Annotated in this window: 54 protein-coding genes and 1 other RNA gene (1 of these 55 cut by a window edge); 33 read left to right on the top strand and 22 right to left on the bottom strand. The window is 61.8% G+C overall.

Going from position 1 to position 55285, the window contains the following annotated elements:
• The first annotated feature begins 118 nt into the window (after positions 1 to 118).
• The 3 genes from ubiD to BLU85_RS20990 all read left to right on the top strand — a co-directional run bounded on the left by ubiD (position 119) and on the right by BLU85_RS20990 (position 3539).
• Positions 119 to 1585: a 4-hydroxy-3-polyprenylbenzoate decarboxylase gene (gene ubiD, locus BLU85_RS21000; RefSeq protein ID WP_060740124.1), complete on the top strand. Its 1467-nt coding sequence runs from the start codon at positions 119 to 121 to the stop codon at positions 1583 to 1585.
• The gene (locus BLU85_RS20995) at positions 1585 to 2553 is read left to right on the top strand and encodes a CDP-6-deoxy-delta-3,4-glucoseen reductase (protein WP_092203216.1); all 969 of its coding nucleotides are present in this window, start codon (positions 1585 to 1587) and stop codon (positions 2551 to 2553) included. The genes ubiD and BLU85_RS20995 overlap by 1 nt, the downstream gene beginning before the upstream one ends.
• Positions 2554 to 2870: 317 nt before the next feature.
• Positions 2871 to 3539, top strand: a complete 669-nt coding sequence (locus BLU85_RS20990) for a gamma-glutamylcyclotransferase (RefSeq protein ID WP_092203214.1) — start codon at positions 2871 to 2873, stop codon at positions 3537 to 3539.
• Here the strand turns inward: BLU85_RS20990 and glpT are convergent.
• Together glpT and BLU85_RS20980 are read right to left on the bottom strand one after the other, a co-directional pair.
• On the bottom strand, positions 3515 to 4864 hold the full coding sequence (gene glpT, locus BLU85_RS20985) for a glycerol-3-phosphate transporter (protein WP_092203212.1): 1350 nt from the start codon (positions 4862 to 4864) through the stop codon (positions 3515 to 3517). The genes BLU85_RS20990 and glpT overlap by 25 nt on opposite strands.
• A gap of 215 nt (positions 4865 to 5079) precedes the next feature.
• On the bottom strand, positions 5080 to 6057 hold the full coding sequence (locus BLU85_RS20980) for an NADPH:quinone oxidoreductase family protein (RefSeq protein WP_092203210.1): 978 nt from the start codon (positions 6055 to 6057) through the stop codon (positions 5080 to 5082).
• A 150-nt stretch (positions 6058 to 6207) separates the two neighbouring features.
• On the opposite strand from BLU85_RS20980, the gene BLU85_RS20975 reads away from it, so the two are divergent.
• Positions 6208 to 6624, top strand: a complete 417-nt coding sequence (locus tag BLU85_RS20975; protein ID WP_092203289.1) for a flagellar basal body-associated protein FliL — start codon at positions 6208 to 6210, stop codon at positions 6622 to 6624.
• A gap of 60 nt (positions 6625 to 6684) precedes the next feature.
• Here the strand turns inward: BLU85_RS20975 and BLU85_RS20970 are convergent, their stop codons facing one another.
• The 4 genes from BLU85_RS20970 to BLU85_RS20955 form a co-directional block, all read right to left on the bottom strand.
• Entirely contained in the window at positions 6685 to 7803 is a 1119-nt protein-coding gene (locus BLU85_RS20970) for an ABC transporter permease (RefSeq protein ID WP_092203208.1), read from the bottom strand.
• A complete protein-coding gene (rbbA, locus tag BLU85_RS20965; RefSeq protein WP_092203206.1) occupies positions 7803 to 10529 on the bottom strand; it encodes a ribosome-associated ATPase/putative transporter RbbA in 2727 nt (908 codons plus the stop codon). The genes BLU85_RS20970 and rbbA overlap by 1 nt, the downstream gene beginning before the upstream one ends.
• Complete coding sequence (locus BLU85_RS20960) at positions 10526 to 11491, bottom strand: HlyD family secretion protein (RefSeq protein ID WP_092203204.1); 966 nt, start codon at positions 11489 to 11491, stop codon at positions 10526 to 10528. The genes rbbA and BLU85_RS20960 overlap by 4 nt, the downstream gene beginning before the upstream one ends.
• An 80-nt stretch (positions 11492 to 11571) precedes the next feature.
• Complete coding sequence (locus BLU85_RS20955; RefSeq protein ID WP_092203202.1) at positions 11572 to 12021, bottom strand: EVE domain-containing protein; 450 nt, start codon at positions 12019 to 12021, stop codon at positions 11572 to 11574.
• A 195-nt stretch (positions 12022 to 12216) separates the two neighbouring features.
• Between BLU85_RS20955 and BLU85_RS31175 the strand changes: the two genes are divergently transcribed.
• Entirely contained in the window at positions 12217 to 12363 is a 147-nt protein-coding gene (locus BLU85_RS31175; RefSeq protein ID WP_092203200.1) for a hypothetical protein, read from the top strand.
• Positions 12364 to 12386: 23 nt separating this feature from the next.
• Here the strand turns inward: BLU85_RS31175 and BLU85_RS20945 are convergent, their stop codons facing one another.
• The 4 genes from BLU85_RS20945 to BLU85_RS20930 all read right to left on the bottom strand — a co-directional run bounded on the left by BLU85_RS20945 (position 12387) and on the right by BLU85_RS20930 (position 13855).
• Positions 12387 to 13004: a 5-formyltetrahydrofolate cyclo-ligase gene (locus tag BLU85_RS20945; protein WP_092203198.1), complete on the bottom strand. Its 618-nt coding sequence runs from the start codon at positions 13002 to 13004 to the stop codon at positions 12387 to 12389.
• Between the two features lie 117 nt (positions 13005 to 13121).
• A non-coding RNA gene (gene ssrS / locus BLU85_RS20940) (6S RNA) lies at positions 13122 to 13301 on the bottom strand.
• A gap of 30 nt (positions 13302 to 13331) precedes the next feature.
• The gene (locus BLU85_RS20935; RefSeq protein WP_039590276.1) at positions 13332 to 13649 is read right to left on the bottom strand and encodes a cell division protein ZapA; all 318 of its coding nucleotides are present in this window, start codon (positions 13647 to 13649) and stop codon (positions 13332 to 13334) included.
• Positions 13646 to 13855, bottom strand: a complete 210-nt coding sequence (locus BLU85_RS20930; RefSeq protein ID WP_003177365.1) for a TIGR02449 family protein — start codon at positions 13853 to 13855, stop codon at positions 13646 to 13648. Before BLU85_RS20930 ends, BLU85_RS20935 begins: the two co-directional genes overlap by 4 nt.
• 130 nt (positions 13856 to 13985) lie before the next feature.
• On the opposite strand from BLU85_RS20930, the gene BLU85_RS20925 reads away from it, so the two are divergent.
• The 8 genes from BLU85_RS20925 to gcvH all read left to right on the top strand — a co-directional run bounded on the left by BLU85_RS20925 (position 13986) and on the right by gcvH (position 23062).
• Positions 13986 to 14540 (top strand): YecA/YgfB family protein, encoded by a 555-nt coding sequence (locus BLU85_RS20925; RefSeq protein ID WP_060740134.1) that lies wholly within the window; start codon positions 13986 to 13988, stop codon positions 14538 to 14540.
• 25 nt (positions 14541 to 14565) lie between these two features.
• Entirely contained in the window at positions 14566 to 15900 is a 1335-nt protein-coding gene (gene pepP / locus BLU85_RS20920) for a Xaa-Pro aminopeptidase (protein WP_092203196.1), read from the top strand.
• Positions 15897 to 17084, top strand: a complete 1188-nt coding sequence (gene ubiH / locus BLU85_RS20915; protein ID WP_092203194.1) for a 2-octaprenyl-6-methoxyphenyl hydroxylase — start codon at positions 15897 to 15899, stop codon at positions 17082 to 17084. The genes pepP and ubiH overlap by 4 nt, the downstream gene beginning before the upstream one ends.
• Positions 17085 to 17151: 67 nt before the next feature.
• Positions 17152 to 18369 carry a 2-octaprenyl-3-methyl-6-methoxy-1,4-benzoquinol hydroxylase gene (locus BLU85_RS20910; protein WP_170847614.1) on the top strand — a complete coding sequence of 406 codons (1218 nt, stop codon included), beginning with the start codon at positions 17152 to 17154 and terminating at the stop codon, positions 18367 to 18369.
• A gap of 217 nt (positions 18370 to 18586) precedes the next feature.
• Positions 18587 to 19591, top strand: a complete 1005-nt coding sequence (locus BLU85_RS20905; RefSeq protein ID WP_092203190.1) for an extracellular solute-binding protein — start codon at positions 18587 to 18589, stop codon at positions 19589 to 19591.
• Between the two features lie 180 nt (positions 19592 to 19771).
• Positions 19772 to 21388, top strand: a complete 1617-nt coding sequence (locus BLU85_RS20900; protein ID WP_092203187.1) for an ABC transporter permease — start codon at positions 19772 to 19774, stop codon at positions 21386 to 21388.
• A gap of 155 nt (positions 21389 to 21543) precedes the next feature.
• Positions 21544 to 22626, top strand: coding sequence for a glycine cleavage system aminomethyltransferase GcvT (gene gcvT, locus BLU85_RS20895; RefSeq protein WP_092203185.1), 1083 nt, complete (start codon positions 21544 to 21546; stop codon positions 22624 to 22626).
• 52 nt (positions 22627 to 22678) lie between these two features.
• Positions 22679 to 23062 (top strand): glycine cleavage system protein GcvH, encoded by a 384-nt coding sequence (gene gcvH, locus BLU85_RS20890; RefSeq protein ID WP_092203183.1) that lies wholly within the window; start codon positions 22679 to 22681, stop codon positions 23060 to 23062.
• Between the two features lie 180 nt (positions 23063 to 23242).
• Here gcvH and BLU85_RS20885 read toward each other — a convergent pair whose 3' ends face one another.
• The 5 genes from BLU85_RS20885 to BLU85_RS20865 all read right to left on the bottom strand — a co-directional run bounded on the left by BLU85_RS20885 (position 23243) and on the right by BLU85_RS20865 (position 27466).
• Complete coding sequence (locus BLU85_RS20885) at positions 23243 to 23560, bottom strand: DUF2388 domain-containing protein (RefSeq protein WP_072405965.1); 318 nt, start codon at positions 23558 to 23560, stop codon at positions 23243 to 23245.
• Between the two features lie 68 nt (positions 23561 to 23628).
• Positions 23629 to 24078, bottom strand: a complete 450-nt coding sequence (locus tag BLU85_RS20880) for an NfeD family protein (RefSeq protein WP_092203181.1) — start codon at positions 24076 to 24078, stop codon at positions 23629 to 23631.
• Between the two features lie 9 nt (positions 24079 to 24087).
• Positions 24088 to 25008, bottom strand: a complete 921-nt coding sequence (locus BLU85_RS20875; protein WP_014340768.1) for an SPFH domain-containing protein — start codon at positions 25006 to 25008, stop codon at positions 24088 to 24090.
• A 189-nt stretch (positions 25009 to 25197) separates the two neighbouring features.
• Positions 25198 to 26982, bottom strand: a complete 1785-nt coding sequence (locus BLU85_RS20870; protein ID WP_072405963.1) for a type IV pilus assembly ATPase TfpB — start codon at positions 26980 to 26982, stop codon at positions 25198 to 25200.
• A 145-nt stretch (positions 26983 to 27127) separates the two neighbouring features.
• Positions 27128 to 27466 carry a hypothetical protein gene (locus tag BLU85_RS20865; RefSeq protein WP_092203179.1) on the bottom strand — a complete coding sequence of 113 codons (339 nt, stop codon included), beginning with the start codon at positions 27464 to 27466 and terminating at the stop codon, positions 27128 to 27130.
• A gap of 126 nt (positions 27467 to 27592) precedes the next feature.
• Here BLU85_RS20865 and BLU85_RS20860 point away from each other — a divergent pair, with 126 nt between their 5' ends.
• Complete coding sequence (locus BLU85_RS20860) at positions 27593 to 28063, top strand: Lrp/AsnC family transcriptional regulator (protein ID WP_092203176.1); 471 nt, start codon at positions 27593 to 27595, stop codon at positions 28061 to 28063.
• A 125-nt stretch (positions 28064 to 28188) separates the two neighbouring features.
• On the opposite strand, the gene BLU85_RS20855 is transcribed toward BLU85_RS20860, so the two are convergent.
• Entirely contained in the window at positions 28189 to 29556 is a 1368-nt protein-coding gene (locus BLU85_RS20855; RefSeq protein WP_053189063.1) for a CYTH domain-containing protein, read from the bottom strand.
• A gap of 158 nt (positions 29557 to 29714) precedes the next feature.
• On the opposite strand from BLU85_RS20855, the gene argE reads away from it, so the two are divergent.
• The 3 genes from argE (at position 29715) to BLU85_RS20840 (ending at position 34095) form a co-directional block, all read left to right on the top strand.
• A complete protein-coding gene (argE, locus tag BLU85_RS20850) occupies positions 29715 to 30872 on the top strand; it encodes an acetylornithine deacetylase (protein WP_092203173.1) in 1158 nt (385 codons plus the stop codon).
• Between the two features lie 137 nt (positions 30873 to 31009).
• Positions 31010 to 32308 carry an amino-acid N-acetyltransferase gene (argA, locus tag BLU85_RS20845; protein WP_053126389.1) on the top strand — a complete coding sequence of 433 codons (1299 nt, stop codon included), beginning with the start codon at positions 31010 to 31012 and terminating at the stop codon, positions 32306 to 32308.
• Between the two features lie 461 nt (positions 32309 to 32769).
• Positions 32770 to 34095, top strand: a complete 1326-nt coding sequence (locus tag BLU85_RS20840) for an OprD family outer membrane porin (RefSeq protein ID WP_092203171.1) — start codon at positions 32770 to 32772, stop codon at positions 34093 to 34095.
• 90 nt (positions 34096 to 34185) lie between these two features.
• Here the strand turns inward: BLU85_RS20840 and BLU85_RS20835 are convergent, their stop codons facing one another.
• Both BLU85_RS20835 and BLU85_RS20830 read right to left on the bottom strand, forming a co-directional pair.
• The gene (locus BLU85_RS20835) at positions 34186 to 34614 is read right to left on the bottom strand and encodes a type VII toxin-antitoxin system HepT family RNase toxin (protein ID WP_092203169.1); all 429 of its coding nucleotides are present in this window, start codon (positions 34612 to 34614) and stop codon (positions 34186 to 34188) included.
• Complete coding sequence (locus tag BLU85_RS20830; RefSeq protein ID WP_092203167.1) at positions 34604 to 34999, bottom strand: type VII toxin-antitoxin system MntA family adenylyltransferase antitoxin; 396 nt, start codon at positions 34997 to 34999, stop codon at positions 34604 to 34606. Before BLU85_RS20830 ends, BLU85_RS20835 begins: the two co-directional genes overlap by 11 nt.
• Before the next feature lie 336 nt (positions 35000 to 35335).
• On the opposite strand from BLU85_RS20830, the gene BLU85_RS20825 reads away from it, so the two are divergent.
• The 7 genes from BLU85_RS20825 (at position 35336) to BLU85_RS20795 (ending at position 40946) form a co-directional block, all read left to right on the top strand.
• Positions 35336 to 35974 (top strand): peroxiredoxin, encoded by a 639-nt coding sequence (locus BLU85_RS20825; RefSeq protein ID WP_092203165.1) that lies wholly within the window; start codon positions 35336 to 35338, stop codon positions 35972 to 35974.
• Between the two features lie 314 nt (positions 35975 to 36288).
• Positions 36289 to 36882 carry an NADPH-dependent FMN reductase gene (gene ssuE, locus BLU85_RS20820; protein WP_092203163.1) on the top strand — a complete coding sequence of 198 codons (594 nt, stop codon included), beginning with the start codon at positions 36289 to 36291 and terminating at the stop codon, positions 36880 to 36882.
• Positions 36883 to 36972: 90 nt separating this feature from the next.
• Positions 36973 to 37938 (top strand): sulfonate ABC transporter substrate-binding protein, encoded by a 966-nt coding sequence (locus BLU85_RS20815; RefSeq protein WP_092203161.1) that lies wholly within the window; start codon positions 36973 to 36975, stop codon positions 37936 to 37938.
• A 25-nt stretch (positions 37939 to 37963) separates the two neighbouring features.
• Positions 37964 to 39112 carry an FMNH2-dependent alkanesulfonate monooxygenase gene (gene ssuD / locus BLU85_RS20810; RefSeq protein WP_092203159.1) on the top strand — a complete coding sequence of 383 codons (1149 nt, stop codon included), beginning with the start codon at positions 37964 to 37966 and terminating at the stop codon, positions 39110 to 39112.
• 7 nt (positions 39113 to 39119) lie between these two features.
• Entirely contained in the window at positions 39120 to 39902 is a 783-nt protein-coding gene (gene ssuC, locus BLU85_RS20805) for an aliphatic sulfonate ABC transporter permease SsuC (protein WP_092203157.1), read from the top strand.
• Positions 39899 to 40705, top strand: a complete 807-nt coding sequence (gene ssuB / locus BLU85_RS20800; protein ID WP_092203155.1) for an aliphatic sulfonates ABC transporter ATP-binding protein — start codon at positions 39899 to 39901, stop codon at positions 40703 to 40705. Before ssuC ends, ssuB begins: the two co-directional genes overlap by 4 nt.
• A 25-nt stretch (positions 40706 to 40730) precedes the next feature.
• On the top strand, positions 40731 to 40946 hold the full coding sequence (locus BLU85_RS20795) for a TOBE domain-containing protein (RefSeq protein ID WP_003177394.1): 216 nt from the start codon (positions 40731 to 40733) through the stop codon (positions 40944 to 40946).
• Between the two features lie 138 nt (positions 40947 to 41084).
• On the opposite strand, the gene BLU85_RS20790 is transcribed toward BLU85_RS20795, so the two are convergent.
• Positions 41085 to 41720, bottom strand: coding sequence for a TetR/AcrR family transcriptional regulator (locus BLU85_RS20790; protein WP_092203153.1), 636 nt, complete (start codon positions 41718 to 41720; stop codon positions 41085 to 41087).
• A 304-nt stretch (positions 41721 to 42024) separates the two neighbouring features.
• Entirely contained in the window at positions 42025 to 43401 is a 1377-nt protein-coding gene (locus BLU85_RS20785; RefSeq protein ID WP_025216023.1) for a glutamine synthetase family protein, read from the bottom strand.
• 278 nt (positions 43402 to 43679) lie between these two features.
• Here BLU85_RS20785 and BLU85_RS20780 point away from each other — a divergent pair, with 278 nt between their 5' ends.
• From BLU85_RS20780 to BLU85_RS20745, 8 genes are all read left to right on the top strand, one after another.
• On the top strand, positions 43680 to 44456 hold the full coding sequence (locus BLU85_RS20780; RefSeq protein ID WP_092203151.1) for a gamma-glutamyl-gamma-aminobutyrate hydrolase family protein: 777 nt from the start codon (positions 43680 to 43682) through the stop codon (positions 44454 to 44456).
• 40 nt (positions 44457 to 44496) lie between these two features.
• Entirely contained in the window at positions 44497 to 45855 is a 1359-nt protein-coding gene (locus BLU85_RS20775) for a glutamine synthetase family protein (RefSeq protein ID WP_060740155.1), read from the top strand.
• A gap of 58 nt (positions 45856 to 45913) precedes the next feature.
• Entirely contained in the window at positions 45914 to 47278 is a 1365-nt protein-coding gene (locus BLU85_RS20770) for an aspartate aminotransferase family protein (RefSeq protein ID WP_092203149.1), read from the top strand.
• A gap of 181 nt (positions 47279 to 47459) precedes the next feature.
• Positions 47460 to 48557: a polyamine ABC transporter substrate-binding protein gene (locus BLU85_RS20765; RefSeq protein WP_092203147.1), complete on the top strand. Its 1098-nt coding sequence runs from the start codon at positions 47460 to 47462 to the stop codon at positions 48555 to 48557.
• 184 nt (positions 48558 to 48741) lie between these two features.
• A complete protein-coding gene (locus tag BLU85_RS20760) occupies positions 48742 to 49839 on the top strand; it encodes a polyamine ABC transporter substrate-binding protein (RefSeq protein ID WP_060740158.1) in 1098 nt (365 codons plus the stop codon).
• A gap of 59 nt (positions 49840 to 49898) precedes the next feature.
• Positions 49899 to 51041 carry an ABC transporter ATP-binding protein gene (locus BLU85_RS20755; protein ID WP_092203145.1) on the top strand — a complete coding sequence of 381 codons (1143 nt, stop codon included), beginning with the start codon at positions 49899 to 49901 and terminating at the stop codon, positions 51039 to 51041.
• Positions 51038 to 51958, top strand: a complete 921-nt coding sequence (locus BLU85_RS20750; protein ID WP_057449505.1) for an ABC transporter permease subunit — start codon at positions 51038 to 51040, stop codon at positions 51956 to 51958. The genes BLU85_RS20755 and BLU85_RS20750 overlap by 4 nt, the downstream gene beginning before the upstream one ends.
• Entirely contained in the window at positions 51955 to 52842 is an 888-nt protein-coding gene (locus tag BLU85_RS20745) for an ABC transporter permease subunit (protein ID WP_092203143.1), read from the top strand. The genes BLU85_RS20750 and BLU85_RS20745 overlap by 4 nt, the downstream gene beginning before the upstream one ends.
• Before the next feature lie 483 nt (positions 52843 to 53325).
• Here the strand turns inward: BLU85_RS20745 and BLU85_RS20740 are convergent, their stop codons facing one another.
• Positions 53326 to 53964 (bottom strand): HD domain-containing protein, encoded by a 639-nt coding sequence (locus BLU85_RS20740; RefSeq protein ID WP_092203141.1) that lies wholly within the window; start codon positions 53962 to 53964, stop codon positions 53326 to 53328.
• 188 nt (positions 53965 to 54152) lie between these two features.
• Here BLU85_RS20740 and BLU85_RS20735 point away from each other — a divergent pair, with 188 nt between their 5' ends.
• A complete protein-coding gene (locus BLU85_RS20735) occupies positions 54153 to 55118 on the top strand; it encodes a GlxA family transcriptional regulator (protein ID WP_092203139.1) in 966 nt (321 codons plus the stop codon).
• A gap of 11 nt (positions 55119 to 55129) precedes the next feature.
• On the opposite strand, the gene BLU85_RS20730 is transcribed toward BLU85_RS20735, so the two are convergent.
• Positions 55130 to 55285: the final stretch of a carboxymuconolactone decarboxylase family protein gene (locus BLU85_RS20730; RefSeq protein WP_014340738.1), read on the bottom strand. It continues 186 nt past the right edge of the window; 156 of the gene's 342 nt are visible here — the last part of the coding sequence; its start codon lies beyond the right edge, outside the window; it ends in the stop codon at positions 55130 to 55132.

The raw sequence follows: 55285 nt of genomic DNA, 5'->3' as shown, positions 1-55285 counted from the left end.
AAGACAGGCCAGCAAGAGCCGGGGAAACCCGGCTTTTTGCTATCTGTGCATTCACTATTCTGGACGGGCGGCGTTAAACTCGGGCCCCCGAACGCCACGGCCACCATGAGGCTTTTGCATGCAGTATCGCGACTTGCGCGACTTTATCAGCGGGCTGGAACAGCGCGGCGAACTCAAGCGCATCCAGGTGCCGGTGTCTCCTGTCCTGGAAATGACCGAGGTCTGCGACCGCACCCTGCGCGCAAAAGGCCCGGCGCTGTTGTTCGAAAACCCGACGGGTTATGACATTCCGGTGCTGGGGAACCTGTTCGGCACGCCGGAGCGCGTGGCCTTGGGCATGGGCGCCGAAGCTGTCAGCGAACTGCGCGAGATCGGCAAGCTGCTGGCGTTCCTCAAGGAGCCCGAGCCGCCGAAAGGCCTGAAGGACGCTTGGTCCAAGCTGCCGATTTTCCGCAAGATCATTGCCATGGCGCCGAAAGTCGTCAAGGACGCGATCTGCCAGGAAGTGGTCATCGAGGGCGACGACGTCGACCTGGCCACGCTCCCGGTACAGACCTGCTGGCCGGGCGACGTGGGGCCGCTGATCACCTGGGGCCTGACCGTCACCAAAGGCCCGAACAAGGACCGCCAGAACCTGGGCATCTACCGTCAGCAGGTGATTGGCCGCAACAAGGTCATCATGCGCTGGCTGAGTCATCGCGGCGGTGCGTTGGACTACCGTGAGTGGTGCGAGAAACACCCCGGCCAGCCTTTCCCGGTGTCGGTGGCCCTGGGCGCGGACCCGGCGACCATCCTCGGCGCCGTCACGCCCGTGCCCGACAGCCTTTCCGAATACGCGTTCGCCGGCCTGTTGCGGGGCAACCGTACCGAACTGGTGAAGTGCCGTGGCAACGATTTGCAAGTGCCGGCCACCGCCGAGATCATTCTTGAAGGTGTGATCCATCCCGGCGAAATGGCCGATGAGGGGCCGTACGGCGACCACACCGGTTACTACAATGAAGTGGACAGCTTCCCCGTGTTCACCGTCGAACGCATCACCCATCGGATCAAGCCGATTTACCACAGCACCTACACCGGCCGTCCACCCGATGAGCCGGCCATTCTCGGCGTGGCGCTGAACGAAGTGTTCGTGCCGATCCTGCAGAAGCAGTTTCCGGAAATCACCGATTTCTATTTGCCGCCGGAAGGTTGTTCGTATCGCATGGCCGTGGTGACCATGAAGAAGTCGTATCCGGGGCATGCCAAGCGCGTGATGCTCGGGGTCTGGTCGTTTTTGCGACAGTTCATGTACACCAAGTTCGTTATCGTCACTGACGACGATATCAACGCACGGGACTGGAACGACGTGATCTGGGCCATCACCACGCGCATGGACCCCAAGCGCGACACGGTGATGATCGAGAATACGCCGATCGACTACCTCGACTTCGCCTCGCCGGTGTCTGGCCTGGGGTCGAAGATGGGACTCGATGCCACGCATAAATGGCCCGGTGAAACCACTCGCGAGTGGGGCCGGGTTATCGTCAAGGATGAAGCCGTTACCCAACGGATCGATGCCATCTGGAATCAGTTAGGAATAGATTGATGCGTGTAACCTTGCAGCCTTCCGGGGCGGTGCTGGAGATACGGCCCGCCGAGCGGATTCTCGATGGCGCGCGGCGCCTGGGCTATGAATGCCCGCAAAGCTGCCGCAACGGCAACTGCCACGTCTGTGGTGCGTTGTTGGTGGAAGGCCGTGTGGAACAGGCGGGCGAGGTGCGCGACCACGGTGAGATTTTCACGTGCATCGCCGAGCCGTTGGAGGATTGCGTGGTGTTGTGGGATGGCGTGCTGTCGCCGGGCGAGCTACCGGTACGCAACCTGGCGTGCCAGGTAATCGAGTGCGCCGAGGTGGGCGGCGATGTCTGGCGAGTGCGCCTGCGGGCGCCAGCGGGCAAGCCACCGCGCTATCACGCCGGGCAATACCTGATGATCGAACGGGAAAACGGCGAGAAATCGGCGTTCTCCCTGGCCTCGGCGCCGCATTCCGGGCGCGAGCTGCAGTTGCATGTGTTGGTGCGCGAAAGCAGTGCACAGGCGCTGCTGGAACAACTGCAACGCAACCCCAGCGTGCGCGTCGAAATGCCTTTTGGCGACACGCATTTGTCCGAGCTGCCGGACGGACCGTTGGTGCTGATCGCCGCCGGAACCGGCATGGCGCAGATGCACAGCCTGATCGAGCACTGCCGTGCCGCGGGCTTCAAGCACCCGGTGCATCTGTACTGGGGCGTGCGGCGGCCGGACGATTTCTATGAAATCGAGCATTGGGACGAATGGAAAAAACTGCCGAACCTGTTCCTGCACAAAGTCGTCAGCGACTTGTGCGGTTGGGAAGGGCGCTGCGGAATGCTCCATGAAGCAGTGTGCGAGGACCTCAGCGATCTTTCCGGCGTGCACGTCTACGCCAGCGGCTCGCCGGCCATGATCTACGCCACGCTCGATGCGCTGGTGGAAGCTGGCATGGACGCCCATCAAATGCGCGCCGATGTGTTTGCCTATGCACCGCGGGCTTGAGCCCCTCTTGAAATTTGATTGAGGTCAGCTTTTGTGGCGGGGGAGTTTCCGCTTTGTGGGAGCAAAGCTTGCTCGCGAAACAGGCACCTCGGTCTCTGAAAGACCGCATCGCTCTCATCGTGGGCAAGCCTTGCTCCCACAGGTGATGTACCTAACGATATATCGATTCGATATTTAGCACCCACGCTGAATGTCATTAAGGTATATGCCTGATTCCAGGCATTCATGGCATCCAACTTGCCTGCATTCTGAGCAGCGTCAGTGTCATGACGGCGCTATCTATCTTCCGACCCGCGAGGAGCCAACCGCTACCGGCCATGACCGCTATCGAATCCGCCATCACCTGTGCCTTGTACCCGCCACGACTCGAGCTGGGGCCGCAGCTGACCCGTGAGCAGTTGCTTGCCTCGATGCAATTGACCATGAGCCTCCACCAGGGCGGTCCGGTCTGGCTGTTCGCGTACGGTTCATTGATCTGGCGGCCGGAATGCACGGCGGTGGAGCGCATGCGCGGTCGGGTCCATGGTTATCATCGCGGTTTGTACCTGTGGTCCCATGAGCACCGCGGCACCCCGGAGTTGCCGGGGCTGGTGTTCGGGCTGGATCGCGGCGGTTCGTGCAGCGGGTTCGCCTACCGATTGCCGGAGGAGAATCTCGAGGACTCGCTGTTTGCCCTGTGGCAGCGCGAGATGCCGGTCCCGTCCTATCGTCCGCACTGGCTCAGTTGCCGTCTCGAGGATGGCAGCCGGGTGCAAGCCTTGGGTTTTGTGCTGGAGCGGCACCTGCCCAGCTATGCCGGCAACGTGCCGGACCATGTGCTGAGCCAGGTGTTCGAAAGCGCCTGTGGGCGTTACGGCACCACTCGCGACTACGTCGAGCAGACCGTCCACGCCCTGCGCAGCCACGCCATGCCAGACCGGAATCTGGAGGCGCGACTCAAGCGATGCCAATCAGCGCTGGATCAGGCGACCGCTTCGCGGCTCTGACTGGCTATCTGCTTGTGCCACAGCGTGGGCGCGAGGAACGCCATTGCCAGTAGGCAGGCGACGACCAGCAGGATGAAACCGCCATCCCAGCCGAAATAGTCCACCGTGTAGCCCATCATGGCACTGGCCGCGACCGAACCACCCAGATAACCAAACAGACCGGTAAAGCCGGCAGCCGTGCCCGCCGCTTTCTTGGGCACCAGTTCCAGCGCCTGCAGACCCACCAGCATGACCGGGCCGTAGATCAGAAAGCCGATGGCGAACAGCGAGATCATGTCGACCATCGGGTTGCCCGGCGGATTCAGCCAGTAGACGATCGTCGCAACGGTCACCAACGCCATGAACACCATGCCCGTCAGGCCACGGTTGCCCCGGAAGATCTTGTCCGACATCCACCCGCACAGCAGCGTGCCGGGAATGCCGGCCCACTCGTACAGGAAGTAAGCCCAGGACGTCTTGTCGAAATTGAAGTGCTTGACCTCTTTGAGGTAGGTCGGCGCCCAATCCAGGATGCCGTAGCGCAACAAGTAGACGAAGACGTTGGCCATGGCGATGAACCAGAGCATTTTGTTGCGCAGCACGTATTTGACGAAGATGTCCTTGGCGCTGAATTCTTCTTCGTGGCTGGCGTCGTAGCCTTCCGGATAATCGTTCTTGTACTTCTCGATGGGCGGCAAGCCTGTCGATTGCGGCGTGTCGCGCATGACAATGAAGGCAAATACAGCGACCAGCAGCGCCACCGCTGCCGGTACGTAGAACTTGCTGTGCCAGTCGTTGAACCAGCCCATGCCAAGTATCGCCAGTGGGCCGATCAAGCCGCCGCCGACGTTATGGGCGGTGTTCCATACCGAAACCACACCGCCGCGTTCTTTCTGTGACCACCAGTGCACCATGGTGCGCCCGCTCGGTGGCCAACCCATGCCTTGGGCCCAACCGTTGATGAACAACAGGATGAACATCATGGTCACGCTGGAGGTTGCCCACGGTGCGAAACCGAAGACGAACATGACACCGGCGGACACAATCAGGCCAAAGGGCAGGAAGTAGCGAGGGTTGGAACGGTCGGACACGATGCCCATCAGAAACTTGGAAAGGCCGTAGGCGATCGCAATCGCCGACATCGCCACTCCCAGTTGGCCTTTTGTATAGCCCTGGGCGATCAGATCCGGAAATGCCAGGGTGAAGTTCTTGCGCAGCAGGTAGTAACCCGCATACCCAATGAAAATCCCGGCGAAGATCTGCCAGCGAAGGCGTCGGTAGGTGCTGTCTATTTTTTCTTCAGGCAATGGAGCCTGATGGGCGGCAGGGCGAAAGAAAGCAAACATTCAAGAGCTCCAGATTTCTTGTTTTGACTGCGGATGCGAATGTTACAGTTTCGTTACCGAAAATAGCATCGGTTCGCATCAACAAAAAAGCAGGAATGTTGGCGACATCGTGTTCTTTTATGAACATGTCGCTCAGGTATAAATGAAGGGCGGCGTGGGAATGGCGAAACCGGGTCGCAGGGTTGCGGCCCGGTATAAACAGTTTGGGTAAGCAGTCAGCGAACCTGGACCACCACTTTTCCGACCGCCTTGCGTTGGCCAAGATCATTGATGGCTTGTGCCGCGTTGCTCAGCGGGTACACCTGCGACACCAGCGGCTTGAGCTTGCCCTCGGCGAACCAGCCGAACAATTGCTGGAAGTTGGCGGCGTTGTCCTGGGGTTGGCGTTGGGCGAAGGAGCCCCAGAATACGCCCACCACGGCGGCGCCCTTGAGCAGCGCCAGGTTCACCGGCAGTTCGGGGATGCGTCCGCTGGCGAAGCCCACCACCAGCAGCCGGCCGTTCCAGGCGATGGCGCGGATGGCCTGGTCGAACAGGTCGCCACCCACCGGGTCGTAGATCACGTCGGCGCCCTGGCCGTCGGTGAGGCGCTTGATGTCATCCTTCAGGCTGGTTTCGCTGTAGTTGATCAGTTCGTCGGCACCGGCTGCCTTGGCCACGGCAAGTTTTTCCGTGCTGCTGGCGGCGGCGATGACCCGGGCACCCATGGCCTTGCCGATTTCCACGGCCGCCAGGCCAACGCCACCGGAGGCGCCGAGCACCAGCAAGGTTTCGCCGGGTTGCAGGTTGGCCCGTTGCTTGAGGGCGTGCATCGAGGTGCCATACGTCATGCTGAAGGCGGCGGCGGTGTTGAAGTCCATGGCCGCGGGAATCGGCAACACGTTGTAGCCGGGCACCGCCACTTGTTCGGCAAAGCTGCCCCAGCCGGTCAGCGCCATCACCCGGTCGCCGACCTTAAAGTGGCTGACTTTCTCACCCACCTCGCTGACCACGCCCGCCGCTTCGCCACCGGGGGAAAACGGGAAGGGGGGCTTGAATTGATATTTGCCCTCGATGATCAGCGTGTCAGGGAAATTCACCCCGGCGGCGTGCACGTCCAGCAGCACTTCGTTCTTCTTGGCGACGGGGCTGGCGACGTCTTCCAGCACCAGCGATTCGGCGGGGCCGAATTCTTTGCACAGCACGGCTTTCATCAGGGCTATTCCTTTGGGAGTGATGGCCGATAAGTGTAGGTGTGAGAGACAACGGGTCAACGAGCATGCCCCGCCCTGATAGCCGGCCATAAGCTTGTGCTTGAACGGCGGGTCGGTATGCTGGGCCGCAAACCGGATGAGGAGTCGATTGTGAAAGCGTGGATCATGTTGATGCTGGCCCTGTCGTTGCCTGTGGCGGCAATGGCCGAAGAGGCCAAGGAAGCGAAAGAGGGCGAGGCACCGAAAGTCAGTTACATCACCCTCAGCCCGCCATTCGTGGGCAACTATGGCTTGGACGGCACGGCGAAGCTGAAGGTCTACAAGGCCGACGTGGCCCTGCGCGTGACCGGTGACGCCGCCGCTGCGGCGGTCAAGGCCAACGAGCCGCTGATTCGTAACCAATTGGTGGCGTTGTTCGCCCAACAGACCACCGAGACGATGAACAACCTCGAAGCCAAGGAAAAGCTGCGCCAGGAAGCCTTGAAGCAGACCCAGCAGGTGATGAACGACGAGACCGGCAAGCCGATGGTGGAAGATCTGTTGTTCAACAACCTGATCATTCAATAAGCGCTGGCGCACAGTCTTAGACAGGGCCTGGGTTTCCAGGCGCTGTCCAAGGCTGTTTTATCAAGAGGCCAGGCTTTTACGAAAACGCCCCAGGGCGACAGCGAAGAACGACAGCCCGATGGCCGCCAGTGCCAACAGGTCTGGCCAGACCACGCCGACCCCTGCGTCACGGAACAGGATCGCCGCGCTGAGGCTGACGAAATGGGTCGACGGCGAGCCTTGCATCACCCATTGCAGCCATTGCGGCATGCTGTCCAGCGGGGTGCTGCCGCCGGACAACAGCAGCATCGGGATGATCACCGGGATCGACAGCAAGCCGAACTGTGGCGTCGAGCGCGCCAGGGTGGCGAGAAAGATACCCAGGGCGGTGCTGGCGAACAGATAGAGCGCCGTCACCAGCAGGAACAGCAGCATGGAGCCGGCGAGCGGCACGCCCAAGGCGAACTTGACGACGATCTCCAGCGACGCCCAGGTGCACAGCACGACCACCAGCATGTTGCTCCAGATTTTCGCCAGCATGATTTCCAGGGCCGTCAGTGGCAGCACCAGCAAGTGATCGAGGGTGCCGTGCTCGCGTTCGCGCAGCAGCGCGGTTCCCGTCAGGATGATGGCCAGGATGGTGATGTTGTTGACGATCTGGATCACCGCCAGAAACCATCCCCCCTCGAGGTTGGTGTTGAACAGCGCACGGGTGGTCAGCCTGATGGGCGTTTGCTCGCTCGCTTGCGCCTGGCCGCTGTAGGTCAGCAACTCCTGTTGGAAAATCCGTCCGATGTAGCCGGCCCCCATGAACGCCTGGCTCATGGCCGTGGCATCGACGTTCAGTTGTAACGCCGGTTCGCGTCCGGCAAGCAGGTCGGCCTGGAAGTTGGCGGGCACGTTGATGACGAAGGTGTAGCGGCCACTGTCCATGACCTTGTCCAGTTCGGCATAGGGCAGCGCCATCGGGGCCTGGAACTCCGGCGGTTGCAGGGCCTGGGCCAGTTGGCGCGAGAGGTGGCTCTGGTCTTCATCCACCACCGCCACGCTGGCGTTGTGAACGCCAATCACCGAGCCTGCGGCCGGCATATAGATCGCCACGGTGAAGGCGTAGGCCAAAAACAGCAGCAGGACCGAGTCGTACCGCAAGCTGGTCAGTTCCTTGAGGCCCAGGCGCCAGATGTGTGAAAGCGTGCGCATCAGGCCTCCTGCTTCTTCAGCATGACCAGGCTGAGCCCGGTGAACCCCAGGAAGAACCCGAACAACGCCAGGCATTGCGGCCATAGCTGGCGCAGACCCAGGGCCTTGGTGAAGGTGCCGACGGCGATGTCCAGGAAATGGCCAGCAGGGAACAACTGACCCATCACCGACGCTGCGCCTTCCAGGGACGAGCGCGGCACGATCAGCCCGGAGAACTGGATGGTCGGCAGGCTGGTGATGATCATGGTGCCGAGGATCGCTGCGATCTGGGTGCGGGTGAACGCCGAAATCAACAAGCCCATGCTGGTGGTCGCCAGCACGTAGAGCAGGCCGCCCAGTGCCAGCGTCAGGCCGCTGCCCTTGAACGGCACGCCGAACAACCAGCGATTCATGGCCGTCAGCAGGGCCAGGTTGACCAGGCTGATGACCAGGTAGGGGGTCTGTTTACCCAGCAGGAACTCCAGGCGGGTCAGCGGTGTGGCGTAGAAGTTGGTGATCGAGCCCAGCTCCTTCTCCCGCACGATGCCCAGGGCCGTCAACATGGCGGGAATGAACGCCAGGATCAGTGCCATGACCCCCGGCCCGATGGCATTCACACTGACCACGTCCTGGTTGTAGCGAAACCGGGTTTCCAGCTTGGCCGCGGTGTGCGGGTTGCGGGCCGGGCTGCTCTGTTCGGCCCATTGCTCGAGGTTGGCCTGGTGCACGGCCTCGACGTAGTTGCGACTGGTCTCGGCGCGGAATGGCATGCCGCCGTCCAGCCAGGCGCCGACGGTGGGCTGCCGGCCGGCGTACAGGTCGCGACCGAAACCGGGCGGTATTTCCAGGGCCAGCTTGATTTCCGAGCGTTGCAGGCGTCGATGCAATTCGTTGGCGTCGCGGATAGCCGGTTGCTCCTCGAAATAACGCGAGCTGCGAAAAGCCTCCAGGTAGGTGCGACTTTGTGGGCTCTGATCCTGGTCGAACACGGCGAAGGCGAGTTTTTCCACGTCCAGGGAGATGCCGTAGCCGAAGATGACCATCATGAACAGGGCGCCGAGCAGGGCGAATGCCATTCGCACTTTGTCCCGCAACAGTTCCTTGCCTTCCCGGCTGGCGACGGCCAACAGGCGACCCAGGCTGAGGCCGTGCCGGTCCTGCGGGGTGTCGGCCTGGCCGAGGGCCACCGGGGTGGAGTCTTGCTGCGCCTCGCCCTGGGCCTGTTCCAGGCAGGTGACGAACGCGGCTTCCAGGGTCTGGCCGTTGAACTGCGCCTGCAGGGCCGCTGGCGTATCGCAGGCCAGGACCTTGCCGGCGTGCATCAGCGAAATACGGTCGCAGCGCTGGGCTTCGTTCATGAAGTGCGTGGAGAGGAAAATCGTCACGCCCTGTTCGCGAGACAACTCGATCAGCAGGCGCCAGAAGTCATCCCGGGCGGCCGGGTCGACGCCGGAGGTCGGCTCGTCGAGGATCAGCACTTCCGGGCGATGCAGCACCGCCACCGCCAGGGACAAACGCTGGCGCAGGCCCAGGGGCAACGCCCCGGAAGGCTGATCGGCGAGGTCCTGCAACTGGAAACGTTGGATCAAGTCTTCGATGCGGCTGGTGCTTTCGGTCTTGGGCAGGTCGAACAGCTTGGCGTGCAAGGTCAGGTTCTGGCGCACGCTCAGCTCGCCATACAGCGAGAAGCTCTGGGACATGAAGCCCACCCGTTTGCGCGTGGCAAGGTCCTTGGCGTTGACCGGGTTGCCCAACAGGCGGGCGCTGCCTTCGCTGGCGGGCATCAGCCCAGTCAGCACTTTCATGGTGGTGGTCTTGCCGCAACCGTTGGAGCCCAGGAAACCGAAAATCTCACCACGACCAATCGCGAAGCTGACGTGATCGACCGCAGTGAAATCACCGAAGCGCAAGGTGAGGTCATGGGCTTCGATGGCGATGTCGGCGCTGCTGTCGCCCCTGGGCGGGATCGTCAGCGGCTCGGCGTCGCGACCGTTGTCGCCCTGGAAATGGGTGAAGGCCGAGTCGAGCTTGCCGTCTGGCGTGACAGCGGCCAGGTCCGCGCTCAAGCCCTGGGCGATCAAGCGACCGTTATCGAGCATCAGGCAATGCTCGAATTGTTCGGCTTCTTCCATGTAGGCCGTGGCGACCAGCAAGGTCAGTTGCGGTCGTTGGCGGCGCACGTCTTCTATCAGTTCCCAGAAGCGTCGCCGCGACAGCGGGTCCACGCCAGTGGTGGGTTCGTCGAGAATCAGCAGGTCCGGCTCGTGGATCAGTGCGCAACACAGGCCGAGCTTCTGTTTCATGCCGCCGGACAACTTGCCCGCCGGGCGGTCGGCAAAACGCTGCAGGTCGGTCGCCAACAGCAGCGTGCCCATGCGTTGTTCGCATTCCGCCCGCGATAGTCCGAACAGCGTGCCGAAAAACCGGATGTTCTCGCGTATCGACAGATCAGGGTAAAGGTTGCCCCCCAGTCCTTGAGGCATGAAGGCGATACGTCGGTAGAGGGTGTTGCGATGATGCCGGTCCTCGATCGATGCTCCCAGTACGTCGAGTTCGCCGTGCTGGAGCTTCTTCACCCCGGCAATCAATCCCAGCAGGCTCGACTTGCCGGCCCCGTCCGGGCCGATCAGGCCGCAGCGAGTGCCGACGGGCAGATTGAAAGCGATGTCGTCCAGGGCGGCATGGGCGCCGTAGCGGTGCTTGAGGCCCGAGGCGCGCAGCGCCGGTTCGCCGCCGCCGGCGTTCATTGCAGGTTGGCCGGCCAGTCGATGGGGGCCGTGCGCAGGTAGCCGGCACCCGGCATGCCGGGTTTGGCCTGGGGCACCTCGCCGGGGCGGGTCAGGCGTACCTTGACGCGAAACACCAGCTTCTGGCGTTCGTCACGGGTTTCGACTTCCTTGGGGGTGAACTGGGACTTTGCCGCGACGAAGCTGATCGTGGCCGGCAGCGGTCGCTCGGGCAGGGCGTCGAGCAGCACTCGTGCTTCGTCGCCTACCGCCAGTTTCCCGGCCACGGACGCCGGCAGATAGAGGTTCATGTACTGGTCGTTCGGATCGATCATCAGCAGCACCCGTCCGCCAGCGCCCAGCACTTCGCCCGGCTCGGCCAGGCGAAGTTGGATCACGCCATCGATAGGCGCGCGCAAGCGGCTGTCATCGATTTCGCTGGTCAGTTGGGCCACCTGGGCGAGGGTCGCGCCGATGGCGGCGTTTGCCGCCGATACCTGGGCCCGGGCCGCATTGACCGCGGCGTTGGCAGTGTCCATGCGGGCCTGCTGTTGGTCGATGACCTGGCCGCTGGCAAAACCACGCTTGAACAGCTCGCGGGTCCGCTGGAGTTCCTGGTGGGCGAGCAATTGTTCGCTCTGGCGCAGTTGTACATTGGCCTCGGTGGCCGCGAGGTTTTCCCGGGCCCGCAGTACTTCGGCTTCGGCCTGGTTGCGCTGGGCTTCCAGGGTACGAGTGTCCATGCGCGCCAGTAACTGGCCTTTGACGACCTTGTCGCCCTCGTTGGCAAGCACTTCGGCCAGGCGACCGGGGGTCTTGCTGGCGATCTGGACTTCGGTGGCTTCGAGGCGCCCGTTGCCCATGCTCAGGCCTTCCGGCAGGCGGTCATGTCGGGACTTCCAGTAGCCGAACCCGCCGGCGGCCAACAAGACGGCCAGCAGGGCGAGAGCGAAGAAACGAGAGGTATGAGAGGGCGTCGACATGTCCGGCATCCTGCGGCTATAGCGTCCAGTTTGCTGGATCCGCTACCGCCCCAGCTTGATATCCATCAATACATGGATGTTCAACGCAGGGCAATCACTGCTGCCCATTGCTCGGCGGTCACCGGCATCACCGAAAGCCGCGAGCCTTTCTGCACCAGCGGCATTTCCGCCAGGGCGGCCTGTTGCTTGAGGTAGTCGAGTTTCAGCACGTGGCGGAACGTCTCGACGTGGGCCACGTCGATCGCGGTCCAGGGGTTTTTGTCCGGGGTGGCCTTGGGGTCGAAATAATGGCTGTCCGGGTCCAGGGCCGTAGGATCGGGATAGGCCGCCTGGATGATTTCGCCAATCCCGGCGATGCCTGGCTCGGGGCAACTGGAGTGGTAGAAAAAGAACGTGTCACCCACCGCCATGGCCCGCAGGAAATTGCGCGCCTGATAATTGCGAACGCCGTCCCAGCGGGCCTGGCCGAGCTTTTCCAAGCCCTGGATGGACAATTCGTCGGGCTCGGACTTCATCAGCCAATAAGCCATGATTTTTTCTCCTGGGCGGTGGGTATCAAAATAGTTCGGCGATTTTATGACAAACCGACGGTCGGTTGACGCCAGCATTTGCGTGTCGGGGCCGGTTGTCGCAAAATGCCGGCCTTCCAAGCTTGACGCTGCTGCACGGCCAATAAGAAAACCGCTGCTGTCATCGTGTGTGATATGCCTTGAGGGGGGCAATCGATGAAACGCAAACCGGATTTGTTGTGGATCTTGGTCATTCTGTTCGGTCTGGGTGTCGTGACCACGGGTTACGCCCAAAGCCTGTGGACCAACAAGACCGAGGCGCCGATGGACATTACCCAACCCGCGCCATCGCTCAAACGCTGAACCTGCTTTCCAGGCGCCGCTGATTACCGCGGCGCCAACCCCGCGATATACCATTGCCTGTCGCTGACCGTTCCCTGCAGCGGCACGTCCCAGCTTGCCTGCGCCAATCGTTCGACCTTCTGGCATTCATGGGCCAACCCCAACAGCGTTGGCTTGCGCCACTGCTTGCGTCGCGCCAGGTACGCCAGGCTGCGGTCGTAAAAGCCGCCGCCCATGCCCAGCCGACCTCCCGCATCGTCAAACCCCACCAATGGCAACAACACCAGGTCCAACGTCCAGACCTTGCGTTGCCGGGCGATGTTCTTGCGTGGCTCGGGGATGCGAAACCGGTTGGGTTGCATTTTTTCGCCGGGGTGGATGCGCTGGAACACCATCTTGGTCCGCGGCCACGGGCTGAGTACCGGCAGGTAAGTGGCCTTGCCCCGGCGTTGGGCCGCGCGCAGCAGCAGGCGCGGGTCGATCTCGCCATCGTTGGGCAGGTACAGGGCGATGTGCTTCGCCCGGCGGAACAGCGGATGCTGGGCCAGTTGTGTGTACAGCCCGCGGGCGGCTTGCCGTTGCTGGGCGGGCGTCAGGGCGCGACGGGCCTGACGTAGCAGGCGTCGAAGTTGCGGGCGGGGCAGCAGCGCGGGTTCAGTCATGTCGAGGCTTCACGCAGTGGCGATGCCGCACAGCGTAACCGCAAAACAGGACGCTCAGAAATGCCTGCGCCCGGAAACGACAATGCCAGTCCACATGGACTGGCATTGTCTGGAGTCAGGCTCCCCGGATGAACCGCTGTCGGCTTAGCCCTTGAACCCGAAAGTTCAAGGTGGAAGTTGCAGGGGGCGTTAAGGCTTTCCGTCAAGCGGACATGCACACCGGCCCCAACGTGCAACCCCCGTGGTTGTGCGTATCGGCTCAGGGACATCACCAACTGGCAAGCACCCCAGGGAGTGAGGCGAGTATACCCCAGGCAGCTTCGCGAATCAGCCCTTGCTGACGTCTGGATCGGTGGCGAGCACCAGATCAACCCGATCGAGCAGGTCGCGTACCTGCTCACGGGTCGAGCCACTGACCTGTACGTCCGGCGTATCCTGGCGGTGCAGCAGGTCGTGGGTGATGTTCAAGGCGGCCATGACGGCGATGCGGTCGGCGCCGATGACTTTGCCGCTGCTGCGGATCTCGCGCATCTTGCCGTCCAGGTAACGGGCGGCGCTCACCAGGTTGCTGCGCTCTTCCTGGGGGCAGATGATCGAATATTCTTTGTCGAGGATCTGCACGGTAACGCTATTGCTTGAACTCATGAGTCTTGCTCCAGGGCCTTGAGGCGCGAAATCATCGATTCGACCTTACGCCGGGCGATTTCGTTTTTTTCAATGAGGTGCGCGCGTTCCTCGCGCCAGGTTTTTTCCTGAGCTAATAGGAGTCCGTTTTGGCTCTTAAGTTGCTCGACCCGGTCAATTAGCAGTTCGAGTCTGGCCATCAGCGCTTGCAGGTCGGTGTCTTCCATTGTGTCCACTGAAGAATGTGTCTGATGGAGGGATGTGGGTCGCACAGCCTCTGATAGTCTTGGCGAGTCTGTCGATGTAGGATACAAGGCCTCCATTCTAGACATAGCGCCGTCTGGCGCCTAGCTGCCCATGCCCATTCAGAATTCCCCGTATCAAGCATTCGCCACCCTGCTGAGCACCAGCGGTCACCCTGTCTCGCCTGCCGAACTGCATGGCCTGTTGCTCGGCCGCAGTTGCGCCGGCGCCGGTTTCGACGCCGACGGCTGGTTGGCCGACGCCGCCGAGCTGCTGGAAGGCGAGCCGGCGGACAACGTCCGTAACGCGCTGATCGGCCTGCAGGAAATGGTCAAGGGCGAGTTGACCAGCGATGACATGACTGTCGTCCTGCTGCTGCCCACTGACGACGCCCCCCTGGCCGAACGCGCCGCGGCGCTGGGCCAGTGGTGCCAGGGCTTCCTTGCCGGCTTCGGCCTGACCCGCCGCGAATACGCGCTGAGCGAAGAGGCCAAGGAAGTGCTGCAGGACCTGGCCGCGATCTCCCAGGTCCAGGATGCCCTGGAAGAGTCCGATGACGGCGAAAGCGACTACATGGAAGTGATGGAGTACCTGCGGGTCGCACCATTGCTACTGTTCACCGAGACCAAGAAAACCGATGCAGCGGCCCCCAAGCCGTCCTTGCACTGAATGTCAGAGGGAACCCCGTCTGCCCATGATTCATATCCCGAAATCGGAATACAGCCGTCGCCGCAAGGCCCTGATGGCGCAGATGGAGCCCAACAGCATCGCAATCCTGCCCGCCGCCGCCGTTGCGATCCGCAACCGCGACGTCGAGCATGTCTACCGCCAGGACAGTGACTTCCAGTACCTCAGCGGCTTCCCCGAGCCGCAGGCGGTGCTGGTGCTGATGCCCGGCCGCGCCCATGGCGAATACATCCTCTTTTGTCGCGAGCGCAACGCTGAACGTGAGTTGTGGGACGGCCTGCGCGCCGGCCAGGAAGGGGCGATCCGTGACTACGGTGCCGACGACGCGTTTCCCATCACCGACATCGACGACATCCTGCCGGGCCTGATCGAAGGCCGCGACCGGGTGTATTCGGCCATGGGCAGCAACCCTGAATTCGACCGGCACCTGATGGAGTGGATCAACGTGATTCGCTCCAAGGCCCACCTCGGCGCCCAGCCGCCGAACGAATTCGTTGCCCTGGATCACTTGCTGCACGATATGCGCCTGTATAAATCGGCGGCGGAACTGAAGGTCATGCGCGAAGCGGCGCGGATCTCCGCCCAGGCGCACATCCGGGCGATGCAGGCGGCGCGCCCGGGGTTGCATGAGTTCAGCCTGGAGGCCGAGCTCGATTATGAATTCCGCAAGGGTGGGGCGAAGATGCCGGCCTATGGCTCGATCGTCGCGGCGGGGCGCAACAGTTGCATCCTGCACTACCAGCAGAACGATGCGCTGCTCAAGGACGGCGACCTGGTGTTGATCGATGCCGGCTGTGAAATCGACTGCTACGCCAGCGATATCACCCGTACCTGGCCGGTCAGCGGCAAGTTTTCGCCCGAGCAGAAGGCGATCTACGAAGTGGTGCTGGCCGCCCAGGAAGCCGCGTTTGCCCAGATCGCGCCGGACAAACACTGGAACCAGGCCCACGAAGCGACGGTCCGGGTCATTACCGAAGGGTTGGTGCGCCTGGGGCTGCTGGAGGGCGATGTGGACGAGTTGATTGCCAGCGAGGCCTACCGGGCGTTCTACATGCACCGTGCCGGCCATTGGCTGGGCATGGACGTGCACGATGTAGGCGAATACCGGGTTGGCGGCGAGTGGCGGGTCCTGGAAATCGGCATGACGCTGACGGTGGAGCCGGGCATCTATATCAGTCCGGACAACCGCAGCGTCGCGAAAAAATGGCGCGGCATTGGCGTGCGCATCGAGGATGACGTGGTAGTGACCAAAACCGGTTGTGAAATCCTGAGCCGAGGCGTGCCGAAAACGGTCGCCGACATCGAGGCCCTGATGGCCGCCGCCCGGACGCAAGCGGCATGAGCCGGGTCAATCTGGCGATCATTGGCGGTGGCCTGGTCGGCGCGAGCCTGGCGCTGGCCCTGCAGGCCGGTGCCAAGGCCCGGGGCTGGAGGATCACCCTGATCGAGCCCTTCGCCCCCGGTAATGCCTGGCAGCCAAGCTACGATGCCCGGTCTTCGGCGTTGTCCTACGGTGCCCGACAGATTTATCAACGCTTGGGTGTCTGGCAGGAGATTTCCCGTCGTGCCGAACCGATCAAGCAGATCCATGTGTCCGATCGCGGGCGGTTTTCCACGGCGCGGCTGTCGGCCATGGAAGAGGGCGTGCCGGCCCTGGGCTACGTGGTGGAAAACGCCTGGCTCGGCCAGTGCCTGTGGCAAGGCCTGGACCCGGAGGTGGTCAGTTGGCGCTGCCCGGCGCAGGTTACGCGCATGGAGCCACTGGTCGGCGGTTATCGCCTGACCCTCGACGACGAAACCACCCTGGAGTGCGACCTTGCCGTTCTGGCCGATGGCGGTCGCTCCAGCCTGCGCGAGCAGTTGGGCATCGGGGTGCGCAGCCGCCCCTATGACCAGAGCGCCTTGATCGCCAACATCACCCCCAGCGAAGCCCACAATGGCATGGCCTTCGAACGCTTCACCGATGACGGCCCGATGGCCTTGTTGCCGCTGCCGGAGAATCGTTGCGCGCTGGTCTGGACCCGCCAGGGCATGGACGCGCAACGGCTGGCGGCCCTCGACGAGCGCGGCTTCCTCGCCGAATTGCAGGGTGTGTTCGGTTATCGCCTGGGTACGCTGAAGCAGGTGGGTGTACGGCACCTGTACCCGCTGGCGCTGGTGGAAGCCGAAGAGCAGGTCCGTCCGCACCTGGCGATCCTGGGCAATGCCGCCCACAGCCTGCATCCGATTGCCGGGCAGGGGTTCAACCTGTCCCTGCGTGATGCCCAGGCCCTGGCCGATACCTTGCTCGACAGCGATCGCGAGCCGGGGGATTTTGCCGTGTTGCAAGCCTATCGCGAGCGCCAGCGCATGGACCAGGCCCTGACCGTGGGCTTCTCCGACCAGGTCACGCGGCTGTTCGGCAGCAGCCTGCCGCTGGTGTCCCTGGGCCGCAACCTCGGCTTGCTGGGCCTCGACCTGCTGCCTCCGGCCAAGCGCTGGTTCGCCCGCCAGGCCATGGGGTTGGGGACGCGTCCCGATGCGTGAGGCTGGGGTGGTCATTTCTTTTCATGGGCGGCTGATGTCGCCCGCAAAACAGGCTTAGAGCATGGAATTGCGTGCAGATCTGCTGATTGTCGGCGCCGGTATGGTCGGCAGCGCCCTGGCGCTGGCGTTGCAGGGCAGTGGCCTGCAAGTGTTGTTGCTCGACGGCAGCCCGATGAGCGTCAAGCCCTTCGACCCCCAGGCCACGTTCGAGCCCCGGGTCAGTGCCTTGTCGACGGCCAGCCAGCGGATCCTCGATCGCCTGGGCGTCTGGGAGGGCATTACCACCCGGCGTGCCAGCCCTTACACCGACATGCACGTCTGGGACGGCAGTGGTACCGGGCAGATCCATTTTTCGGCAGCCAGCCTGCATGCCGAGACGCTTGGGCACATCGTGGAAAATCGCGTGGTGCAGGATGCCCTGCTGGACCGCCTGCATGACTGCGACCTGGGCTTGTTGGCCAACGCCCGGCTGGAGCAGATGCGGCGTTCCGGCGACGACTGGCTGCTGACCCTGGCCGATGGCCGCACGTTGCGGGCCCCCCTGGTCATTGCCGCCGATGGCGCGAATTCCGCTGTGCGCCGCCTGACCGGCGTGGCGACGCGCGAATGGGATTACCTGCACCACGCCATCGTCACCAGCGTGCGCAGCACCCGGCCGCATCGGATGACGGCATGGCAGCGCTTCACCGACAACGGCCCGCTGGCGTTCCTGCCTCTTGAGCGTGACGGCCAGCACGACTGGTGCTCGATTGTCTGGTCCACCACCCCCGAAGAAGCGCAGCGCTTGATGGCGCTCGATGACACTCAATTCTGCAGCGCACTGGAACGCGCCTTCGAAGGCCAGCTTGGCCCGGTGCTGAGCGCCGACCCGCGCCTGTGCGTGCCCCTGCGCCAGCGACATGCCAAGCGCTACGTGGCCGAAGGGCTGGCGCTGATCGGCGACGCGGCCCATACCATCCATCCGCTGGCCGGGCAGGGGGTGAACCTGGGTTTCCTCGACGCCGCGGTGCTGGCCGAAGTGCTGTTGCACGCGGCCGGCCGTGGCGAGCGGTTGGCGGACGTGAAGGTGTTGAGCCGCTACGAGCGCCGACGCATGCCCCACAATCTGGCGCTGATGGCGGCGATGGAGGGCTTCGAGCGGTTGTTCCAGGCCGATCCGCTGCCGGTGCGCTGGTTGCGCAACACCGGGCTGAAACTGGTGGACCGCCTGCCTGAGGCCAAGGCCTTGTTCGTGCGTGAGGCGCTGGGGTTGAGTGGGGATTTGCCGGATCTGGCCAAGGCCTGAGATGTGGGTTGAGGCTTATGGCCTCATCGCGAGCAAGCTCGCTCCCACAGGTTTCACCGGATCGAATGTGGGAGCGAGCTTGCTCGCGATGAGGCCGGCACAGCCACCTCAATCCATCTGTGCAACATTTGGAAATGTGTCCGCCCACTGTTCGATTGAGATGCCAAATGTGAGTCCTTATCATTTGCGCCTCTTTCGCCACCCAGAGACCGCTACCATGTTGGCAACCAAGCGCCTGCTGTCCGCCCTCGCCTTGACCCTGATCGGCACCACTGCCGTCCAGGCCGCCGATGAGGTGGTGGTCTACTCCTCGCGTATCGATGAACTGATCAAGCCGGTCTTCGATGCCTACACCCAGAAAACCGGCGTCTCGGTGAAGTTCATCACCGACAAGGAAGCGCCATTGATGCAGCGGATCAAGGCCGAAGGCGAGAACGCCACCGCCGACCTGCTGCTCACCGTCGATGCCGGTAACCTCTGGCAGGCCGAGCAGATGGGTATTCTCCAGCCGTTCACCTCCCCGGTGATCGACGCCAACATCCCGCCCCAATACCGCGCTTCGTCCCACGCCTGGACCGGCTTGAGCCTGCGGGCGCGGACCATTGCCTATTCCACCGACCGGGTTAAACCGGGCGAGTTGACCACCTATGAAGCGCTGGCCGGCAAGGAGTGGGAAGGCCGTCTGTGCCTGAGGACCTCGAAAAAGGTCTATAACCAGTCCCTGACCGCCACGCTGATCGAAACCCACGGTGCGGAAAAAACCGAGGAAATCCTCAAGGGCTGGGTCAGGAACCTGTCCACCGACGTGTTCTCCGACGACACCGCATTGCTTGAAGCGATCAATGCTGGCCAGTGCGATGTCGGTATCGTCAACACTTACTACTATGGCCGCCTGCACCAGCAGAAGCCGGACCTGAAGGTGAAGCTGTTCTGGCCGAACCAGGCTGATCGCGGTGTGCACATCAACCTCTCGGGCATTGGCTTGACCAAGCATGCGCCGCATCCGGATGCCGCCAAGAAACTGGTGGAGTGGATGACCACGCCGCAAGCGCAAAGCATCTTCGCCGACGTGAACCAGGAGTTCCCGGCCAACCCGAAGGTCGAGCCGTCCAAGGAAGTGGCGGCATGGGGTGCGTTCAAGGCCGATACCTTGCCGGTGGAAGTCGCGGGTAAACGCCAGGCCGAAGCCATTCGCATGATGGATCGCGCAGGCTGGAATTAAGACGAGCTTGTGCTCCTGCAGCTGTGTAGGAGCTGTCGAGTGGAACGAGGCTGCGATCTTTCCCCAGACAATTAAGTCCCAAGCGAAAGATCAAAAGATCGCAGGCTTCGCCAGCTCCTACAGAGCCCAGCGGGAGTAAGATCCTTCGCCACGTGACAGTTTGTTTAACGAGAGTATTCCTTGACCCACCCCGCCCAACGCCGCTGGTACCCCCTGGTCTTCGCCATCGCTGCGCTGGTCCTGTTGCCCTTGAGTGTCTTGCTGCTGTCCTGGCAGAGCATCGACCAGCAAATCTGGTCCCACTTGTGGGATACGCAGATGCCGCGCTTGTTGGGCAACACCCTCACCTTGATCCTTGGCGTGGGTGTCGGCGTGACCTTGCTGGGTGTCAGCCTCGCCTGGCTCACCAGCCTGTGTGAATTCCCGGGACGTCGCTGGCTCGATTGGGCGTTGATGCTGCCGTTCGCGATTCCGGCCTATGTGTTGGCGTTCGTTTTCGTTGGCCTGCTGGATTTCGCCGGTCCCGTGCAGACGCTGTTGCGTGAATGGTTCGGCAGCGGCTTGCGCCTGCCTCGGGTTCGTTCCACCGGCGGGGTGATCCTGGTGCTGGTTCTGGTCTTTTACCCTTATGTCTATTTGTTGGCGCGCAGTGCCTTCCTGGCCCAGGGCAAGGGCTTGATGGAGGCTGCCCGGGTGCTGGGCCAGTCGCCGTGGCAGGCGTTCTGGCGTGTGGCGCTGCCAATGGCCAGGCCAGCCATCGGTGCGGGCGTGGCGCTGGCGCTGATGGAAACCCTGGCGGATTTCGGCGCGGTGTCGGTGTTCAACTTCGACACCTTCACCACCGCCATCTACAAGACCTGGTACGGCTTCTTCAGCCTCTCCAGCGCTGCCCAACTGGCCAGCCTGCTGTTGCTGGCGGTGATGCTGGTGCTCTACGGCGAACGCCGGGCCCGCGGCGCTCACCGGGCCAGTAACGAGCGGCCCCGGGTCAAGGCGCTGTACACGTTGCGCGGCCTCAAGGCCGTGGCGGCCAGTGGCTGGTGCTTCCTGGTATTTGCCTGCGCGTTTGTCATCCCGGTACTGCAGTTGGTGGTGTGGTTCTGGCAACGCGGTCGTTTCGACCTGGATGAGCGTTATGCCGGGCTGATCGTCCACACCCTCTACCTGGGCGCCCTGGCGGCACTGGTCACCGTCTGTGTGGCCTTGTTGCTGGCGTTCGCCCGGCGGTTGGCGCCGACCCGTCCGATTCGTGCCGGCGTCGGCCTGGCGAACCTGGGGTATGCCTTGCCCGGTTCGGTGCTGGCGGTATCGATCATGCTTGCGTTCAGCTACCTGGACCGTGAGCTGGTCATACCGCTGTCGACCTGGCTCGGCGGTGCAGGCAAGCCGTTGTTGCTGGGCAGCCTGTCGGCGCTGTTGCTGGCGTATCTGGTGCGTTTCCTGGCTGTGGCCTACGGTCCGTTGGAGAGCAGCCTGGCGCGCATTCGTCCGTCCTTGCCCGAGGCGGCACGCAGCCTTGGGGTCAGTGGGCCGCGACTGTTTTTCAAAGTGTATCTGCCATTGCTGTTGCCCGGCACCTTGAGCGCAGCGTTGCTGGTGTTCGTCGATGTGCTCAAGGAAATGCCCGCGACGTTGCTGATGCGCCCGTTCGGCTGGGACACGCTGGCGGTGCGGATCTTCGAGATGACCAGCGAAGGGGAGTGGGCCCGGGCCGCGCTACCGGCGCTGACGTTGGTATTGGTGGGGCTGTTGCCGGTCATCGGATTGATACGACGTTCGGCCCATCGAAACAGCTAGGTGCCAGTCCTACCTCATGCGGCTACAATGCGCGGCATTCGGTGCGGTCCGTCTGTCGGACCGGACAACTGAGAGCGTCAGAAAACTCCTTTTTTCAGACGTTCGCGCTACGCAGTGTCCGTCCGCACCTTCGCCAAGCCCGGAAGGAGAAACCCATGGGACAGCGTACGCCTCTGTATGACCTTCATCTCGCCCTTGGCGCGAAGATGGTCGATTTTGGCGGTTGGGATATGCCTTTGCATTACGGCTCGCAGGTCGAAGAACACCATCAGGTGCGTCGCGACTGCGGTGTGTTCGATGTATCCCACATGACCGTGATCGACGTCGCCGGCCCCCAGGCCAAGGTCTGGCTGCAGCGCTTGCTGGCCAATGACGTCGACCGCTTGCAAGACACAGGCAGTGCCTTGTACAGCGCGATGCTCAATGAGCGCGGCGGCATCGTCGACGACATGATCATCTACCGTGTCGAGGGCGGGTATCGCCTGGTCTTCAACGCCTCGACCCGCGATCAGGACCTGGCCTGGATGCAGGCACAGCTCGGTGACTACGACGCGCAACTGCTCGAGCGCCCCGAGCTGGCGATGCTGGCGATCCAGGGCCCCCACGCCCGGCAGAAGATTGCCGAGCTGGTCACACAATCCCGTGGGCAAATCATCCAGCAACTCAAGCCTTTCGAAGGGCGCGCCGACGGCGAATGGTTCATCGCCCGGACCGGCTACACCGGCGAAGATGGCCTGGAAATCGTCCTGCCCGCCCAGGAAGCCCCGAGTTTCTTCAACGACCTGGTCGGCGCTGGCATTTCGCCCATTGGCCTCGGCGCCCGCGACACCTTGCGCCTGGAGGCCGGCATGAACCTCTACGGCCAGGATATCCACCAGGATGTTTCACCGCTGGCTTCGAACATGGCCTGGAGTATCGCCTGGGAGCCGGCGAGCCGTCGGTTCATCGGGCGCAGTGCGCTGGAAGCCGAGCTTGCCAGTGGTGTGCAGCACAAACTGGTCGGGCTGGTGCTGGAAGAGCGGGGTGTTTTGCGCGCCCATCAGGTGGTTCGCATCGCCAATGTTGGCGAAGGGGAGATCACCAGTGGTAGTTTTTCTCCTACGCTTAGCAAGTCGATCGCCCTGGCACGTGTTCCGATGGCAACCGCCGACCGTGCCGAGGTAGAAATTCGCGGCAAGTGGTACCCGGTACGGGTGGTCAAACCGACCTTCGTCCGCCATGGCAAAACCCTGATCTAACCTTTTGCGGCGGGCCGCTGGCCGCTGACACTTTCTATTGAGGACACAGAATATGAGTGATATCCCTGCCGAACTGCGTTTTGCCGAAAGCCATGAGTGGGCACGCCTGGAAGCTGACGGCACCGTCACTGTGGGCATCAGCGATCATGCGCAGGAAGCCTTGGGCGATGTGGTCTTTGTCGAGCTGACTGAAGTCGGTAAGGCCTTTGCCGCAGGTGACCAGGCCGGTGTGGTGGAGTCGGTCAAAGCCGCTTCCGATATCTATTCCCCGATTGCGGGTGAAGTGATTGCGGTCAATGAAGAGTTGGGCGGTTCGCCTGAACTGCTGAACTCTGATCCGTACGGCGCCTGGATCTTCAAGCTCAAGCCAAGCGACAAGTCTGAACTGGACAAGTTACTGGACGCGGCGGGTTACAAGGCTGCCATCGGCGAGTAAGGACGACCGCACCTGTGGGAGCGAGCTCGCTCGCGATAGCGGTGGATCGGCGGCATTGATGTGGGCTGACACTCCGCTATCGCGAGCAAGCTCGCTCCCACAAGGGGTTGGGATAGCCTTGGGGTTTTCACCGGGCAAAAAAATGCCGCTCATCGAGCGGCATTTTTTATTGGTCGGGCATCAATCCTGGGCGACGGCGTTTTTCGCCAGGATCGCGTTGGCCAGTTCCATGTCGGTGGCTTGCAGGCCTGGGTTGTCGGCACGCACTTTCTGCATCGCCGCTTCCAGGTAAGGACCACGGATACCGCCATCACTGGCGACGAAGCTGCCGGCATCGTCCTGGGCGGCGACGATCAGTTTGTGATCCTTGAAGGTCAGGTAGGTGGAACCGGTGGTCGCACCGGACGAGATGACGTTACGCCAAAACGTGTCGGCCATTGCCGAGCCAACAGGAAGAGACAGCAAGGCTACGGTAGCGACAGCAAGTTTGAGACGCATGATAGGTGACTCCACTGGGTTAACTATGACGTTGGATTACCTGCGTCTCGATTCAGTTCCATGACTTGTCAGTCAGCCCGTTCCACCTGCAGCACCGCCCCCTCCTGCGCCACCACCCTGACCCGTGTGCCAACGGACGACTCGGGCCCCTTGGCCAGCCAGACACTGTCGGCCACCTTGATCTTGCCACGGCCATCGACAATCGCTTCATGCACCAGGAAAACCTTGCCGATCAGTTCCTGTCCGCGCAGGTTCAGATGCGGCTGATCGCTTTGGCGCACGGCGCTGCGCTGGCGTCGCCACCAGTACAGTGCCGTGGCGATGGCGAACAGGCCGAACAACAGGAACTGCAGTTCCCACGGCATCTGCGGCAGGATGAACGTGAGCACGCCGACTGCCGCGGCGGCCATGCCGATCCACAGCAGGTAACCACCGGCGCCGAACACTTCAAGGATCAGCAGGATGACGCCCAGCGCCAGCCAGTCCCAGTACGACATGTGTTGCAGGAACCCCCACATACGCGCGCCTCAGGCTTTCTTGCTGTCGAAGGTGGCCCTGACGATTTCGCCGATGCCACCGACCGCGCCGATGACCTGGCTGGCTTCCAGCGGCATCAGGATCACCTTGCTGTTGTTGGCCGACGCCAGTTTGCCCAGTGCATCGATGTATTTCTGCGCGACGAAGTAGTTCACGGCCTGGACGTTACCGTCGGCAATGGCCTGGGACACCACCTGGGTGGCCAACGCTTCGGCTTGCGCCTGGCGCTCACGGGCCTCGGACTCCAGGAACGCCGCCTGGCGGCTGCCCTCGGCCTCGAGGATCTGCGCCTGCTTCTTGCCTTCGGCGGTGAGAATCGCCGACGCTCGCAGGCCCTCGGCTTCGAGGATTTGGGCACGCTTGATACGTTCGGCTTTCATTTGCCCCGACATGGCGGCCATCAAGTCGGCCGGGGGGCTGATGTCCTTGATCTCGATCCGGGTGATCTTGATGCCCCACGGCGCCGTGGCTTCATCGACGGTGCGCAGCAATTTTTCGTTGATGCCGTCGCGCTGGCTCAGCATCGCGTCCAGCTCCATGGACCCCAGCACGGTGCGGATATTGGTTTGCAGCAGGTTGCGGATGGCGTGTTCGAGGTTGTTGACCTCGTAGGCCGCCTGGGCCGTATTGACCACCTGGAAGAAGCACACGGCGTCGATCTGTACCGTGGCGTTGTCGGCGGTGATGACTTCCTGGGGTGGGATGTCCAGTACGCTTTCCATGACATTGATCTTGCGCCCGATGCGATCCATCACCGGGATGATGATGTTCAGGCCGGGCTTGAGGGTGTTGGTGTAGCGGCCGAACCGCTCGACAGTCCATTGGTAGCCCTGGGGCACGACCTTGAAGCCCATGAAGAGAATGGCGACCACCAGGCCGATGAAAAGTAAAAGTACGCTACCGATCTGCATGACGGTTCCCTGTGCGAAGTGAGATGGACCTGCGAGCCCTGAGTGTAGGGCAAGCGGCCATTATCCTCACTCTGTGGGAGCAAACTCTGTGGGAACAAAGCTTGCTCGCGATGCAGGCGCCTTGCCTCCCCGGGAGACCGCGTCATTTTCATCGCGGGCAAGCCTTGCTCCCACAGCCTCTCGCCACCGCTACTTCTGTTCGCTCTGCGGTGTCACACGCAACACTTCTTCTACAGTGGTCAAGCCCGCCGCCACCTTTTGCGCCCCCGACAGCCTCAGGCTGCGCATGCCTTCCTTGAAGGCCTGGCGGCGCACCGCCAGCAGGTCGGTGTCGGGGTGGATCAAGGCCTTGACGCTGTCGGTCAGTTGCATGATTTCGTAGACACCGGCGCGGCCGCGATAACCGGTGTCGCGGCATTCCAGGCAGCCGACGGCCTGTTGGGCATTGCTCGGCAACGGTGCCTGCCAGGGTCGCGTCAGGGTCTGCCAGTCGTCTTCGTCCAGGGCCAGCGGGGCCTTGCATTGCGGGCACAGGGTGCGCACCAGCCGTTGGGCCATGACCCCGAGCACGGTGGCCTTGATCAGGTAATGGGGCACACCCAGCTCCAGCAGGCGGCTGATGGCGCTCGGCGCGTCGTTGGTGTGCAGCGTCGACAGCACCAGGTGCCCGGTCAGCGCCGCCTGGATCGCCATTTCAGCGGTTTCCAGGTCACGGATCTCACCGATCATGATGATGTCCGGGTCTTGCCGCATCAATGCCCGTACCCCGGCGGCGAAGGTCAGGTCGATGTTGTGCTGGACCTGCATCTGGTTGAAGGACGCCTCGACCATTTCAATCGGGTCCTCGATGGTGCAGAGGTTCACTTCCGGCGTCGCCAGTTTCTTGAGGGTGGTGTAGAGGGTGGTGGTCTTGCCGGAACCGGTAGGCCCGGTCACCAGGATAATGCCATTGGGCTGGCGGGTCATGTCCTGCCAGCGGCGCAGGTCGTCGGCGGAGAAACCGAGCTGGTCGAAATCCTTGAGCAGCACTTCCGGGTCGAAGATCCGCATGACCATTTTTTCGCCGAACGCCGTGGGCAAAGTCGACAGGCGCAATTCCACTTCGCCACCGTCCGGGGTCTTGGTCTTGACCCGGCCGTCCTGGGGTTTGCGTTTTTCCGCGACGTTCATCCGTCCCAGGCTCTTGAGGCGGCTGACGATCGCCATCGTGACCTGCGGCGGGAACTGATAGACGGTGTGCAGCACCCCGTCGATGCGAAACCGTACCGTGCCCTGCTCACGGCGCGGTTCGATGTGGATATCGCTGGCCCGCTGCTGGAAGGCGTACTGGAACAGCCAGTCGACGATATTGACGATGTGAGCGTCGTTGGCGTCCGGTTCCTGGTCACTGGCTCCCAGGTTGAGTAACTGTTCGAAATTGCTCAGGTTGCTCGGTTGCTGATCGACCGTGGTGGCGCCGCTGACCGATTTGGCCAGGCGATAGAACTCCACGCTCAGGCGCTGGATATCCACCGGGTTGGCGACCACCCGCTTGATCGGCAGCTTGAGCACGTGGGTCAGGTCGGCTTCCCAGCTGCTGACGTAGGGCTGTGCGCTGGCGACGGTGACGGCATCACGATCGACCGCTACCGCGAGGATCTTGTGGCGCTGGGCAAAGGCATAGGACATCAAGGGCGTTACGGCCGCCACGTTGATTTTCAGCGGGTCGATGCGCATGTAGGGTTGGCCGGCCTGCTGGGACAACCACAGGGTCAGGTTCTCCAGGTCCAGGCGCTTGCCGGGTCGACTGAGATCGTCCAGGTGCTGGTTGGCAATGAACTCCAGCGGATGCAGCTGGCTATTGGCGCTGTGGCGTCGGCGGGCGTTGAGCGCGGTTTCGGCCGAGTCCTGGCTGATGAAGCCCTGGGTGACCAGTTGGCGCAGCAGATCATTGAGGTCCAGCCAGCGGTCCTGAGTGGCGTGTTTGGTGGACATGCGGGTTCCTATTGGACAATTGCAGCAAAGCCGCGATACAGACGCTTCGGCGTCCTCGCTCGGTCTGCAAAAGAATAGTCCCGACCCCGTGGTCCGTTGGGCCACTACCCGACCAATGCGTTACCAGGTCTTGCCCATGGGCCGCTCAACCGGCCGCCTGGATCGGCTCAACCCCCGTAAATTCAACGCTTTGCAGGTCCACCGAGCACATGCCGATCAGGTTACGTAATTTTTCAGCGATCACCAGGGCTCGATGCCAACTCAGCCCGTCCAGGCCGATGTCCAGGGACAGCAGATCGTCGAGGCGCTCGACGCGCACGTGCCGTGGCGTCAGGCCCTGCAAGGCAAACAGGTTCAACGCCCGGCACAGCAGGTCCGGCTCGGCCTCGGCCAGCATCTGGTACTGCACCCGGCAATGGGCATTGGCGGCGTGCCAGACGTCGGCGCGGGTCGTGGTTGTGGCAACGGCTTCGAGTGGGGGCATGGCGGGTCTCCTGGGGGGCGGGAGAAATATTTACATGGGGTGCGGGGTATTTCTTATCTAAGATGAGTGGTTCTGACGATTTTTCGAATCGTATGATTCTCAAAACAATTCGTTGTGGGTTTATTTATGCAAAGCGAACTGGATAGCTACGACCGCCGGATACTGGCGCTGCTGCAAGAGGATGCCTCGCTGTCCAGTGCGCAAATCGCCGAGCAGGTCGGCTTGTCTCAATCGCCGTGCTGGCGGCGGATCCAGCGGATGAAGGAGGAGGGCGTCATCCGCGGTCAGGTGACGTTGCTGGATCGCAAGAAAATCGGTCTCAACACGCAGATCTTCGCCGAAGTGAAACTCAACGCCCATGGCCGTTCGAACTTCACCGAGTTCACCGAGGCGATTCGCGGCTTCCCCGAAGTGTTGGAGTGTTACGTGTTGATGGGCGCTGTGGATTTTCTGTTGCGCATCGTCACGGCGGACATCGAAGCCTATGAGCGATTCTTTTTCGAAAAGCTGTCGATGGTGCCGGGGATCCAGGAAGTGAATTCGATCGTGGCGCTGTCGGAGATCAAGTCGACGACGAGTTTGCCGGTGGTGCGCTGAGTTTTGTGGAGGATGTGCTGGCCCCATCGCGAGCAAGCTCGCTCCCACGGTTGATCTTCAGCGGCCACTGGAGGTGGTTGCAACGCTGAACCCCTGTGGGAGCGAGTTTGCTCGCGATGACGGCATCACAGCCGCAGCAAAGTCTTCCAGGCCCGATTCTGGTACACCGCAATCGCCTGCTGCTTGCGTGCATCCAGGGTTTCGTCGGTGATGGGTTGGTTGGCCAGTTGCGCCAGCTTGTTCAGCTCACCGTAAAGGCGATCCATTTCCGGGATTTCCAGCACATGACGGGCGTGGTGCAGCCAGGCCTGGATGCGTTCGATACGCGGCAGTTGCTCGGCGAGGTCTTCCGGCTGCTGCTGATAGCGTTGCAATTGCAGGGACGAGGATTCTTCGCCCAGCAGACGCGGCAGCCAGCTGCCCAGTTGCGCTGCGCCCTGGCGGTTGCCACGGGTGTTGCGCTCGGCGGCCCAACTGCGGGCCAGCAGCCAGCGTGAAGTATTGAGGGAAAACAGGCCCCAGCGCGGGTCTTGCAGCTCTTCAAGGAACTGCTCCGGCGCGGCCTTGCGCACGTCTTCGTCGTCCAGGCCAGCCTGGACCAGCGGACGCCAGTCTTCCAGCAACGCGTCCAGGGCCAGGCGCAGGTCGTGGGTCGACTGGCGTGGCGCGGCCTGGCCGAGGCTGCTGAGCAGGGCACGCAGTTCGGCGAGGTTTTCCACCCAGTCCTGCAGCAGGCGCCAGTGGCCATTGAAACGGTATTGTTCGGCCAGGCGTTGGCTGCTGCCGAGCAAATGCCAGCTCAGCGCGGCGAAGGCGTCATCCAGCGGCGTTTCGGCGGTCAACTGCGGGGCTGGCAGGCTCAAGGCATAGCTACCCGCGTCATGCAGGCGATAGCCACGCTCGGCCTTGCTGATGTCGCACGGCATCAAGGGCAGGGTCGCGGCCAGCTCGGCGGCCAGCTCCAGCAGGGCGGCGGGCTCGCCTTCGCGCAATTCCAGCTCCAGTTCGCAGATTTCTTCCTTCTGCTTGCCCACCACGACGTGGCCCAGGTCCAGGGCGGCTTCGATGACCACCTTGCTTTTGCCACGGCCCCAGGCGATTTCAGCGCGTTCGCGGACGAAATCGGTGGTGAAGATGGCCTTGAGGGTTTTCTTGTCCAGTTCGGCCAGGGCCTCGGGCCAGCATTCGCCGTCGAGCTTCTTCAAATCGAGCTTGGCCTTGGGCAGGTGCCAGTCGTATTCATTTCGTTCGGACAGGCCGGCGACGCTCTGGCCGCGGGTCTTGAGGGTCTGGATCACCTCTTCACCGTCGCGACGAAGGCGCAGGGCGACCTTGGCCCGGGCCAGGTCGCGCTCTGGCGTGTCGAAATACTGATTCATCAATTCGTGGCGTTCCCAGCCACTCTTGTTGCGTTTTTTCAGCAGCGGATGCTCGCGCAAGGCTGCCAGGGTCTCGCGGCTGACGCGGAGTTTGATTTCGGTTTCTTTCTGCATGGCCGGAAAATCCAGGGATCGGGTGCGCAGCCGGGGGAAGGTGTGGCTGCCAAGGCCGTGCAGTGTACAGGACTCGCTCATCCTACGCGCCGCGACGGTTTATTCCTTGCGCCGGATGGTTCTATGATGGACATCAATCTGTAAGCCTGGAGTCAGCGATGCCTTTGCCGTCCATGAAAGATCAATTCGCTGCCCTGATCGCCACGCCTTCGGTCAGCTGTACCCAACCTGGGCTCGACCAGTCCAACAGTGCCGTGATCGAGCTGCTGGCAGGCTGGCTCACCGAGCTGGGGTTCTCCTGCGATGTCCAGCAGGTCAGCCCCGGCAAATTCAATTTGCTGGCCAGTTTCGGCAGTGGTCCCGGCGGCCTGGTGTTGGCGGGTCACAGCGACACGGTGCCGTTCGACGGTGCGTTATGGCAGACCGATCCATTGAAGCTCACCGAGGTCGATGGCCGTTGGGTGGGCCTGGGCAGTTGCGACATGAAGGGCTTTTTCGCCCTGGCCATCGAAGCGGTCAAGCCGCTGCTGGACCAACCGTTCAAGCAACCGCTGCTGATCCTCGCGACCTGTGACGAAGAAAGCTCCATGGCCGGCGCCCGGGCCCTGGCCGATGCCGGCCGACCGTTGGGGCGCGCGGCGGTGATCGGCGAGCCGACCGGCCTGCGGCCGATTCGCCTGCACAAGGGCGTGATGATGGAGCGCATCGATATTCTCGGGCGCAGCGGCCACTCCTCCGACCCAAGCCTGGGCCACAGCGCCCTCGAAGCCATGCACGATGCCATGGGTGAACTGCGTGGCCTGCGCCTGCAATGGCAGCGTGAATTCCGTAATCCGCAGTTCAGCGTGCCGCAACCGACCCTGAACTTCGGATGCATCCACGGTGGCGACAATCCCAACCGGATCTGCGGCCAGTGCTCCATGGAATTCGACCTGCGCCCGTTACCGGGCATGGACCCGCAAGTGCTGCGGGCGGCGATCCGGCAGAAGCTCGAGCCGATTGCCGAGCGACACCAGGTCAAGATCGACTATGCGCCGCTGTTCCCCGAAGTGCCGCCGTTCGAGCAGGCCGAGGACGCCGAGTTGGTCCGCGTGGCCGAACGACTGACCGGCCATCGCGCCGAAGCAGTGGCGTTCGGCACAGAAGCGCCTTATCTTCAGCGCCTTGGCTGCGAAACCCTGGTGCTCGGTCCTGGCGATATCGCCTGTGCCCACCAACCGGGCGAGTACCTTGAAATGTCACGTTTGCAACCTACCGTACAGTTGCTGCGGCAGTTGATCGGCCATTACTGCCTGACGCCGACCACGGCCGGTTAAATTGCGCCCTTGCGGGCCCGTATTCATCACATGAGGAGAGCGCGCGTGTCGCCAAGCCTGTTCCGACGATAACCATCAGCCCGTTGTGCGTTCTGTTTCGTCTTTTTTTGGCTGTTATTTATTACAGGTCCAGGTTCATGCCCGAATACGTCAATTGGCTTCGTCACGCTTCGCCCTACATCAACGCCCACCGCGATTGCACCTTCATCGTCATGCTGCCCGGCGACGGGGTGGAACACCCCAATTTCGGCAACATCGTCCATGACCTGGTGCTGCTGCACAGCCTCGGCGTGCGCCTGGTACTGGTCCACGGTTCGCGTCCGCAGATCGAGACCCGCCTCGCGGCACGGGGCCTGACGCCCCATTACCACCACGGCATGCGCATCACCGATGCGGCGACACTGGAGTGCGTGATCGACGCCGTCGGCCAGTTGCGCATCGCCATCGAGGCACGCCTGTCCATGGACATGGCCTCTTCGCCCATGCAGGGCTCGCGGCTGCGGGTCGCCAGCGGCAACCTGGTCACCGCGCGTCCCATCGGGGTGCTCGAAGGCGTGGATTATCACCACACCGGTGAAGTGCGCCGGGTCGATCGCAAGGGCATCAACCGCCTGCTGGACGAGCGCTCCATCGTGTTGCTGTCGCCGTTGGGTTATTCGCCCACAGGGGAGATCTTCAACCTGGCCTGTGAAGACGTCGCCACCCGGGCAGCCATCGACCTGGCGGCCGACAAGTTGTTGCTGTTCGGCGCCGAGCAAGGGCTTATCGGCGAGGACGGACGGCTGGTTCGGGAATTGCGCCCGCAACAGGTCCCGGGCCATATGCAGCGCCTGGGCAGCGACTATCAGGCCGAACTGCTGGATGCGGCGGCCCAGGCCTGTCGTGGCGGCGTCGCACGCAGCCATATCGTCAGCTATGCCGAGGATGGCGCGCTGCTGGCTGAACTGTTCACCCGCGATGGCAGCGGTACGCTGGTGGCCCAGGAGCAATTCGAGGTGGTGCGCGAAGCGGCCATCGAAGATGTTGGCGGCCTGCTGGACCTGATCAGCCCGCTGGAAGAGCAGGGGATTCTGGTGCGTCGCTCCCGCGAAGTGCTGGAACGCGAGATCGAACAGTTCAGCGTGGTCGAGCGCGAAGGCATGATCATCGCCTGCGCGGCGCTGTATCAGATCGCCGATTCGGATGCCGGGGAACTGGCCTGCCTGGCGGTGAATCCGGAATACCGCCACGGTGGCCGGGGCGATGAACTGCTGGAGCGAATCGAAACCCGGGCCCGCGCCCAAGGGCTCAAGACGCTGTTCGTACTGACGACCCGGACTGCCCACTGGTTCCGCGAACGCGGTTTCGAGCCCAGCAGCGTCGATCGTCTGCCGGCAGCGCGGGCGTCGCTCTACAACTATCAGCGTAATTCGAAGATATTCGAAAAGGCCCTGTAGAGCCCGGCCTGAACCCATGCGCCACCGCGACCTTGATTTCAGACAATGAGCAGCTAGTCTGGAACGCTCAAGATCGCACCGCGTGCGCGCCGTCGTGATCCAGGATCGAAGCCATTGGAGGCGCCGGAGCTATTTCGCCGCAGGATGAGCGGACCTCGCAAAAGCCGCTAAAACACCATTCAGTAATCCTCAACGTCGCCGATAAGCCTTTTCACGGCTTGACGCGTTGAGGGTAACCATATGTCGAAAAGAGCTGAAAAGTAATGAAACAATTCTTTTTGGATTTATAGAGAATCCATTATCCTGCGGGCCGGTGTAGCAGGGTTAGACCTTGGTCGTAGTCACAAATGGTTACGATTGACTTGTTAGTCACGGTCTGGCGCTAATCGCGCATCCGCGGATTCCGGACGATCGATCCAGGACCAAAGAACACAAGAATTAGAAAACGAGAGGAGCGAAGCATGAACAAGTCTACCTTGGCCCTGGCTGTGGCCTTTGGGGTTTTGGCGCAGCAGGCAGGCGCAGCGGGTTTTATCGAGGACAGCAAGGCGTCCGTCAGTTCTCGCACCATGTACTTTGACAACGATAACCATGAAGGCGGTAGCGACCAGCGTGAGGCCGCCACTGGCCTGAAGTTCGACTACAAATCCGGCTTCACTCAAGGCGTGGTGGGTTTTGGTATCGACGCCCAGGCGTTGGTCGGTCTTCACCTCGACGGTGGCAAGGGTCAACACCCAGACAACAACTCCTTCTCCCCAAGTGACTCCGACGGCTCTGCCGAACACAGCTGGAGCCGCGCATCGGGCAACGTGAAGGCGCTTTTCTCCAAGACCGAGGCTCACCTGGGTGGCGCACTGCAGCCTAACCTGCCGATCCTGGTCGCCAACGATGGCCGCCTGCTGCCGCAAACCTTTGAAGGTGGCACGATCACCTCCAAGGACCTGGACAACGTCACGTTCAACGCCGGCCAACTGGAGCATGCGCAGGGTCGTGCCGGGACCAACAGCACTGGCCTGGCCGTGAACGGCGGTACTGAGGACAGCAACCAGTTCCGTTACGCTGGTGCCGACTGGAAGGTCACCAAAGACCTGACCCTGCAGTACTACTACGCCAACCTGCAGGATTACTACAAACAGCACTTCCTGGGTGCGGTACACGTTTTCCCGATCAGCGAAGGCCAGTCGTTCAAGACTGACCTGCGTTACTTCGACAGCAGCTCGGATGGCCGCAACGGCGACCCGGGCTATCGCTTCAACAACAACGGTGGCTACGCCAAGAACCCGGGCGAGGTCGATAACAAGACCTGGAGCGCCATGTTCACCTATACCCTGGGCGGCAGCGCGTTCCTGCTGGGCCATCAACAAGTTGGCGATGATGGTGGCTTCGTCTACCTGAACCAGGGCAGCCTGCTCAATGACGCCGGTCGTAACGAAGGCGCGGGTGGTTCGAGCTTCTACCTGTTCACCGACAGCATGATCCAGCAGTTCATCCGTGCAGGTGAGAACACCACCTTTGGTCAATACTCGTACGACTTTACCGGCCTGGGCGTTCCAGGCCTGAAGGCAGCGATTGCCTACCTGCACGGCGATGACATCAAGTCCGCTACTGGCGGAAGCGATACTTCCGAGTGGGAACGTGACATGCGTCTGGACTACGTTGTCCAGCAAGGTCCGCTCAAGGGCTTCGGCACGACCCTGCGTTACGGTTCTTACCGTGGCAGCGGCACTGGTATTGCCGACCAGGATCAGACCCGCCTGATCTTCAACTACACTTACAACTTCCTGTAAGACGTAGAAAAGTAAAAAAAGCCCCGCCCGGCAGTGCGCCCGGCGGGGCTTTTGCGTTTTGATCTGCGCATTTTCTCCGCCGGCTGTCCGCTAAGGTGCGGACTGCGTCGCGTCTTTACGCAGGATGAATGCACTGAACGCCAGGAAATCGTCCAGGTGTTGGGTAATGATCGCGACCATGATCGGCAGTTGCAGGGCTTGATAGTCATGCACGGCGATGTTCCTGAAGCCCACCATGTTCTTCAGATTTTTCACCAGGCCTTCAACCAGCCAGCCACCTTGGAAAAGCAACTCGAACACATCCCGGGCGCTTTGCGGGACGCCCAGTCGCTCCCGGCGAATCAAGTGCTGCCCCATGTCCAACGCCGCTTCACACGCACGTTGGATATTCAGAATGGCCGAGTCCTGACGAGTGAAATCAGTCGCGAAGGTAGCGGGATCCTTCTCATATTCCTCCCGTACCCTGGCGACGCAACGCTCGATACTCGCTGCTTTATTGATCAGTACATCATCGGCCATACACGATGCCTTCTTCCTGAATATCCTTGAGCAAGCCTGCTCGAGCTTCGTCGAAGGCTGTTTTCTCGCTGAGAACAAAACTTTCGAATAACCCCGCCTGTACGTCTCTGGCCCAGAGTCTCTGGCCTCGGGTCACGATCTGATATTGCATGACGGTGGTTGCCGCACGTAGGTCAATCAGATCCACCGGACTGCCAGCGATATCCGCCAAATCCCCTGAAAGCTGCCATAACGACACAGGGTCAACCTCGCCGGACAAGAGCACAGCCAAATCGACATCACTGTCAGGCCCGACGGTGCCCTGTGCATGGCTACCAAACAGGTAAACCGCCAGCAGACCAGGGAGTTGGTTTTGCAGATGAGTCAACAAGGCTTGAGTGTTCATGTTGCCTATCCTAGCCGCTCGTCCTGAAATCGCGTCAATAATTTCCGTAGTGTGGGTACAAAACAAAAAAAGCCCCGCCCGGCATCACGCCGGGCGGGGCTTTACGTTTTTTCGAGTCGGACCCACCCCTGTAGCCCTCCCCGAAACTTCTCCTCTTTCAGCAACTCGAGGCCTTCTCGAACCTCGATGTCGATCTTGGGCCGGTCGACGGAATGGCGCCAGTGAACAGTTTTTTATATTCACTAATGATCTAGATAAATGGATATTTATTCTTTTTAAATCAATCGAAACCGGTGCAAAGTTGGGCTCACGACAACCTCATCCAGGAGCCGCACCATGAGCCTCAGACTCGGCGACATCGCCCCCGACTTCGAACAGGATTCCAGCGCCGGCAAGATTCGCTTCCACGAATGGCTCGGCGACAGCTGGGGTGTGCTGTTTTCCCACCCGGCGGATTTCACACCGGTATGCACCACCGAGTTGGGCCTCACCGCCAAGCTCAAGGACGAGTTCGCTCAGCGCGGGGTCAAGGCCATTGCCCTCTCGGTGGACCCGGTGGACTCGCACCACAAGTGGATCGAGGACATCAACGAGACCCAGAACGCCGTGGTCAATTTTCCGATCCTGGCCGATGCCGACCGCAAGGTGTCGGACCTGTACGACCTGATCCACCCCAACGCCAGCGACACCTTGACCGTGCGCTCACTGTTCGTGATCGACCCGAACAAGAAGATTCGCCTGACCATCACCTACCCGGCCAGCACCGGGCGCAATTTCAACGAGATCCTGCGGGTGATCGATTCCCTGCAGCTGACCGACAACTACAAAGTCGCCACCCCGGCCAACTGGCAGGACGGTGATGAAGTGGTGATCGTGCCGTCGCTCAAGGATGAAGAGGAACTCAAGCGGCGCTTTCCCAAGGGCTATCGCGCCGTGAAACCCTACCTGCGCCTCACCCCGCAACCCAATCGCTGACGCATCATCTGATCCGAGCCTGTGGGAGCGAGCTTGCTCGCGATGGCGGTGTATCAGTCGACATCGACGCTGGCAGATCCGACACCATCGCGAGCAAGCTCGCTCCCACAGGTTGGGCTTTCTGTGCACCAAGGGTTTTGGCCGTTTCGACGGCCTTTTTTATTGCGCCAAGGAAAAGGACATCGTATATCTCAAAATTGCATAACCAAATGAATAAATATGATTTAAAGATATATGAATCCCCTGTTATGGTTTGACCCATGCAGCGAGATCGCCCGCCGCGAATCGCACGTGACAGTTAAGGAAGGGTAGGCATGTTGGTCGTCTCACTCGGTGGCAGTCCCAGCCAACGCTCCCGCTCAGGGGTGCTGCTGGAACGTTCGCAACGCTGGTTGCAGCAGCAAGGTGTGGAAGTGGTGAGCTATCAGGTGCGCGACTTCCCGGCCGAAGATCTGCTCCATGCCCGTTTCGACAGCCCAAAGGTGGTCGACCTGCTCCAGCAGATCGAAAACGCCGATGGCCTGCTGATCGCCACGCCGGTGTACAAGGCGTCTTTTTCCGGCGCGCTGAAGACGGTGCTGGACCTGCTGCCCGAGCGCGCCCTGGCCCATAAAGTGGTGTTGCCGATGGCAACCGGTGGCAGCATCGCCCATATGCTGGCGGTGGACTACGCCCTCAAGCCGGTGTTGTCGGCGCTCAAGGCCCAGGAAATGCTCCACGGGATCTTTGCCGAAGACAGCCAGATCGCTTACGGCGAAGGCAGCGCCCAGGCGCAATTGACGCCGGCCCTGCAACAGCGCCTGGACGAGGCGCTGGAACAGTTTTTCAGTGCTATGGCCCGTCGGCCCAGGCCGCTGGACCCCAATGTATTGAACGAACGTTTGCTGAGTGCTCGCTGGAGCATTTGAACCCCGAATACCCTGATTCAACTCACCTTACTCAGCCGCCAACGGCCCAGCAGGTGCAGCCAAAACCCCACAGCAGAAAGGAGAGGCGCCATGCGCACTGTCATTTTGCGTCGCGGGCTGGTCGCTCTGTTTGCTGCGGCTATGTCCCTCGGCGTCATCGCTCAAGCTCAAGCCGAGACCTTGCGGATCGGTTATCAGAAATACGGCACCCTGGTGCTGCTCAAGGCCAAGGGCTCGTTGGAGAAACGCCTCGCCGCCCAAGGCGTGGACGTGCAATGGACCGAGTTCCCCGGCGGCCCGCAGCTGCTGGAAGGCTTGAACGTCGGCTCCATCGACTTTGGCGTGACCGGTGAAACCCCGCCGGTGTTTGCCCAGGCCGCGGGCGCCGATCTGCTTTATGTCGCTTACGAACCACCGGCGCCCACCAGTGAAGCCATCCTTGTGCCCAAGGGCTCGGCCATCCAGTCGGTGCAAGACCTGAAGGGCAAGAAAGTCGCGCTGAACAAAGGCTCCAACGTCCACTACCTGCTGGTGCGGGCGCTGGAAGACGCGGGCCTCAAGTATTCCGATATCCAGACCGTGTTCCTGCCGCCGGCCGACGCCCGTGCCGCATTCGAACGGGGCAGCGTGGACGCCTGGGTGATCTGGGACCCGTACCAGGCTGCCGCCGAACAACAGTTGCAGGCACGCACCCTGCGTGACGGCAAGGGCATCGTCGACAACCACCAGTTCTACCTCGCCACCAAACCCTATGCGCAGAAGCACCCGCAGGTCATCACGACCCTGGTGGAGGAAGTGCGCGCAGTCGGCGAGTGGTCCAAGGCCAACCCTGAAGACGTGACCAAGCAGGTCTCTCCGCTGCTGGGCCTGCCGGCGGACATCACCCTGACGTCGGTGAAACGCCAAGGCTATGGGGCGCTGTTCCTCACGCCGGACGTGGTGGCGGCACAACAGAAAATCGCCGACAGCTTCTACCAGCTCAAATTGATTCCCAAGCCCTTGAGCATCAAGGACGTGATCTGGACGCCGCCGGCGGCCGTTGCGAACGCGCAGTAATTCGATTCCTTTAGGAGACCACTCCATGAGCCTCAATATCTTCTGGTTCCTGCCTACCCACGGCGACGGCCATTACCTTGGCACTGCCGAAGGCGCCCGCGCCGTCGATCACGGTTACCTGCAGCAGGTCGCCCAGGCGGCGGATCGACTGGGCTTCGGCGGTGTGCTGATCCCCACCGGGCGTTCCTGCGAGGATTCCTGGCTGGTGGCCGCGTCGTTGATTCCCGTGACCCAGCGCTTGAAATTCCTCGTGGCCCTGCGCCCCGGGATCATTTCCCCGACGGTGGCGGCGCGTCAGGCCGCGACCCTCGACCGCTTGTCCGGCGGGCGGGCGTTGTTCAACCTGGTGACCGGCGGTGACCCGGACGAACTGGCCGGCGATGGCCTGTTCCTCGACCACGAGCAACGCTACCAGGCCTCAGTGGAGTTCACCCGCATCTGGCGCCGGGTGCTGGAAGGCGAGACCGTGGATTACGACGGCGAGCACATCAGTGTGAAGGGCGCCAAGCTGCTCTATCCGCCGATCCAGCAACCGCGTCCGCCGCTGTATTTCGGCGGCTCGTCGGAAGCCGCCCAGGACCTGGCGGCCGAGCAAGTGGAAATGGTGCTGACCTGGGGAGAGCCGCCCGAGGCCGTGGCGGAAAAAATCGCCCAGGTACGGGCCAAGGCGGCGAAGCTGGGCCGTACCGTGCGCTTCGGTATTCGCCTGCATGTGATCGTGCGGGAAACCAACGCCGAAGCCTGGCAGGCGGCCGACCGGCTGATCTCCCACCTGGACGATGACACCATCGCCCGTGCCCAGGCCTCCCTGGCGCGCTTCGATTCGGTGGGCCAGCAACGCATGGCCGCCCTGCACGGTGGCCGTCGCGACAAGCTGGAAGTCAGCCCCAACCTCTGGGCCGGTGTCGGCCTGGTGCGCGGCGGTGCCGGTACGGCGCTGGTGGGCGATGGCCCGACCGTGGCGGCGCGAGTCAAGGAGTACGCCGACCTGGGCATCGACACCTTTATCTTTTCCGGTTATCCACACCTGGAAGAGTCCTATCGCGTGGCGGAACTGTTGTTCCCGCACCTGGACGTGGAGCGCCCTGAGCTGCCGAAAAGCCAGGGTTATGTGAGCCCGTTCGGCGAAATGGTCGCCAACGACATCCTGCCCAAAGCCGCGTCCCAGAGCTGAGGCGGCCATGAAGAAAATCATCCACAACCTCGCGCCCTGGGTGGTGCCGCTGCTGTTGCTGGCGGTCTGGCAACTGTCGGTATCGGCCGGCTGGTTGTCCACGCGGATCCTCCCGGCACCGGTGGCCGTGATCGAAGCCGGGGTCAACCTGGTGCGCAGCGGCGAAATCTGGACGCACCTGGCAATCAGCGGTTGGCGCGCAGCGGTCGGTTTCCTGATCGGCGGCGGCATCGGCCTGACCCTGGGCTTCATCACCGGTTTGTCGAAATGGGGCGAACGCCTGCTGGACAGCTCCGTGCAAATGGTCAGGAATGTCCCGCACCTGGCGCTGATTCCGCTGGTGATCCTGTGGTTCGGCATCGACGAGTCGGCGAAGATTTTCCTGGTGGCCCTGGGCACGTTGTTCCCCATCTACCTCAACACCTACCACGGGATTCGCAACGTCGATCCGGCGCTGGTGGAGATGTCCCGCAGCTACGGCTTGTCCGGCTTCAGCCTGTTTCGCCAGGTGATCCTGCCGGGTGCCTTGCCTTCGATCCTGGTGGGCGTGCGCTTTGCCCTGGGTTTCATGTGGCTGACGCTGATCGTGGCGGAAACCATCTCGGCCAGCTCCGGCATCGGTTACCTGGCGATGAATGCCCGGGAGTTCCTGCAGACCGATGTGGTGGTGCTGGCGATTCTCCTGTACGCCGTGCTGGGCAAATTGGCCGACCTGGCCGCTCGCGGGCTTGAGCGGGTCTGGCTGCGCTGGCACCCGGCGTACCAAGTGAACAAGGGAGGTGTGGCATGACCGCCCAACAACCTGCGCATCTGCTGCGTGGCATCCCGCTGGCGGTGCGCAAGCTGCAAAAAACCTTCGGCACGCGCCAGGTATTGCGCGATATCGACCTGCATATTCCGGCCGGTCAGTTCGTGGCCGTGGTCGGTCGCAGTGGCTGTGGCAAAAGTACCTTGCTGCGTTTATTGGCTGGCCTCGATCAGCCCACCGGTGGACAGCTGTTGGCCGGTTCGGCGTCGTTGAGTGATGCACGGGAAGACACGCGGCTGATGTTCCAGGAGGCACGTTTGCTGCCCTGGAAAAAAATCATCGATAACGTCGGCCTCGGCCTCAAGGGCAATTGGCGCCCGCAAGCGTTGCAGGCACTGGAAGCGGTGGGCCTGGCCGACCGCGCCCATGAGTGGCCGGCGGCGCTGTCCGGCGGCCAGAAGCAACGGGTGGCCCTGGCCCGTGCATTGATTCATAAGCCCCGGCTGTTGTTGCTCGACGAACCCTTGGGAGCGCTGGACGCCCTGACCCGTATCGAGATGCAGCAACTGATCGAAAACCTCTGGCGGCAGCACGGCTTCACGGTGTTGCTGGTGACCCACGACGTCAGCGAAGCGGTGGCGATTGCCGATCGGGTGATCCTGATCGAGGACGGCCAGATCGGCCTCGACCTGGCCATCGACCTGCCGCGTCCACGGGCTCGCGGCTCTCATCGCCTGGCGAGCCTGGAAACCGAAGTCCTCAACCGTGTGCTGTCCTTGCCCGGCCAACCGCCGGACCCCGAACCCGTTTCACCCTTGCCCACGCAGTTGCGTTGGGCGCAATAACTTCATCCAGACAGGAATCGACACCATGACTATCAAAGCCATCAACGTACGCAACCAGTTCAAAGGCACCATCAAGGAAATCGTCGAAGGCGACGTACTGTCGGAAATCGACGTGCAGACCGCTTCCGGCATCGTCACGTCGGTCATCACCACCCGCTCGGTCAAGGAGCTGGAACTGGCGATCGGCAGCGAAGTGATCGCCTTCGTCAAATCCACCGAGGTGTCTATCGCCAAGTTGTGAACGATGCTTCACCCACAGCCCCGGACGGCGTGAGCCCTTCGGGGCTTTTTGGTTTCTTGGCGGTCTGTGATGCGGCTTTGGTGAGGTAGGGAGGGGGCTGCTGCGCAGCCCAGCGGGAGCAAGCTCCCTCGCCACGATTCAGGGCGTTTCACGCTTGGGTAGATACGGCGGCAGGTACAGCCCCAGGTACGCATCGAACACTCGCATGCCCTCTTCGGCCATGCGCGGGGTGATCTGGCCGTGCTGCTGTATCGAGCGGGCGTAGACGCGGTCGCCCAACTCCATGGCCAGGGCGAACACATCGACGTCGCCGGGCAGGGGCGGCAGGGCGAAATGGTGATCGAACACCTTGTGCATCAAGTCACTCAGCTCGAGGTCGTGTTGGCGGTCGGCCTGGGTGACTTCGGTCAGGCCGTGCTGGGCCAGAATCAGTTGGCGAGCGGCGGCGTCCTGGTTGTAGATGGCGAGCATGCGCTGTTCCACCAGCCGTGACAGGTCGTGCCAATGGTTCAGCGCCGCATGATCGATCGGTGCTTGCAGGCCCGCGCGAAAAGCGGCGTGGACGTCGGCGGTCAGGGCTTCGAGCAGGGCCGGGACGCTGGCGAAGAAGTGGTACACGGAAGAGGGCGGGATCCCGGCGCGCTCGGCGACGCTGTAGATCGACAGGCTGGCCACGCCTTCGGCGGCAAGCAGCGTACGGGCGGCATCGAGAATGGTGTCGATCCGGGCCTGGCTGCGTGCGCGGGGTTTGCGGGGTGTGGCGATGCGTGTCATGAAGCTCTCCTGCGGGGCTGCCGGGCATTGTACGAGCCGGGTCCGGTGTTGTCTTCCCGGCTGCCTTGCTCTCACAGGGGGATGGCGGTGGGACAGGCACTGATGAGTGTTGACTGAAAGGGCCCCATCGCGAGCAAGCTCGCTCCCACAGGGGATGGCGGTGGCCGGGATGTTGAAGGCATCACCTAACACAGTGTGGGAGCGAGCTTGCTCGCGATCCGCCGAAGGCGGCCATCCACCCAAGTGCAAAAAAAAAACGCCGCAGCCCCGAAGGCCTGCGGCGTTTCTTTTTTACCGCAACCGCTTACACGGTATGCAGGTACCAGTTGTACTCGAGGTCGGAGATGGAGTGTTCGAACTCCTCCAGCTCGCTCTCCTTGCAGGCCACGAAGATATCGATGTATTTCGGATCGATGTACTTGGCCATGACTTCACTGTCGTCGAGCTCGCGCAGGGCATCGCGCAAGTTGTTCGGCAGGCTTTGCTCGTTTTGCTCGTAGCTGTTGCCTTCCACCGGCGCACCGGGCTCGATTTTGTTGACCAGGCCATGGTGCACGCCCGCCAACACGGCCGCCATCAGCAGGTACGGGTTGGCATCGGCACCGGCGACGCGGTGTTCCAGGCGCACGGCATCGGCCGAACCGGTCGGCACGCGCAAGGCCACGGTGCGGTTGTCCAGGCCCCAGGTCGGCGAGTTCGGCACGTAGAACTGTGCGCCGAAACGACGGTAGGAGTTGACGTTCGGGCAGAGGAAAGCCATCTGCGCGGGCAGGGTCTCGAGCACACCGCCGATCGCGTGACGCAGTGCGGCGTTCTGCTCGGGATCCTCGCTGGCAAAGATATTCTTGCCGTCTTTATCCAGAATCGAAATGTGGACGTGCAACCCATTGCCCGCCTGGCCCGGATACGGCTTGGCCATGAAGGTGGTGTCCATTTCATGGTCGTAGGCGATGTTCTTGATCAGGCGCTTGAGCAGGACCGCATAGTCGCAAGCCTTGATCGGATCGGCCACGTGGTGCAGGTTCACTTCGAACTGCGCCGGGGCACTTTCCTTGACGATGGCGTCGGCGGGAATGCCTTGCTCCTTGGCCCCTTCCAGAATGTCCTGGAGGCAATCGACGTATTCGTCGAGGTCATCGATCAGGTAGACCTGTGTCGAATGCGGGCGTTTGCCGGAAATCGGCGAGCGAGGCGGTTGTGGGCGTCCATTCACGTTCTCCTGGTCGATCAGGTAGAACTCCAGCTCGAATGCGGCGCAGATGGTCAGGCCCAGTTCATCGAACTTGGTCACGACCTGGCGCAGGACTTCACGCGGGTCGGCGAAGAAAGGTTCGCCTTCGAGTTCGTGCATGGTCATCAACAGTTGCGCAGTCGGGCGCTTCTGCCAGGGCTCGTTGCACAGGGTGTCAGGAATTGGATAACAGATCCGGTCAGCATCACCGATGTCCAGGCCCAGGCCGGTGCTTTCCACCGTAGAGCCATTGATATCCAGAGCAAATAAAGAGGCCGGCAGGTTGATGCCTTTCTCGTAAACCTTGTGGAGGCTGGTGCGTTCTATGCGCTTGCCGCGCACCACACCATTCATATCCGCAATCAGAAGGTCAACGTACAGAACCTCAGGATGTTCCTTAAGGAACGCGTTCGCTTCGTTAAGCTGAACGGCACGCGGGGGTACCGACATGATGCAACACCTTTGTTGTTAAAAATATCAATCATTGATCTCTTCGAAAGCCAGTCAACCCGAACGGCATGCCGAAGTCAAGCAGGGCCTTTTTTGCCCTAAAAAAGCACCTGCAGGGCTTTTTTGAGGCAATTTAGGGCGTTTTTTTCCCTTTAGGGGCCTTGGCGCCCGCAGGCTTGAGCGGGCCGTGTTGTATTTTTTACGGGGGTGTTGTGTAAAAAAATGAACAAGGCTAAGCTCGATTCAAACCCATAACAGCAATAATACCGGGGTGCTTCATGTCTCGCCTGCCGTTAATCGGCGTCACCACCTGCTCCAGGCAGATCGGTCTGCATGCTTATCACACCAGCGGCGATAAATATGCCCGGGCTGTCGCGACAGCCGCCAAGGGCTTGCCAGTGCTGGTCCCGTCCCTGGCGGATCTGTTCTCTCCGTCCGATATTCTGGACGCCCTGGACGGCATTCTTCTGACCGGCTCTCCTTCCAATGTAGAACCTTTTCATTATCAGGGCCCAGCCAGCGCGCCGGGCACTGCCCATGATCCTGCGCGGGACGCCACCACCCTGCCGCTGATCCGCGCCGCTGTCGAGGCGGGCGTCCCGGTGCTGGGCATTTGTCGTGGTTTCCAGGAGATGAACGTAGCCTTTGGCGGCAGCCTGCATCAGAAAGTTCATGAAGTCGGAACGTTCATCGATCATCGTGAAGACGATACTCAATCGGTGGAGGTCCAATACGGTCCGGCCCACGCCGTGCACATCCAGCCTGGCGGCATACTGGCAGGCCTGGGGCTGCCCCAGTCGATTGAGGTCAACTCGATCCACAGCCAGGGCATCGAGCGCCTGGCGCCCGGGCTGCGGGCCGAAGCGGTGGCGCCCGATGGCCTGATCGAGGCTGTTTCAGTGCCAGAAGGCAAGGCTTTTGCTTTAGGTGTGCAATGGCACCCTGAATGGGAGGTAAGCTCTAACCCGCACTACCTTGCGATTTTCCAGGCATTTGGCGATGCCTGCCGAGCAAGGGCAACACAACGCGACGCGGATGCGTCAAACAACGCCTGACGACTAATAGCCGTCAGGAAACTCACGCCTAGAGGCATTTATGAGTAACAACCTCGACCAGCTCACCGATTGGTTGAAAGACCACAAGATCACAGAAGTCGAATGCATGATTGGCGACCTGACCGGTATCACCCGGGGCAAGATCTCGCCGACCAACAAGTTCATCGCCGAGAAAGGCATGCGCCTGCCTGAGAGCGTTCTGCTCCAGACCGTTACGGGCGACTATGTCGAAGACGACATCTATTACGAGCTGCTCGACCCGGCTGACATCGACATGATCTGCCGCCCGGACGAGAACGCTGTGTTCCTTGTGCCCTGGGCCATCGAGCCCACCGCCCAGGTCATCCACGACGCCTACGACAAGCAGGGCAACCCCATCGAGCTGTCGCCGCGCAACGTGCTCAAGAAAGTGCTCAAGCTCTATGCCGACAAAGGTTGGCAGCCTATCGTCGCGCCGGAAATGGAGTTCTACCTGACCAAGCGCAGCGACGACCCGGACTTTCCGCTGCAACCGCCCATTGGTCGCTCCGGCCGCCCGGAAACCGGTCGCCAGTCCTTCTCGATCGAAGCGGCCAACGAATTCGATCCGCTGTTCGAAGACGTCTACGACTGGTGCGAACTGCAGGAGCTGGACCTCGATACCCTGATCCACGAGGACGGCACGGCGCAGATGGAAATCAATTTCCGTCACGGCGATGCCCTGTCCCTGGCCGACCAGATTCTGGTGTTCAAGCGCACCATGCGCGAGGCGGCACTCAAGCACGACGTGGCCGCCACCTTCATGGCCAAGCCCATGACCGGCGAGCCGGGCAGTGCGATGCACCTGCACCAGAGCATCATCGACAAGGAAACCGGCAAGAACGTCTTCTCCAATGAAGACGGGACCATGAGCGATCTGTTCCTGCACCATATCGGTGGCTTGCAGAAGTTCATCCCCGAGCTGTTGCCGCTGTTCGCCCCCAACGTCAACTCGTTCCGCCGCTTCCTGCCGGACACCTCGGCACCGGTGAACGTGGAATGGGGCGAAGAGAACCGCACCGTGGGCCTGCGCGTGCCGGATGCCGGGCCGCAGAACCGTCGGGTGGAAAACCGCTTGCCGGGCGCCGACGCCAACCCGTACCTGGCGATTGCCGCCAGCCTGCTGTGTGGCTTCATCGGCATGGTCGAAGGCATCGACCCGAGCGCGCCGGTGGTGGGCCGTGGCTACGAACGCCGCAACCTGCGTTTGCCGCTGACCATCGAAGACGCCCTGGAACGCATGGAAAACAGCACCACCATCGAGAAATACCTGGGCAAGAAATTCATCACGGGCTACGTCGCGGTCAAGCGGGCCGAGCATGAAAACTTCAAGCGCGTCATCAGTTCGTGGGAGCGGGAATTCCTGCTCTTTGCCGTCTGAAGCGCCGGGCGAGGCTGCTTCAGGCAGCTTCGCCCCCACCGATAACAGGAGAATTCGCATGACCCGCAATAACCCGCAAACCCGTGAATGGCAGGCCCTGAGCAACGATCATCACTTGGCGCCGTTCAGCGATTTCAAGCAGCTCAAAGAGAAAGGCCCGCGCATCATCACCCACGCCAAGGGCGTCTACCTCTGGGACAGTGAAGGCAACAAGATCCTCGACGGCATGGCCGGCCTCTGGTGCGTGGCCGTCGGTTATGGCCGCGAGGAACTGGCTGACGCCGCCAGCCAGCAGATGCGCGAACTGCCGTACTACAACCTGTTCTTCCAGACGGCCCACCCGCCGGTGCTGGAATTGTCCAAAGCCATCGCCGACATCGCCCCTGAAGGCATGAACCACGTGTTCTTCACCGGCTCCGGCTCCGAGGGCAACGACACCATGTTGCGCATGGTCCGCCACTATTGGGCGATCAAGGGCCAGCCGAACAAGAAAGTCATCATCAGCCGCAAGAACGGTTATCACGGTTCGACCGTCGCCGGCGCGAGCCTGGGCGGCATGACCTACATGCACGAGCAGGGCGACCTGCCGATCCCGGGCATTGTCCACATCGCCCAGCCTTACTGGTTCGGCGAAGGCGGCGACATGAGCCCCGAGGAGTTCGGCGTGTGGGCGGCCAACCAGTTGGAAGAGAAGATCCTGGAGATCGGCGTGGACAACGTCGGGGCCTTCATCGCCGAGCCGATCCAGGGCGCCGGTGGCGTGATCGTGCCGCCGGACAGCTACTGGCCACGCATGAAGGAAATCCTCGCCAAGTACGACATTCTGTTCGTGGCTGACGAAGTGATCTGTGGCTTCGGCCGCACCGGTGAGTGGTTCGGTACCGACCATTACGGGTTGAAACCGCACATGATGACCATCGCCAAGGGCCTGACCTCCGGCTATATCCCCATGGGCGGGCTGATCGTGCGCGACGACGTGGTCGCGGTGCTCAACGAAGGCGGTGACTTCAACCACGGGTTTACCTACTCCGGTCACCCGGTGGCCGCGGCGGTGGCCCTGGAAAACATCCGCATCCTGCGCGACGAGAAGATCATCGAGCGTGTCCACAGCGAAACGGCACCCTATTTGCAGAAGCGTTTGCGGGAACTGAACGATCATCCGCTGGTGGGTGAAGTACGCGGGGTCGGTTTGCTGGGGGCGATCGAACTGGTCCAGGACAAGGCCACGCGCAAACGCTACGAAGGCAAGGGCGTGGGCATGATCTGCCGGCAGTTCTGCTTCGATAACGGGCTGATCATGCGCGCGGTGGGCGACACCATGATCATTGCGCCGCCGCTGGTGATCAGCAAGGCCGAGATCGATGAATTGGTGACCAAGGCGCGGCAGTGCCTGGACCTGACGCTCAATGCGTTGCAGGGCTAAGTGCTAGGCTCTGAGCGGGGTGCCTGCAAGGGCCTCGCCCAGCGTGAACAAAAGGCTGGGCTTGTGTTGAAAGCCTGCCCTGTAACTTGCCAGACTACCGACTGTTCAAGTTGCCCGCGAGCCGGCTACTGAACGTGGCTAAAAAGAATAACCGGAGCATCAATCCATGAAGGCATTAGGTATGAAGATAGCTGGCAAGACCCTCCTCGCCATGTCCCTGATGGGCGTGATGGCGGGCGCCGTCCAGGCGGACGACAAAGTGCTGCATGTCTACAACTGGTCCGACTACATTGCACCGGACACCGTCGCCAAGTTCGAGAAAGAAACGGGGATCAAAGTCGTCTACGACGTGTTCGACAGCAACGAAACCCTGGAAGCCAAGTTGCTGGCCGGCAAGTCCGGTTATGACATCGTGGTGCCGTCGAACAACTTCCTGGCCAAGCAGATCAAGGCCGGGGTCTACCAGGAGCTGGACAAGTCCAAGCTGCCGAACTGGAAGAACCTGGACACCGACCTGCTCAAGGCCGTCGGCGATGCCAGCGACCAGGGCAACAAGCACGCCTTCCCTTACATGTGGGGCACCATCGGCATCGGTTACAACCCCGAGAAGGTCAAGGCCGCATTGGGCGTCGACAAGATCGATTCCTGGGACACCCTGCTCAAGCCCGAGAACATCGCCAAGCTCAAGAGCTGCGGCGTGAGCTTCCTCGATTCGCCAACCGAAATGATTCCGGTGGCCCTGCATTACCTTGGCTATCCGACCGACAGCCAGGACAAGAAGCAACTGGCCGAGGCCGAAGCACTGTTCCTCAAGTTGCGTCCATCGATCGGTTACTTCCACTCTTCCAAATACATTTCCGACCTGGCCAACGGCAACATCTGCGTCGCCGTGGGTTACTCGGGTGATATCGAGCAATCCAAGAGCCGTGCTGCCGAGGCTGGCGGCAAAGTGAAAGTGGCCTACACCATTCCCAAGGAAGGTGCCGGTTCGTTCTACGACATGGTCGCCATTCCCAAGGATGCCGAAAATGTCGAGGCCGCTTATAAATGGATGAACTTCATCATGCAGCCGGAAATCATGGCGCAGATCACCGACAGCGTGCGTTTCCCTAACGGCAACAAGGCCGCCACCGCGTTGGTGGACAAGGAAATCTCCGGTGACCCGAGCATTTACCCATCGGACGAAGTGAAGGCCAAGCTGTACGCCATCAGCGATCTGCCGCCTGCGACCCAGCGGATCCTGACTCGTAGCTGGACCAAGATCAAATCCGGTAAATAAGCCGGTCTGAAGCATCCTCCTGTTGTCGCTGGCATCGCGGCGGCGGCAACAGGAGCCACTCAATAACTAAAAGTTTTGCTGGATCGGTTTATCGAGGGTAAGTTGCGCGCCGGTTTTGTTGCAGGGTCCATCGTGGCCAAGTAACGGGGGCAACTTGGGCCCAACTATTTAAGAGGACCTCCACGTGCCAGTCTTTTCTTTGTTACGCAACGCCTTGCTGGTCGGTGCCGGCCTGACGCTCGCCGTCAGTGTCCAGGCCGCTTCCACCGTGCATATTTATAATTGGTCGGACTACATTGGCGAGACCACCCTGGCGGATTTCGAAAAAGCCACTGGCATCAAGCCGGTGTATGACGTGTTCGACTCCAACGAAACCCTGGAAGGCAAGTTGCTGGCCGGGCGTACCGGCTACGACGTGGTCGTGCCGTCCAACCACTTCCTGGGCAAGCAGATCAAGGCCGGGGCGTTCCAGAAGCTCGACAAGGCGCAGTTGCCCAACTACGCCAACCTCGACCCTGTGCTGCTCAAGCGCCTGGAAAAAAACGACCCGGGCAACCAGTACGCCGTGCCTTACCTCTGGGGCACCAACGGCATCGGTTATAACGTCGAGAAGATCAAGGCGGTCCTGGGCGTCGAGAAGATCGATTCGTGGGCCATGCTGTTCGAACCGGAGAACATCAAGAAGCTCTCCAGCTGCGGCGTTTCGTTCCTCGACTCGGGCGACGAAATGATCCCGGCGATGCTCAATTACCTGGGCCTGAACCCCAATAGCGAAGACCCCGAAGATTACAAGAAGGCCGAGGCGCAGCTGCTCAAGATCCGGCCTTACGTGACCTATTTCAATTCCTCCAAGTACATCTCCGACCTCGCCAATGGCGAGATCTGCGTGGCGGCCGGTTTCTCCGGCGACATCTTCCAGGCCCGCGCTCGTGCCAGCGAGGCCGGCAAGGGCGTCAACATCGCCTACGTGATTCCCAAAGAAGGCGGCAATCTCTGGTTCGACATGCTGGCGATCCCGCGTGACGCCACCAACGTCAAGCAAGCGCATGCCTTCATCAACTATGTGCTCAAGCCTGAGGTCATCGCCCAGGTCAGCGACGTTGTCGGTTATGCCAACCCGAACCCGAAGGCTGGCGAGCTGATGGACCAGAAAGTTCGCACCGATGAAGCGGTTTATCCACCGCAAGCGGTCGTCGACAAGCTCTACGTCAACTCCGAGTTGCCGCCCAAGATCCAACGCCTCATGACCCGCAGCTGGACCAAGGTCAAGTCGGGTAAATAACCTCAACACTCTTGTTCGTCCGCGTGGGGCGAACTGCAAATTCTGTGGGAGTTTCGTAAATGGCAGTTGCCTCCGGCGCCTATAAGAAAGCCCTCGAGGGCGACCAGACACCCAAGCAGGTGCTGGTCAAAATCGACCGGGTCACGAAGAAGTTCGACGAGACGATTGCCGTGGACGATGTGTCCCTGGAAATCAAGAAAGGCGAGATCTTCGCCTTGCTCGGCGGTTCGGGATCGGGCAAATCCACCTTGCTGCGCATGCTGGCCGGTTTCGAGCGGCCCACCGAGGGGCGGATTTTCCTCGACGGTGTGGACATCACCGACATGCCGCCCTATGAGCGGCCGATCAACATGATGTTCCAGTCCTACGCCCTGTTCCCGCACATGACCGTGGCACAGAACATCGCCTTCGGCCTGCAACAGGACAAGATCCCGAAGGCCGAGATCGATGCCCGCGTGGCGGAGATGCTCAAGCTGGTGCAGATGAGCCAGTACGCCAAGCGCAAACCACACCAGCTCTCCGGCGGCCAGCGCCAGCGTGTGGCCCTGGCCCGTTCCCTGGCCAAGCGCCCGAAGCTGTTGCTGCTCGACGAGCCGATGGGCGCGCTGGATAAAAAACTGCGCTCGCAGATGCAACTGGAGCTGGTGGAGATCATCGAGCGGGTTGGCGTGACCTGCGTCATGGTGACCCACGACCAGGAAGAGGCCATGACCATGGCCGAACGTATCGCGATCATGCACCTGGGCTGGATCGCCCAGATCGGCAGCCCGATCGACATCTACGAGACCCCGACCAGCCGGCTGGTCTGCGAGTTCATCGGCAACGTCAACATCTTCGAGACCGAAGTGGTGGAGGACGCCGAAGGCCACGCGGTGCTGACCTGCAAGGACCTGGACCGCAACATCTACGTCGGCCACGGCATCAGCACCTCGGTGCAGGACAAGTCCGTGACCTACGCCATTCGCCCGGAAAAACTGCTGGTCACTTCCGAGCCGCCGACCTGCGAGCACAACTGGTCCAGCGGCAAGGTCCATGACATCGCCTACCTGGGCGGCCACTCGGTGTTCTACGTCGAGCTGCCGAGCGGCAAGCTGGTGCAGTCCTTCGTCGCCAACGCCGAACGCCGTGGCCAGCGCCCGACCTGGGGCGACCAGGTGTTCGTCTGGTGGGAAGACGACAGCGGCGTGGTGCTTCGCTCATGAACATGCGCAAACTCAAACGCCGACTCGATCGAATAACGCCCGGTGGCCGCCAACTGGTCATCGGGGTGCCCTTCATCTGGCTGTTCCTGTTCTTCATGCTGCCGTTCTTCATCGTCCTGAAGATCAGCTTTGCCGAAGCCGACGTGGCCATCCCGCCGTACACCGAGATCTACAGCTACGTCGACCAGAAGCTGCAAGTGCTGCTCAACCTCGCCAACTACGCGATGCTGAGCGAGGACGAGCTGTACATCGCCGCCTACCTCGGCTCGCTGAAAATGGCCCTGATCAGCACGGTCTTGTGCCTGTTGATCGGCTACCCGATGGCCTATGGCATCGCCAATGCCCGCAAAGAGATGCAGACGGTGCTGGTGCTGCTGATCATGATGCCGACCTGGACCGCGATCCTGATCCGCGTCTACGCCTGGATGGGCATCCTCAGCAACAACGGCTTGCTCAACGGCTTTTTGCTGAGCATGGGTTGGATCAGCGAACCGCTGCAGATCCTCAACACCAACCTGGCGGTGTATATCGGGGTCGTCTACTCCTACCTGCCGTTCATGATCCTGCCGTTGTACGCCAACCTGGTGAAACATGACGCCAGCTTGTTGGAGGCCGCGTCGGACCTGGGCTCGAGCACCTTCAACAGCTTCTGGAAAATCACCGTGCCGTTGTCCAAGAACGGCATCGTCGCCGGTTGCATGCTGGTGTTCATCCCCGTGGTGGGCGAGTTCGTGATCCCGGAACTGCTGGGCGGCCCGGAAACCCTGATGATCGGCAAAGTGCTGTGGCAGGAATTCTTCAATAACCGAGACTGGCCGGTGGCATCCGCCCTGGCGGTGGTGATGCTGGCGATCCTGATCGTGCCCATCATCCTGTTCAACCGCAGTCAGGCCAAAGAAATGGAGGGCAAGGAATGAAGCGCTTCAGTTTTTCAAGCCTGATGCTGGTGCTGGGTTTGCTGTTCATCTACGCACCGATGCTGATCCTGGTGATCTATTCGTTCAACGCCTCGAAACTGGTGACGGTGTGGGGTGGTTGGTCGGTCAAGTGGTACGTCGGCCTGCTGGACAACAGTCAGTTGATGGGCTCGGTGGTGCGCTCGCTGGAAATCGCCTGCTACACGGCGATTGCCGCGGTGGCCCTGGGGACGCTGGCGGCCTTCGTGTTGACCCGCATCACCCACTTCAAGGGCCGCACGCTGTTCGGCGGCCTGGTCACCGCGCCGCTGGTGATGCCGGAAGTCATCACCGGCCTGTCGCTGTTGCTGCTGTTCGTCGCCATGGCGCAGATGATTGGCTGGCCCCAGGAGCGTGGCATCGTCACGATCTGGATCGCCCACACCACGTTCTGTGCGGCCTATGTGGCGGTGGTGGTCTCGGCACGCTTGCGTGAGCTGGACCTGTCCATCGAAGAGGCGGCCATGGACCTCGGTGCCCGGCCGTGGAAGGTGTTCTTTCTGATCACCATCCCGATGATCGCGCCGTCGCTGGCGGCGGGGGGCATGATGTCGTTCGCGTTGTCCCTGGATGACCTGGTGCTGGCGAGTTTCGTCTCCGGCCCCGGCTCGACGACCTTGCCGATGGAAGTCTTCTCGGCCGTGCGCCTGGGCGTGAAGCCGGAGATCAACGCCGTGGCGAGCCTGATCCTGTTGGCGGTGTCGCTGGTGACCTTCCTGGTCTGGTACTTCAGCCGCCGCGCCGAAGAGAGTCGCAAGCGCGCGATCCAGCAAGCCATCGAAGAAAGCGCCGCCGACTCCTGGAAACAACCGGAAGTCCGCCGAGCCGAGACCGCACCGGTCTAACCCGACACAGCTCTACCTGTGGGAGCGGGCTTGCTCGCGAAAGCGGTGTAACAGTCAATGAAGAGATTGACTGTCAGGTCGCCATCGCGAGCAAGCTCGCTCCCACAGTTTTTTGGGGCGCCTACAAATCCGCAGCCAAACGCAGACCCCCATTGTGGGAGCGAGCTTGCTCGCGATAGCGGCGTTACAGTCGACGAAAAGGTTGAATGCCAGTCCGCCTTCGCGAGCAGGCTCGCTCCCACAGTTTTTTTGTGTCGCCTACAAATCCGCAGCCGAACGCAGACCCCCATTGTGGGAGCGAGCTTGCTCGCGATAGCGGCGTGACAGTCGACGAAAAGGTTGAATGTCAGTCCGCCTTCGCGAGCAGGCTCGCTCCCACAAGTTTTTTGGGTTGCCTGTAAGTCTGCGAACCGCCGTCATTCCGATGTGGGAGCGAGCCTGCTCGCGATGGCGGTGGTACGGCCAAAGAACAGGCGAGGCAGGTTATGAGCTCCAAGGCGATGTACGGATGATTTCGACAAAGTTCATTGGCTTGAACCCAGGTTCCTGATCCACCAGCACGTCGGTCTTCACGTTGCCAAAGGTGGTCTGCGGACGATGCCGCAAACCGTCGGCGAAGGCGCAGATGATGCATTCCTTGAACCCTTCCCCGCGCGGATGAGCATGCACCACGGCGTCTCGCTGCGCTGCCGGGAACGCGGCGTAGTCCATGCCCAGCACGTCCATCTCCACTCCGGCGGTCACCAGGGCGACGGTGGGGCGCAGGTGTTTGGGCACGCCTGGCGTGGTGTGCAGGGCGATGGAGAGCCATACCTGTTCGATATCGTCATCACTCAACCCGTAGGGCTTGAGAAACGCTGCGGCCGCGTTCGCACCGTCCACTTCGAAACGCTCATCGTCGCTGCGATGGCCTGCCACCAGGCCCAGGTCGTGGAACATCGCCCCGACATATAGCAACTCCGGGTTGTAGGCCAATTGCCGACGCTGGCCACTCAAGGCGCCGAACAGAAATACCCGGCGAGAGTGGTGGTACAGCAAGTCGGACTCGATATCGCGGATGTATTCGGTGGTGGCCCGGGCAAGGGTACTGTCGGGGATCTTGATGCCGGCGATGCTGTTCATGCTGTTCTCCTCTTGACGATGGGCCAGTGCGGCGCCGAGGGTTTCAGTCTGTTCGCCGGGAGGTAGTCGAACAATGTTCCCATGGCTGCGATCCTTGCCAATAAGCCTGGGTTTCGTGCCAGGGTGGCTTGCGAGACGCGAATTGGCTAGGGTGCTGGAGTCGTTCCACTCGAAGGCAAGCGAGCACCATGCAGAAAGTCGTCGCCGTCGTGGTATTCCCAGGCGTCCAGGCGCTGGACGTTACCGGGCCCATGGACGTGTTCAGCGAAGCCAATCGGTTCCTGGTCGCCGAGGATCACTATCGGCTTGAAGTGATCGGCGTCGAACAGGGCGCGATGTCTTGTTCCAATGGCTTGTCCCTCAATCCGCATCGACACTTCAGCGCCGCTTCGCAGGCGTACGACCTGCTATTGGTGGCGGGCGGACCGCAGTTGCCGTTGATGCACTTTGGCGCGGTATTCGATGCCTGGCTGCGGGAAGCCTGCGGGCGGGCGCGGCGCTTTGGTTCGATCTGCAACGGCGCTTTCATGCTGGCCCGGGCCGGATTGCTGGAGGGGCGGACCGCCACCACCCATTGGGGTGACGCCGCGGCGCTGGCGCAGCTGTGTCCCTCGACCCGGGTCGAAGCGGATCGTTTGTACGTGCAGGATTGCCAGCTCTACACCTCGGCCGGGGTGAGCGCGGGGATCGACCTTTCCCTGTTCCTGCTGGCCCAGGACCATGGCCCGGACGTTGCCCTGAGTGTTGCCAAGCGGCTGGTGGTGTTTACCCAGCGCTCGGGCGGGCAGTCGCAATTCAGCCCTTTTCTCGCACCCCACGCTGAGCCGACGTCCACCGTGGCCCAGGTCCAGGCGTATGTCCTGGCGCACCTGAACGGTGACCTGACCATCGCCGACCTGGCCAATGCCGCGAACATGAGCCCGCGTAACTTCTCTCGGGTGTTCACCCGGGAAGCGAAGATCACGCCGGCGGAGTTCGTCGAGCAGGCCCGGGTGGACGCGGCGCGGGTGATGCTGGAAAGCACCCGCGCCCCGCTCAAGACCGTGGCTTGGCAATGTGGCTTTCGCGATGCCCAGCACATGCGCGGCGTATTCAATCGCAGGCTGGGTGTGACGCCGCAGCAATTCAGGCTGAATTTCGCTGCGCTGGCGTAGGTGTCAGCCGCTCACTTCTTCAACGCGTCATGGGCCTCCAGGGCTCGCAGGGAATAGATGTACGCCGCGCCGGCATTCAATGACACGGCAGTGGCTAGGGTGGCGGCGATTTCTTCGCGGGTGGCGCCGGCCTTGATGGCGGCGTCGGTGTGTACGCCAATGCAGCC

The organism is Pseudomonas sp. NFACC14, assembly GCF_900106885.1.
Lineage (GTDB): Bacteria > Pseudomonadota > Gammaproteobacteria > Pseudomonadales > Pseudomonadaceae > Aquipseudomonas > Aquipseudomonas fluorescens_AA.
The sequence above is the reverse complement of the archived record's forward strand: the minus strand, read 5'-3'. Positions and strand labels throughout refer to the sequence as shown.

Excerpts from the sequence above, each read along its gene's own strand:
- ssuD (WP_092203159.1), top strand. The coding sequence starts at position 37,964 with ATGAGCCTCAATATCTTCTGGTTCCTGCCTACCCACGGCGACGGCCAT.
- BLU85_RS20960 (WP_092203204.1), bottom strand. The coding sequence starts at position 11,491 with ATGTCGACGCCCTCTCATACCTCTCGTTTCTTCGCTCTCGCCCTGCTG.
- ssuE (WP_092203163.1), top strand. The coding sequence starts at position 36,289 with ATGTTGGTCGTCTCACTCGGTGGCAGTCCCAGCCAACGCTCCCGCTCA.
- rbbA (WP_092203206.1), bottom strand. The coding sequence starts at position 10,529 with ATGAACGCCGGCGGCGGCGAACCGGCGCTGCGCGCCTCGGGCCTCAAG.
- BLU85_RS20970 (WP_092203208.1), bottom strand. The coding sequence starts at position 7,803 with ATGCGCACGCTTTCACACATCTGGCGCCTGGGCCTCAAGGAACTGACC.
- BLU85_RS31175 (WP_092203200.1), top strand. The coding sequence starts at position 12,217 with ATGAAACGCAAACCGGATTTGTTGTGGATCTTGGTCATTCTGTTCGGT.
- argE (WP_092203173.1), top strand. The coding sequence starts at position 29,715 with ATGCCTTTGCCGTCCATGAAAGATCAATTCGCTGCCCTGATCGCCACG.
- gcvH (WP_092203183.1), top strand. The coding sequence starts at position 22,679 with ATGAGTGATATCCCTGCCGAACTGCGTTTTGCCGAAAGCCATGAGTGG.
- BLU85_RS20740 (WP_092203141.1), bottom strand. The coding sequence starts at position 53,964 with ATGAACAGCATCGCCGGCATCAAGATCCCCGACAGTACCCTTGCCCGG.
- BLU85_RS20855 (WP_053189063.1), bottom strand. The coding sequence starts at position 29,556 with ATGCAGAAAGAAACCGAAATCAAACTCCGCGTCAGCCGCGAGACCCTG.
- BLU85_RS20870 (WP_072405963.1), bottom strand. The coding sequence starts at position 26,982 with ATGTCCACCAAACACGCCACTCAGGACCGCTGGCTGGACCTCAATGAT.
- BLU85_RS20860 (WP_092203176.1), top strand. The coding sequence starts at position 27,593 with ATGCAAAGCGAACTGGATAGCTACGACCGCCGGATACTGGCGCTGCTG.
- BLU85_RS20795 (WP_003177394.1), top strand. The coding sequence starts at position 40,731 with ATGACTATCAAAGCCATCAACGTACGCAACCAGTTCAAAGGCACCATC.
- BLU85_RS20880 (WP_092203181.1), bottom strand. The coding sequence starts at position 24,078 with ATGTGGGGGTTCCTGCAACACATGTCGTACTGGGACTGGCTGGCGCTG.
- BLU85_RS20750 (WP_057449505.1), top strand. The coding sequence starts at position 51,038 with ATGAACATGCGCAAACTCAAACGCCGACTCGATCGAATAACGCCCGGT.
- BLU85_RS20945 (WP_092203198.1), bottom strand. The coding sequence starts at position 13,004 with ATGACTGAACCCGCGCTGCTGCCCCGCCCGCAACTTCGACGCCTGCTA.
- BLU85_RS20865 (WP_092203179.1), bottom strand. The coding sequence starts at position 27,466 with ATGCCCCCACTCGAAGCCGTTGCCACAACCACGACCCGCGCCGACGTC.
- BLU85_RS20990 (WP_092203214.1), top strand. The coding sequence starts at position 2,871 with ATGACCGCTATCGAATCCGCCATCACCTGTGCCTTGTACCCGCCACGA.
- BLU85_RS20735 (WP_092203139.1), top strand. The coding sequence starts at position 54,153 with ATGCAGAAAGTCGTCGCCGTCGTGGTATTCCCAGGCGTCCAGGCGCTG.
- BLU85_RS20935 (WP_039590276.1), bottom strand. The coding sequence starts at position 13,649 with ATGAGTTCAAGCAATAGCGTTACCGTGCAGATCCTCGACAAAGAATAT.
- BLU85_RS20745 (WP_092203143.1), top strand. The coding sequence starts at position 51,955 with ATGAAGCGCTTCAGTTTTTCAAGCCTGATGCTGGTGCTGGGTTTGCTG.
- BLU85_RS20905 (WP_092203190.1), top strand. The coding sequence starts at position 18,587 with ATGTTGGCAACCAAGCGCCTGCTGTCCGCCCTCGCCTTGACCCTGATC.
- ubiD (WP_060740124.1), top strand. The coding sequence starts at position 119 with ATGCAGTATCGCGACTTGCGCGACTTTATCAGCGGGCTGGAACAGCGC.
- BLU85_RS20770 (WP_092203149.1), top strand. The coding sequence starts at position 45,914 with ATGACCCGCAATAACCCGCAAACCCGTGAATGGCAGGCCCTGAGCAAC.
- BLU85_RS20780 (WP_092203151.1), top strand. The coding sequence starts at position 43,680 with ATGTCTCGCCTGCCGTTAATCGGCGTCACCACCTGCTCCAGGCAGATC.
- BLU85_RS20775 (WP_060740155.1), top strand. The coding sequence starts at position 44,497 with ATGAGTAACAACCTCGACCAGCTCACCGATTGGTTGAAAGACCACAAG.
- ubiH (WP_092203194.1), top strand. The coding sequence starts at position 15,897 with ATGAGCCGGGTCAATCTGGCGATCATTGGCGGTGGCCTGGTCGGCGCG.
- BLU85_RS20885 (WP_072405965.1), bottom strand. The coding sequence starts at position 23,560 with ATGCGTCTCAAACTTGCTGTCGCTACCGTAGCCTTGCTGTCTCTTCCT.
- BLU85_RS20765 (WP_092203147.1), top strand. The coding sequence starts at position 47,460 with ATGAAGATAGCTGGCAAGACCCTCCTCGCCATGTCCCTGATGGGCGTG.
- BLU85_RS20840 (WP_092203171.1), top strand. The coding sequence starts at position 32,770 with ATGAACAAGTCTACCTTGGCCCTGGCTGTGGCCTTTGGGGTTTTGGCG.
- glpT (WP_092203212.1), bottom strand. The coding sequence starts at position 4,864 with ATGTTTGCTTTCTTTCGCCCTGCCGCCCATCAGGCTCCATTGCCTGAA.
- BLU85_RS20955 (WP_092203202.1), bottom strand. The coding sequence starts at position 12,021 with ATGGCTTATTGGCTGATGAAGTCCGAGCCCGACGAATTGTCCATCCAG.
- BLU85_RS20930 (WP_003177365.1), bottom strand. The coding sequence starts at position 13,855 with ATGGAAGACACCGACCTGCAAGCGCTGATGGCCAGACTCGAACTGCTA.
- BLU85_RS20825 (WP_092203165.1), top strand. The coding sequence starts at position 35,336 with ATGAGCCTCAGACTCGGCGACATCGCCCCCGACTTCGAACAGGATTCC.
- pepP (WP_092203196.1), top strand. The coding sequence starts at position 14,566 with ATGATTCATATCCCGAAATCGGAATACAGCCGTCGCCGCAAGGCCCTG.
- BLU85_RS20980 (WP_092203210.1), bottom strand. The coding sequence starts at position 6,057 with ATGAAAGCCGTGCTGTGCAAAGAATTCGGCCCCGCCGAATCGCTGGTG.
- ssuB (WP_092203155.1), top strand. The coding sequence starts at position 39,899 with ATGACCGCCCAACAACCTGCGCATCTGCTGCGTGGCATCCCGCTGGCG.
- BLU85_RS20830 (WP_092203167.1), bottom strand. The coding sequence starts at position 34,999 with ATGAACACTCAAGCCTTGTTGACTCATCTGCAAAACCAACTCCCTGGT.
- gcvT (WP_092203185.1), top strand. The coding sequence starts at position 21,544 with ATGGGACAGCGTACGCCTCTGTATGACCTTCATCTCGCCCTTGGCGCG.
- BLU85_RS20835 (WP_092203169.1), bottom strand. The coding sequence starts at position 34,614 with ATGGCCGATGATGTACTGATCAATAAAGCAGCGAGTATCGAGCGTTGC.
- BLU85_RS20755 (WP_092203145.1), top strand. The coding sequence starts at position 49,899 with ATGGCAGTTGCCTCCGGCGCCTATAAGAAAGCCCTCGAGGGCGACCAG.
- BLU85_RS20875 (WP_014340768.1), bottom strand. The coding sequence starts at position 25,008 with ATGCAGATCGGTAGCGTACTTTTACTTTTCATCGGCCTGGTGGTCGCC.
- BLU85_RS20995 (WP_092203216.1), top strand. The coding sequence starts at position 1,585 with ATGCGTGTAACCTTGCAGCCTTCCGGGGCGGTGCTGGAGATACGGCCC.
- BLU85_RS20815 (WP_092203161.1), top strand. The coding sequence starts at position 36,973 with ATGCGCACTGTCATTTTGCGTCGCGGGCTGGTCGCTCTGTTTGCTGCG.
- ssuC (WP_092203157.1), top strand. The coding sequence starts at position 39,120 with ATGAAGAAAATCATCCACAACCTCGCGCCCTGGGTGGTGCCGCTGCTG.
- BLU85_RS20790 (WP_092203153.1), bottom strand. The coding sequence starts at position 41,720 with ATGACACGCATCGCCACACCCCGCAAACCCCGCGCACGCAGCCAGGCC.
- BLU85_RS20925 (WP_060740134.1), top strand. The coding sequence starts at position 13,986 with ATGCCCATTCAGAATTCCCCGTATCAAGCATTCGCCACCCTGCTGAGC.
- argA (WP_053126389.1), top strand. The coding sequence starts at position 31,010 with ATGCCCGAATACGTCAATTGGCTTCGTCACGCTTCGCCCTACATCAAC.
- BLU85_RS20785 (WP_025216023.1), bottom strand. The coding sequence starts at position 43,401 with ATGTCGGTACCCCCGCGTGCCGTTCAGCTTAACGAAGCGAACGCGTTC.